Here is a 55,592-nt window from a genome sequence, read left to right as displayed (position 1 = left end):
TGTGCGTGCGCACCAGGCGCTGCGGCAGACGATACCTCAACCAGCCCCGGGTGCAGGCGAGAATTTTCACGTCCTGCTCTTCAAGGCCCACTTCTTCGTTCAGTTCGCGATACAACGCTTCTTCCGGCGACTCACGGTCATTGATACCGCCTTGCGGGAACTGCCAGGCATCCTGGTTAATTCGACGCGCCCAAAGCACCTGGCCGACATCATTGGTGAGAATGATGCCGACGTTGGGGCGAAAACCATCAGGATCGATCACGGCACACAACCTCGTAAACGCATGTCACCGCATTGTTCCACAAAGCTCGCGACAGCGGCAACGCGCTCGGGCGGCGCAGTGCAATGGCCCGTCGCGCGGTTTTCCCCGGGCCGGCAAAGCCGCTATTCTGGCCGCCTCCATGGCCCTGTATGAAGAGGTGATTCTGTGCGTTTGGCTTTATTCGATCTCGACAACACCCTGCTTGGCGGCGACAGTGACCATGCCTGGGGCGACTGGCTGTGCGAACGCGGGATTCTCGACGGTGCTACCTACAAGGCGCGCAACGATGCCTTCTACCAAGACTACCTGGCCGGGTGCCTGAACATCACCGACTACCTGAACTTCACCCTGGCTATCTTCGGCCGTACCGAGATGGCCCAGCTCGACGCCTGGCACCGCGAGTTCATGACCGAATGCATCGAGCCGATCATCCTGCCCAAGGCCCTGGCGCTGCTCGACAAGCACCGCGCGGCCGGCGACAAGCTGGTGATCATCACCGCCACCAACCGCTTCGTCACCGCGCCCATCGCCGAGCGCCTCGGCGTCGACACCCTGCTGGCCACCGAATGCGAGATGGTCGACGGCCGCTACACCGGGCGCACCACCGACGTGCCGTGCTTCAAGGAAGGCAAGGTCACCCGCCTCAATCGCTGGATGCAGGAAAACGGCTTCACCCTGGACGGCGCGACGTTCTACAGCGACTCGATGAACGACCTGCCGCTGCTCGAGCAGGTCAGCTATCCGGTTGCCGTTGACCCGGACCCGAACCTGTTGGCCGAGGCGCAGAAGCGCGGCTGGCCGGTGATGTCGCTGCGCTGAAGCGGTTACAGGGCGCCACCGTAGCGGCAGCGCCCTATCTAGATCTGGCTAGACCGGTTTGGCGCCCATCACGGCCATGATCACCACCAGCAGCACGACGATCAGCGCGGCGTACATCATCACCAGGCGCAGCGACTTGGCCGGCACCACGCCATCTACCTGCGCCTGCCAGGCACCTAGGCGGCCGAGCAGCAACAGGCCGACGATCATCAGCACGCCGAACAGGATGCTACCCAGCAGCAACCACAGCTGGCTCAGCGGCCAGCCGGCCAGATTGACCATCCACCAGCCGCTTACCGGCAGGCTCAGCGCCAGTACGGCGAACACCGGCAGGCTGATGGTGCGGGTGCGCTGCAGTTTGCGTTGCAGCACCTCCCGATCACCACCGCGCCAGGCTTTCCAGAGCATGAAGGCATGGGCCAGCACGCCCAGCAGCAGGAGAATGCCGGGCAGCGCATGGAGGATTCTGATCAGCAGATAATGCTCCATCACGGTTTCCTTCAACGTTTATAGAGAGATTGGCCCTGGGTATCGCTGCGCTCAACGCCAGGCTACCGGCACAACCTGCGTAGCCTGGGTGAAGCAGCGCACTCAGCCCAGAAACAGCGTGTAGGCCGGGTTGTCGGTTTCATCCCAGTACGGGTAGCCGATGGCATCCAGTGCAGGCGTGAGCAGATGGCGCTCGTCTTCCGGCACTTGTAGCGCCGCCATTACGCGGCCATCGGCAGCGCCGTGGTTGCGGTAGTGGAACAGGGTGATGTTCCAGCGCCCGCCCAGCTTGTCGAGGAAGTTGAACAGCGCGCCGGGCCGCTCAGGGAATTCGAAGCGGAACACGCACTCGTTCGGCACTGCCGCGGCATGGCCGCCGACGGTGTGGCGGATATGCAGCTTGGCCAGCTCGTTGTCGGTCAAATCCAGCACCGGGAAGCCCTGGCTGCGAAGGTTTTCCACAAGCGCCGCACGGGGGTCGTTCTCCGGGTGGGTCTGCACGCCGACAAAGATGTGCGCCTCGCCGTCCTGGTGATAGCGGTAGTTGAACTCGGTGATCTGCCGCTTGCCGATGGCCTCGCAGAATGCCTTGAAGCTGCCAGGCTGTTCGGGGATGGTCACGGCGATGATCGCCTCGCGCTTCTCGCCCAGCTCGGCGCGTTCGGCCACGTGACGCAGGCGGTCGAAGTTGACGTTGGCACCCGAGTCGATGCCCACCAGCGTCTTGCCGGTAATGCCTTCACGCTCGACGTACTTCTTGATGCCGGCCACTGCCAGAGCGCCGGCGGGCTCGGTGATCGAACGGGTGTCGTCGTAGATGTCCTTGATCGCCGCACAGATCTCATCGGTGCTGACGGTGATCACCTCGTCGACATGATCCTTGCAGATATCGAAGGTGTGCTGACCGATCTGCGCCACCGCCACGCCGTCGGCGAACAGCCCGACCTGCGGCAGCACCACGCGCTCACCAGCTGCCAGCGCCTGCTGCAGGCAGTTGGAGTCGTCCGGCTCGACGCCGATGACCTTGGTTTTCGGGTACAGGTATTTGACGTAGGCGGCGATACCGGCGATCAGGCCGCCACCACCGACCGGCACGAAGATCGCGTGTAGCGGGCCCTGGTGCTGACGAAGAATCTCCATCGCCACGGTGCCCTGCCCGGCGATCACGTGGGGATCATCATAGGGGTGCACGTAGACCAGGCCCTTCTCCTCCACCAGCTTCAGCGAGTAGGCCAGGGCTTCGGGGAAGGCATCGCCGTGCAGTACCGCGTTGCCGCCACGCGAGCGCACGCCCTGCACCTTGAGCTCAGGCGTGGTGCGCGGCATGACGATGGTGGCCTTGACGCCCATATGCTTGGCGGCCAGGGCCAGCCCTTGGGCATGGTTGCCCGCCGAAGCGGTGACCACGCCGCGAGCCAGCTCTTCGGGGGAGAGCTGGGCGAGCTTGTTGTAGGCGCCACGAATCTTGAACGAGTAAACCGGCTGCAGATCCTCGCGCTTGAGCAGAATCTGATTGCCCAGGCGTTCGGAGAGTTGGCGAGCGGGTTGCAGCGGGGTTTCCACGGCAACGTCATAGACACGGGAAGTCAGGGTCTTCTTGACGTACTGTTCGAGCATGGCGGGCATCGCAGGCGGCTTCATGGAGGGCCTCGGAGTCTAACCTAGCCATCCGCCGAGCGACCATACGAATTCCGGGGTTTTGCCGGCTATAATCGCGGCCTCGTTTCCTTCCTTCTCGTGGAACCCGCATGACCCAGGATCAGCTCAAACAAGCCGTGGCCCAGGCCGCCGTCGACTTCATCCTTCCCAAGCTCGACGCCAAGAGCATCATCGGGGTCGGCACTGGCTCCACGGCCAACTGCTTCATCGACGCCCTGGCCAAGCACAAGCTGGAATTCGACGGCGCGGTGGCCAGCTCCGAAGCCACCGCCGCGCGCCTCAAAGGCCACAGCATTCCGGTGTACGAGCTCAATACCGTCAGCGACCTGGAGTTCTACGTCGACGGCGCCGACGAAAGCGACGAGCGCCTGAACCTGATCAAGGGCGGCGGCGCGGCCCTGACCCGCGAGAAGATCGTCGCCGCGGTGGCGCGTACCTTCATCTGCATCGCCGACGGTAGCAAGCTGGTGCCGGTGCTCGGCGCCTTCCCGCTGCCGGTGGAAGTGATCCCCATGGCACGCAGCCATGTGGCCCGCGAGCTGGTCAAGCTGGGCGGCGATCCGGTGTACCGCGAAGGCGTGGTGACCGACAACGGCAACGTGATCCTAGACGTGCACAACATGAGCATCACCGACCCGGCGAAGCTGGAAGCGGACATCAACGCCATCGTCGGCGTGGTCACCAACGGCCTGTTCGCCGCGCGCCCGGCCGACCTGCTGCTGCTCGGTACTCCCGAAGGCGTCAAATCGCTGCAGCGCTAAGCGCTCAGGCGGGAAAGGACAAGGCCGGGTGAGCGATCACTCGGCCTTCTTTTTGAACACATAGAACAGGTTCGGCTCGCTGGTCAGGTAGAGCACGCCCTGATCATCCATGGTGATGCCTTCGGCCTGGGGCACCGATTTCTTCAGGCCGTGCTGGCCAGATAGCAGCGACAGGCTGCTGATCGGCTTGCCATCTTGGTCCAGCTCGACGACCAGCCGCGATTCATCCGACAGGGCCAGCAGATGGCCGGTACGGCTGTCGTAATGCAGGCTGGAGAGGTCACGCACGAAGATGGCGGCGTCACGCTTGAGGTTTTCGCTGATCTGCACCGAACTGGGCGACGAAGGATCGAGGTTCGGAAAGCCCTTTACTTCGTATATCCGCAAAGGGTCACGTTCCTTGGCGACGAAAAGACGCTTGCCCATCAGATCGTAGGCCAGGCCTTCGAAGCCCTTGTTGGCGCGGCCCATATCCAGGGTCACCGACAGCTGCTGGCCATCGCCGGCGTTAACCGAGGTGGTGGCGTCATCAATGCGCACATCGACCAAACGCTGGGGCCTTTCATCGGCGATCACCAGATGCCCGGGGGCGACATACTCCACCGCCTCGGCGTCGCCAAAGCCCACCAGCTCGATCTGCCTGAGCACCTCGCCCTCGAGCGAGAGCTCGATCAGGCGGGAGTTCTGATTGGTAACGGTAAACAAGCTCTTGCGATCCGGGTCGTAGGTGAGCGCCGACACATCTTCCTTGACGTCCTCAAGGCGTTTGCCTTCGATCACCACCTCGTAGTCATTCAGCCACAGTGAGTGATCCGGCGCCCGCGTGGGCTGGTTGACGTTGAACCACAGCCGCTCGAAAAGTCGAAATTCGTAACCCACGACAGCGATAGCTGCCAGAGACAGAACGACCAGCAGCAGAACGACTCGCTTGATTGAAAACACAGGGCCCATGGCGACTCACATATGCAACGACAGAAATGACAACGCCGCCCCTCGGTGTAGCGAGAGGCGGCCATTCAGTGCAGTGACGGGAAGCTAACAGCGTGGCGGTTATTTCACCAGTTCGACGATGTCGACGTCGATTTCGCGGCTGGTCAGGTCCTTGTCGACCTCACCGGTGAGCTTGACGGTGGCTTTCTCGGAGATGGCTTGTGGCGGCCAGTCTTCATTGTCGATCTCGACATGGATGGTGCCGGTGGCATCCTTGAACTCGTAGAGCTCGTCCTGCAGACGCTTGGTGATCTGGCCCTGCAGCACCACTGGGGTGTCGTCGCCGGCCTTCAGCGCCTGTTCAACGGTAGTGACCTGAGCGACCTGACCCGGGCCGGTGTAGCCGGCAGCCAGAGCGGCGGTGGAGAACAGCGGAGCGAGCAGCAGTGCGATAACGGGAGCTTTCATGGGGATGACCCTCTATCTGTAAATGACGGGGTCAGGTTAAGACGCCTAGCTGAAACGAGGCTTAAAGGCGGCTTAAGCGAAGCTTAATTGGAATATGAAGAGCTGGGACGCCAAGTGAGCAAATGTGGGAGCGGGCCGCGCCCGCGAACCGCTCATCGCCAGCAGAGTTCTGCAACAGCGAGCCACACGAATAGGTGTTTATACGCGCGAATCGCGAGCATGGCCCGCTCCCACAAAAATCAGCTAGCGCCTTACAGCACCTGGCTGGCGAAGCTCGAATGGCCGGGCAGCTCCAGCACCAACTCGTCGCCCTGGTTCAGCGGGCCGACACCCACCGGTGTGCCGGTGAGGATCACATCGCCGGGCTGCAGGTTGAAGTGGCCGGCCATCGCCTGGATCACCGCCACGATGGGGAAGATCATGTCCGCGCTGCTGCCATCCTGGCGCACTTCGCCGTTGATGGTCAGGCGGATGCCGATAGCGGCCAGGTCGCTAATCGCGTCACCCGGTACGAAGGGCGCCAGCACACAGGCGCCATCGAACGATTTGGCGATTTCCCACGGATGCCCCTTGTCCTTGAGCTTGCTCTGCACATCGCGCAGGGTCAGGTCCAGAGACGGCGCGAAACCGGAGATGGCGTCGAGCACTTCCTCTTCATTAGGTGTGCGCGACAGCGGCTTGCCAATCAGCACGGCGATTTCCGCTTCGTAATGCACCGACCCGCGGTCGAGCGGAATGCTGAAGCCGCCTTCGAGGCCGACCACGCAACTGCCTGGTTTGATGAACAGCAGCGGCTCGGTCGGCACCGGGTTGTTGAGTTCCTTGGCATGCTCGGCGTAGTTGCGGCCGATGCACACCACCTTGCCCAGCGGGAAATGGATACGGGTACCGTCGATGTACTGGTGCTGGTAGCTCATGGTCGCTCCTGTTGTTGTATTGGCTTCAGGCGAAAATCTTGCCCGGATTCATGATGCCGTTGGGGTCGAAGACCGCCTTGATCGCCTTCATGTAGGCGATTTCCGCCGGCGAACGGCTGTACTGCAGGTAATCGCGCTTGACCAGGCCCACGCCGTGCTCGGCGGAGATCGAACCGTTGTAGCGCTCGACGGTCTCGAACACCCACTTGTTGACCCGCGCGCACGAGGCGAAGAACGCTTCCTTGTCCATATGCTCGGGCTTGAGGATGTTCAGGTGCAGGTTACCGTCGCCGATATGGCCGTACCAGACCACTTCATAGTCGGGATAGTGCTCGGTGACGATGGCGTCGATATCGCGCAGAAATGCCGGCACCTTCGAAACGGTAACGGAGATATCGTTCTTGTAGGGCGTGTGGTGCGAGATGGTTTCCGACAGGTACTCGCGCAGCTTCCACAGGTTTTTCAGCTGGGTCTGGCTCTGGCTCATCACCCCGTCCAGCACCCAACCCTGTTCGATGCAATGCTCGAAGGTGCTCAGCGCCTCGCTGGCCACTTCCTCGCTGCTGGCTTCGAACTCCAGCAGGGCGTAGAACGGGCAAGGCGTATCGAAGGGCGACGGCACGTCACCGCGGGCCATGATCCGCGCCAGACCTTTGTCGGAGAAGAACTCGAAGGCGGTGAGGTCGAGCTTGCTCTGGAAGGCGTGCAGCACCGGCATGATCGAGTCGAAATCCGGTGTGCCGAGCACCATGGCGGTGAGGTTGCGCGGCGCGCGGTCCAGGCGCATGGTCGCCTCGACCACGAAGCCAAGGGTGCCTTCGGCGCCGATGAACAGCTGGCGCAGGTCGTAGCCGGTGGCGTTCTTGATCAGATCCTTGTTCAGTTCGAGCAACTCGCCGGTGCCGGTGACCACCTTCAGCCCCGCCACCCAGTTGCGGGTCAGGCCGTAGCGGATCACCTTGATGCCGCCGGCATTGGTGCCGATATTGCCGCCGATCTGGCTGGAGCCGCTGGAGGCGAAATCCACCGGGTAATACAGGCCCTTGTCCTCGGCGAACTGCTGCAGCACGCCGGTGACCACGCCCGGCTGACAGACCACGGTGCGGTTGGATTCGTCGAAGTCGAGAATCTGGTTCATATAGTCGAACGACACCACCACTTCGCCATTGCTGGCGACAGCCGCCGCCGACAGCCCGGTACGGCCACCCGACGGCACCAGGGCGATCTTATGGGCATTGGCCCAGCGCACGATGGCCTGCACCTGCTCGACCGTCTTGGGAAACACGATGGCGCTGGGCGCTGGCGCGTATTGCCGGGTCCAGTCCTTGCCGTAGGTTTCCAGGGAGGCGGCGTCGGTCAGTAACTTGCCGGGGTCGACCAGCGTTTTGAGTTCGTCAATCGGCTTGAGATCGGTCATAGCAACTCTCGAATCGTTCATGGTCGCCCTGAGAACCGTTCAGGTCGCAACCGAGCAAGGAAAAGGCAAGCCATGCTAGCATATGCCCCCCGCAAATCGCCCTGTACAGCGACTTGCCGGCCCGATTGGCGAGCGCGCCGATCCTTCTCCTGACACTTAAATTAGTGGGGCAACAGGTACTCCGATGAGCACGACCTCTCTCGACAAGAGCAAGATCAAGTTCCTTCTTCTCGAAGGCGTCCACCAAAATGCCGTGGATACCCTGAAGGCGTCCGGCTACACCAACATCGAGTACCTCAAGACCGCGCTGTCCGGCGAGGAGCTGAAGGCCAAGATCGCCGACGCACACTTCATCGGCATCCGCTCGCGCACCCAACTGACCGAAGAGATCTTCGACTGCGCCAAGAAGCTGGTCGCCGTCGGCTGCTTCTGCATCGGTACCAACCAGGTCGACCTGGACGCTGCCCGCGAGCGCGGTATCGCCGTGTTCAACGCGCCCTACTCCAACACCCGCTCGGTGGCCGAGCTGGTACTGGCCCAGGCCATCCTGCTGCTGCGCGGCATCCCCGAGAAGAACGCCTCCTGCCACCGTGGCGGCTGGATCAAGTCGGCGGCCAACTCTTTCGAAATCCGTGGCAAGAAGCTGGGTATCATCGGTTACGGCTCGATCGGCACCCAGCTGTCGGTCCTCGCTGAAGCCCTCGGCATGCAAGTGTTCTTCTACGACACCGTGACCAAGCTGCCGCTGGGCAACGCCCAGCAGATCGGCAAGCTGCACGACCTGCTCGGCCTGTGTGACATCGTTTCCCTGCACGTACCGGAGCTGCCGTCGACCCAATGGATGATCGGCGAGGCGGAAATCCGCGCCATGAAGAAGGGCGGCATTCTGATCAACGCCGCCCGCGGCACCGTGGTCGAGCTCGACCACCTGGCTCAGGCGATCAAGGACGAACACCTGATCGGCGCGGCCATCGACGTATTCCCGGTCGAGCCGAAGTCCAACGACGACGTCTTCGAGAGCCCGCTGCGTGGCCTGGATCGCGTGATCCTGACCCCGCACATCGGCGGCTCCACCGCCGAAGCCCAGGCCAACATCGGCCTGGAAGTGGCCGAGAAGCTGGTCAAGTACAGCGACAACGGCACCTCGGTCTCCTCGGTCAACTTCCCGGAAGTGGCCCTGCCGGCGCACCCGGGCAAGCACCGTCTGCTGCACATCCACGCCAACGTGCCGGGCGTGATGAGCGAGATCAACAAGGTGTTCGCCGACAACGGCATCAACATCTCCGGCCAGTACCTGCAGACCAACGACAAGGTCGGCTACGTGGTCATCGACGTCGATGCCGACTACTCGGACCTGGCGCTGGAGAAACTGCAGCAGGTCAGCGGCACCATCCGTAGCCGCGTGCTGTTCTAAGCCGTTCGCGGTAACGAAAAAGGGAGGCTTCAGCCTCCCTTTTTTCATGTCTGCACTATCAGATTCAGAACACGCCGTCGCCACGACGGCGGAACCAGCCGGTCAGGGACAGGCGATCGCGAGTGGCTGGCAGCACCTCATGGGGCACATCGGCAGACAGAAACACCACCAGCGTGCCGGCCTCGGGCAGCACGTCACGCACCTGGCCGTCAGCCAGATACAGGCGCAGCTGGCCGCCCTCCTCCACCTGCCAGCCGTCGTTGAGGTACAGCACGGCCGACACCGCGCGACGATCATCGTCGCGGAAGCGATCCAGGTGCTTGAGGTAGAAGCCGCCCGGCGGATAGAAGGCGAAGTGGCTCTCGTAGTCCACCAAACCCAGGTACAGACTCTGGTTGATGGCCACGCGCAGCTCGTCGAGCAACTGCAGGTAACCGTCACAGGCCGGCGACTGGCCTGCTTCAAGCCACTGGATGTGGTCACTGCGGGTGCCTTCACGCACCGCCACTGCGTGGCCACGGCCGGTGCCGGCCGGCGCCAGAGTGCCCTGGGCGATGCGCTGGCGGCACTCCTCGGCCAGCTCGCGGGTCAGCGAAGCGGGGGCGAACTGGGTTTGCAACGACCATCCGAACTCGGCAAGGTCATCGATGATGCGGCTTAGCAGCGAATCGGAGAGGTCTGTGGTCATGGCGCGATTCTACCCTGTGTCGCGTACACCTCGACAAGCTCCGCCTGGCTGCCGAAAATAGGCGCCCCAGACAGGAGTTCGTATGCGCGCCTTGTGTTGTTTCTTGCTGTTGCTCCTGAGCCTGCCCGCCATGGCCGACACCTATACCGAGCTGTATGAGAAAGCCGGCTGGCCGCAGCAGCGCGCGCATTTCAGCGACGCTCTGAGCGCCGCCCAGGCGCGTTACAGCAAGAGCCTGCCGCCGGCGGTGTACCAGGCGCTGGTCGACAACAGCAACCGCCGCTTCGCCGCCCGCGCCATGGACGAGCGCGCCGAAAGCAGCCTGCGCGCCAACCTGCCCGACCCAGCGCCTGCTCTGCGCTTCTTCGAATCGCCCTTGGGCCGCAAGATCGTCAGCGCCGAACTGCTCGCCACCCGCCCCGACCAACTGGCCAAGTACGCCGATGGCCTGCCGCTGAGCCAGGCCGATGCCACCCGCCGCCTGTTGATCCGCCACCTGGCCCAGGCCATTCCGGCCAGCCAGGCCGGTGCGGAAATCAGTCTGGCCCTGGCCGGTGTGGCGGCCGACAGCCTCAGCCAGATGATCCCGGGTCTGCTCGGCGGCGGTACCGCCCAAGGCCTGCTCGATGGCCAGCGCCAGCGTCTGATGGCACAGATCGACAAGGACCTGGATAACACGATGCTGCACGTCTATCGCGGCCTGTCGGATCCCGAGCTGGAAGAGTTCGTCACCTTCGCCCAGTCCAGCGAAGGCGCGGCCTATTACAAGGCCGCCCTGGCCGCAGTCCGTGCAGGGCTGGCAGTCGGTCAGTAAGCGCGATCCAGCTGCTCGCCGAGATAGGCGAAATAGCGCTGGCGCAGCGGCGCCACTTCGTTGGCCAGGTGATGCCGCGCTTCGGGCAGGCGCAGGATACGCGGCGCGCTGAACTTGTTCTCCAGCACCGCCAGGTTGTGTCGCCAATCCACCGTCATGTCCGCCTCGCCCTGCACGACCAGCGGGCTGCGCGTGCTGCGCGGCGCTTTTTCGATGCGCGGCACCCACTGGCTCAGGGCGCCGACCCAGAGGGTCGGCACGATCCGTGGCTGCAGCGGGTCGCGGTTACGCAGAAAGTCGAGGAACTCCGGGTCGCTGGAGTTCTCACTGAAGCGCCGCGGAATCTCCTGCACGAAGCGGTGCAACAGGCGGTAGCTGAGTTGCGACCAATTCCAGCGCCGCGGCCGCACCAGCGGCGCCAACAGAATGGTTTCGCCCACCTCGGCCAGCGGCTGGTCATTGAGCAGGTAGTCGATCAGTATCGCACCGCCAGTACTCTGCCCACACAGATGCCAGGGCGCCGGCAGGCCCAGGGCATCGGCCTGCTGCAGCGCGGCGCGCAGTACCGCCTGGTACTCGGCAAAATCCTTGATGCTGGCCCGCGCTCCACTGGACAGCCCGTGGCCTGGCAGATCCACGGCAAGCACCGCGAAACCGGCCTCCAGCGCCCACTCGATTACATGACGGTACAGACCGCTGTGGTCGTAGTAGCCGTGCAGCAACAGCAAGGTGGCACGCGGTGCAACAGGCTGCCAGAGTTGGGCGGCGATACGGTAGTCGTCCACCTCGAACCAGCCGAGCCGACTGTCGACCGCCTCGCGTGGTACGAAGCCGTAGAACTGCCGGTAGGCCAGCTCCGCCGCCGACAGCGGCGCAGCGCTGGCCAGCGGGCGCAGGCTTGCGACCAGCGGTTCGGGTTGGAAGAGATCGGACATCGGCACCATCGGACTCATTGATTTATGGCAGCGTCGCCCCTCAGGACTCTCGCTAGAGTGACGATCTTCTGCTGCCAGGCTCGCCATGGCAAGCCACCGAATCGCCTATGAAAGCTGCCCGCATGGCTCGATCCCACCGCACCACCCGCCTCGCCTGCCTGGCCGCGGCACTTTGGCTGGCCGCCCTGTTTGCTGCCTTCTGGTGGTTCGAAGCCCGTTACCTGCGCCCCTTCGATGAGCGCACTGCGCTGTTTTCCGGCAGCGACCTGCGTCTGCCGGTGGAGCTGGCCGGCCCAGGCCAGATTCGCCTGGTGCACTTCTGGGACCCCGCCTGCCCCTGCAACGTCGGCAATCAACAGCACCTCGGCGAGCTGCTGGAGCGCTACCGCGAGCGTGACGTGCAGTTCTATGCCGTGCAGAAGCCGGGCAGCCAGAGGCAGTTGCCAGAAGCGCTGCGCGCACTGCAGCCGCTGGCCGGGCTAACGGGCACCCAGCAACTGCCGGCCGGCCCCGCCGTGGCGATCTGGGATCAACGCGGCGAGCTGGCCTACTTCGGCCCCTACAGCAGCGGCTTTAATTGCACCTCGGGCAACAGCTTCATCGAACCGCTGCTCGATGCGTTGCTGGAGGGGCGAAAGGTGCTGGCGGACAATAACCTGGCCAGCGGTTGTTTCTGCGATTGGACGAAATGAAAACGGTCGTGCCTGACGTTATCAATAGCACCGCCCCCCTTCACTGCGCATCACTCCGAGCTGCGTCACGTCCTGAGCAGGCCGCCTTGCAGTCCGTGCTGATTGCCCGCAGCATGGCGGCCCGCGTGAGACAAGGACGGCAGCATGAAACGCACCCTGATCACCCTGGCGGTCGTCCTGCTGACGGTCGCGGGCGGTGGCGCCTGGTACCTGCACGACAAGCAGCCGCTGCGTAGCGGCGAGCTGACGCTGCAGCACCTCGGCGCGCCGGTACAGGTGCGCTACGACGAGCGTGGCGTGCCACACATCGAGGCGCAGAACGAGGCTGACCTGTACCGCGCCCTGGGCTTCGTGCAGGCCCAGGATCGTCTGTTCCAGATGGAGATGCTGCGCCGCCTGGCCCGCGGTGAACTGGCCGAAGTGCTCGGCGCCAAACTGCTGCCCACCGACCGTCTGTTCCGCACCCTGCAGATCCGCGAGCGTGCCGACCAGCAGGCCCGCGAGCTGGTCCCCGACAGCCCCCACGGCAAGGCGCTGGCCGCCTACCTCGACGGCATCAACCAGTATCAGGACAGCCGCCCGGCGCCGCTGGAGTTCGACCTGCTGGGTATCGAGAAGCGCCCGTTCACCGCCGCCGATACCCTGTCCATCGCCGGCTACCTGGCCTACAGCTTCGCCGCAGCGCTGCGCAGCGAACCGCTGCTGACACGCATTCGCGATGAACTGGGCAGCGACTACCTGAAGATCTTTGATCTCGACTGGCACCCCGACGGCGTGCTCGACACAGCACTCGGCAAAGCCGACTGGCGGATGCTCGACCGGATCGCCGCCCTGAGCGACCAGGCCCTGGCCGACAGCGGCCTGCCGCAGTTCGAGGGCAGCAACGCCTGGGCAGTGGCCGGCGCCCGTACCGCCAGCGGCAAGCCGCTGCTGGCTGGCGATCCGCACATCCGCTTCTCGGCACCGTCGGTGTGGTACGAGGCGCACCTCAAATACCCGGGCTTCGAACTCTACGGCCATCACCAGCCCGCAACCCCGGTGGCCTTTCTCGGCCACAACCGGGATTTCGCCTGGACCCTGACCATGTTCCAGAACGACGACATGGACTTGGTTGCCGAACGCCTCAACCCGGAGAACCCCGAGCAGGTCTGGTACCGGGGCCGCTGGGTCGATCTGCAGCAGCGCGAGGAAGTCATCCGGGTCAAGGACGACGAGCCGGTGACCCTGCAACTGCGCCGCTCGCCCCACGGGCCCATCATCAACGATGCTCTGGGTGACAGCGCCGGCAGTACGCCGATCGCCATGTGGTGGACCTTTCTGGAAACCGAAAACCCGCTGCTCGACGCCTTCTACCGCCTGAACCGTGCCGACACCCTGACAAAGGGCCGCGCCGCCGCCGAGCGCATCCATGCGCCGGGCCTCAACCTGGTGTGGGCCAACGCCAGCGGCGACATCGCCTGGTGGGCCGCGGCCAAGCTGCCGATGCGGCCTACCGGGGTGAACCCGGCATTCATCCTCGATGGCAGCACGAGCGCCGCCGACAAACCGGGCTTCCATCCCTTCAGCGCCAACCCGCAGGAAGAGAACCCACCGCGCGGCTACATCGTCTCGGCCAACTTCCAGCCGCTGCCGGCCAGCGGCATCGAGATTCCGGGCTACTACAACCCGCCGGAACGCGGTCAACGCCTGAATCAGCGCCTGGCCGACCCGCAGGTGCGCTGGGATCTGCACAACAGCCAGGCTCTGCAACTGGATACCGGCACAGCCTACGGGCCGCGGTTGCTGGCACCGATCCTCGGTGAGCTGCGCGCCGCCGCTGCGGATCAGCAGGAACGTGAGCTGGTCGAAGCCCTTGCCGCCTGGCAAGGTGATCACCCGCTGCAATCGCTGCCGGCGACGCTGTTCAACCAGCTCACCTATGAACTGGGCCGCACGGCACTGGCGCCGCGCCTGGGCGCGCAGGCCTTCGAGCAACTGCTGTCGACCCGAATGATCGACAGCGCACTGCCGCGCCTGACCGCCGATGCAGATTCGCCCTGGTGGACACGTGCCAATGGCAAGCCACGCAGCCGCGCCGAAGCGGTGACCGAGGCCTGGCGAGCCAGCCTCCAGCATTTACGAACCACCCTGGGCGACGACCCGGCTCAATGGCACTGGGGCCAGGCCCATACCCTCACCCACCAGCACCCCCTGGGCGTGCAGTGGCCGCTGGATGCGCTGCTCAACGTTGGCCCACTGCCAGCGCCCGGCGGTCACGAGATGCCCAACAACCTGTCGCACCGCATTGGCGCGGCGCCCTGGGCCGTGGGTTATGGGCCCTCGACGCGTCGACTGATCGACCTGGCCGACGCCGATCACAGCCTGGGCATCAACCCATTGGGCCAGAGCGGCGTGCCGTTCGACCGCCACTACAGCGACCAGGCCCAGCGCTTCATAGACGGTGAATACGTGCCGCAGCACCTGAGTACCGACGACGTAACCGCCCACACGCGCAGCACGCTGACGCTACGACCGGCGCTCTGAACGACCGGCGACGCGCCAAAATCGCAGGCATGAAAAAGCCCGCCATGGGGCGGGCTTTTCGAGTCAGCCGATCAATTACTTGATCTTGGCTTCCTTGTACGCAACGTGCTTGCGGACGACCGGATCGTATTTCTTGATCTCGATCTTGTCCGGAGTGGTGCGCTTGTTCTTGTCGGTGGTGTAGAAGTGGCCGGTACCGGCGCTGGACACCAAACGGATCAGTTCACGCATGACAGTCTCCTTAAACCTTTTCGCCGCGAGCACGAAGCTCGGCCAGCACTACGTCAATACCACGCTTGTCGATGATGCGCATGCCTTTGGTGGACAGGCGCAGACGTACGAAGCGGTTTTCAGACTCGACCCAGAAGCGGTGATGCTGCAGGTTCGGCAGGAAACGACGACGGGTTTTGTTGTTTGCGTGGGAAATGTTATTCCCGGTTACCGGACCCTTACCGGTAACTTGACAGACTCTCGACATACCTCAGCCCTCTAAAACCACATGCCCAACCCGGCATGGGTTGGCCGCTTAATCTCTGTTTTTCGGCGCTGGGCGCCGCGTTTCTTCAGGGTCTTACCGGTGATAGATCGCGATCAAGCAACCGGGCCCCTAGAAAAGAGCGCTGCTTTATACCAGAAAGGCCCCACAGCAACAAGCGCAAACGCACTTTAAAATGCACGCCATTCGGACGCTGAGCCCCAGGCGGCGGGCATGGACACGAACGACCGCTCGTCGCCGTATTGCATTGTTAGCCTGCATCTTATCGTTTAGGGTCTGTCCACGCGTTAACGCGACCCTCTCCCCTCAGTGTTTCATGACCGGCCCGCCGGATGCGCGCCGTTTCGTTCAGGAGATCACCATGCGCCTTGCCCTGTTGCCGCTGCTCGTCGCCCCGCTATTCGCCCAGGCCGCGACCCTGAGCGTCTGTACCGAAGCCAGCCCCGATGGCTTCGATGTGGTGCAGTACAACTCCCTGACCACCACCAACGCCTCGGCGGACGTGCTGATGAATCGCCTGGTGGAGTTCGACGCTGCCAAGGGCAAGCTGGTACCCAGCCTGGCCAGCAGCTGGAAGATTTCCGACGACGGTTTGAGCTACACCTTCACCCTGCGCAAGGACGTGCTGTTCCACCGCACCGACTACTTCAAGCCCACCCGCCGGACGCTGGAAGCCGATGACGTGCTGTTCAGCTTCCAGCGCATGCTCGACCCCAACCATCCCTGGTACAAGACCGCCGCCAGCGGCTACCCCCACGCCCAGTCGATGCAGTGGCCCGCGCTGATCAAGGCGGTGGAAAAGGTCGACGCCCATACCGTGCGCATCACCCTCAACAAGCCGGACGCGACCTTCCTGGCCACCCTGAGCATGGGCTTCGCCTCAATCTATTCCGCCGAGTACGCCGACCAGCTGTTCAGAGCCGGCACGCCGGAGAAGCTCAACAGCCAGCCAATCGGCACCGGGCCCTTCGTGTTCCGCCGCTTTCAGAAGGACGCCGCGGTGCGCTACACGGCCAACGCCGACTACTTCGCCGGCAAGCCCGAGGTCGACAACCTGGTCTTCGCCATCACCCCGGATGCCAACGTGCGCCTGCAGCGCCTGCGCAGCGGTGAATGCCAGATCGCCCTGTCGCCCAAGCCGGTCGATGTCGAAGCGGCGAGCAAGGATGCCGACCTCGCTACCGTGAAGACCGCCGCCTTCATGACCGCCTTCGTCGCTATCAACAGCCAGCACCCGCCGCTGGACAAGCCCGCCGTGCGCCAGGCCATCAACCTGGCCTTCGACAAGAGCAGCTATATCAAGGCGGTATTCGAGAACAGCGCAGAACCGGCCAATGGCCCCTACCCGCCAAACACCTGGAGCTACGCCAGCAGCCTGCCGGGCTACGCCCATGACCCACAGAAGGCCCGCGAGCTGCTCAAGCAAGCCGGGCTGGCCGACGGCTTCAGCACCACCATCTGGACGCGCCCATCGGGCAGCCTGCTCAACCCCAACCCGAGCCTCGGCGCACAGCTGCTGCAGGCCGATCTGGCCGAAGTCGGCATCAAGGCGCAGATCCGCGTGATCGAGTGGGGCGAGCTGATCCGCCGTGCCAAGGCCGGCGAGCATGACCTGTTGTTCATGGGTTGGGCCGGCGACAACGGCGACCCGGACAACTTCCTAACCCCGCAGTTTTCCTGCGCCTCGGTGGAGTCGGGCCTCAACTTCGCGCGCTTCTGCGACGCCAAGCTCGATAAGCTGATCGCCGACGGCAAAGCCATCAGCGACCAGGCCAAACGCAGCGCTCTCTATAATGATGCCCAGACGATCATCCAGCAGCAGGCGCTGTGGCTGCCCCTGGCTCACCCGACCGCCTACGCGCTGACCCGCAAGGGCGTCGAGGGTTACAGCGTAAGCCCGTTCGGCCGGCAGGACTTTTCTAGGGTCAGCCTTAAGGACTGAGGCTATCGCGCGGCCAGGCTACATCCAGCCGTGCTCGGCCATCGACAGCGGCTCGCCGTCACCGACGATGAAATGGTCGAGCACGCGCACCTCGACCAGCGCCAAGGCGTCCTTGAGGCGCTGGGTAAGTACCTTGTCGGCCTGGCTGGGTTCGGCGACGCCTGAAGGGTGGTTATGGGTGAGGATCAGCGCCGCGGCGTTATGGGCCAGGGCGCGTTTCACGACTTGCCTGGGATAAACGCTGGCACTGTCGATGGAGCCGTGGAACAGCGCCTCGAAAGCCAGCACCCGGTGCTTGGCATCGAGAAACAGGCAGCCGAACACTTCGTGAGGTTCGTGGCGTAGCAGCGCCTTGAGGTAATCGCGCACTGCCTGGGGGCTTTCCAGCGCCGAGTCGCGGCGCAACTGCTCAGCCAGATGGCGACGGCCCATTTCCAGCACCGCCTGCAACTGGGCGAACTTGGCGGGGCCGAGGCCCAGGCGCTGACAGAAGGACGGCAGATCGGCCTGCAACAGTGCGCGCAGGCTGCCAAAATCGGCGAGCAGGTGGCGGGCCAGATCTACTGCACTTTGCCCCGCCACACCGGTGCGTAGAAAGATCGCCAGCAGTTCGGCGTCGGTCAAACTGGCCGCTCCCTGGGCCAGCAGTTTTTCCCGCGGGCGCTCTGCCGCGGGCCACTCACGAATGCTCATCAGACGCTCCCTGTCCATCGCTATGACGCCGGCCATCACTCGCCCGGCACGCCGCTGCTCCCCTGCTGCCGCTGTGCTATCGTAGCCCGGTTTTTCGCAGGGCGCCGGGCCTGGGGAGGTCTCGGGCATCTGCGTCTGTAACTACACACGACAAAGGCAGAGTTATGCAGCGGCTGTATCGCAAACGCATCATCCTCGGCGTGGGTGGCGGCATCGCGGCGTACAAGAGCGCCGAGCTGGTCCGTCGCCTCAAGGATCAGGGCGCCGAAGTGCGCGTGGTCATGACCCAGGGCGGTCGCGAATTCATCACCCCGCTGACCCTGCAGGCGCTGTCCGGCCACCCGGTGCATCTGGATCTGCTCGACCCGGCGGCCGAAGCCGCCATGGGCCATATCGAACTGGCGCGCTGGGCCGACCTGGTGCTGATCGCGCCGGCCACCGCCGACCTGATGGCGCGCCTGGCCCAAGGTGTCGCCGATGACCTGCTGACCACGCTGGTGCTGGCCACCGATGCCCCGGTGGCCCTGGCGCCGGCCATGAACCAGGCGATGTGGCGCGATCCGGCGACGCTTGCCAACGTCGAGCTGCTGCGCAGCCGTGGCCTGAAGCTGTTCGGCCCGGCTTCCGGCAGCCAGGCCTGTGGCGACATTGGCCTGGGCCGCATGCTCGAGGCCGACGACCTGGCGCACCTGGCCGCCGACTGCTTCGAGCACCTGGCGCTGACCGGCAAGCACGTGCTGATTACTGCCGGTCCGACCCAGGAAAACATCGACCCGGTGCGTTACATCACCAACCACAGCTCCGGCAAGATGGGGTTCGCCCTCGCCGAAGCGGCGGTGGAAGCCGGTGCCAAGGTCACCCTGATCAGCGGCCCGGTGCACCTGCCAACGCCAGACCGGGTCAACCGCATCGACGTGGTCAGCGCCCGCGACATGCTCGCCGCCTGCGAAGCGGCGATGCCCTGCGACATTCTCATCGCCGCAGCAGCGGTCGCTGACTACCGCCCGGAAGTTGTCGCCCAGCACAAATTGAAGAAAGACCCCAACAGCGGCGATGGTCTGCTGTTGCAGATGGTGCGCAACCCCGACATCCTCGCCACCCTGGCGCATCGTGATGACCGCCCGTTCAGCGTCGGCTTCGCCGCCGAGACCGAGAACCTGCTGGAGTACGCCTCGCGCAAGCTCAAGGACAAGAACCTCGACCTGATCGTCGCCAACGACGTGGCCAACCCGAGCATCGGCTTCAACAGCGAGGACAACGCGATCACCATCATCGATCGCGCGCTGCAGCAGACCAGCTTCGCGCAGACCAGCAAGGGCAAGATCGCCCGTCAGTTGGTGAGCTTCATAGCCGCGCAGCAACCCAAATCCTGACATTCATTTTCACGGAAATCCTGATCGCACCATGCACGCCTTACAAGCCAAGATCCTCGACCCCCGCCTCGGCAGTGAATTTCCCATGCCCGCCTACGCCACGCCCGGTTCCGCCGGCCTGGATCTGCGTGCCATGCTCAAGGAAGACCTGACCCTGGAGCCGGGCCAGACCGTGCTGATTCCCACCGGCCTGGCCATTCACGTCGCTGATCCGGGCCTGGCCGCGCTGATCCTGCCGCGCTCGGGCCTGGGCCACAAACATGGCATCGTGCTGGGCAACCTGGTCGGCCTGATCGACTCGGACTACCAGGGTGAGCTGATGGTGTCGTGCTGGAACCGCGGCAACACCAGCTTCAAGATGAGCATCGGCGAGCGTATCGCTCAGTTGGTGCTGGTGCCGGTGATCCAGGCACGTTTCGAGGTGGTCGAGGAATTCGACGACAGCGAACGCGGTGCCGGTGGATTCGGCCACTCGGGTACCAAGTGATCCCCTTCTAGTTCGCCAGGAGACGTCGGATGAAAGGCTTCAAACGCGCGCCCAAGGAAGAACGCCCCGGCGACTCGCAACACGCTCCTCGTGGCCAGGCCAAAGCCTCGGCCGATCTGCTGCCCGGCGTGATCGCCGCCGCCCTTGGCGTGGCCCTGGCCGGCGCCATCCTATGGTTCGCCGCAGTGAGCCCGGCGCAGCAGGTGCAGCAGCAACAGCTCAGCCAGGCCTGGGGCAGCACCCAGGCGGCCAGCCTGCAGCAGGCTCTGAAGCAGCTCAGCGCCGACACCCTGGCCGCCGCGCGCAACCCGGAACTGGCGCAGGCGCTGCAGAGTGGTGATGAAGCCCAGCTGCGCAATGCCGAGAACGGCCTGCGCTACTGGAACGGCGTTGTCGATGCCCAGCTCAACTTGCCCGGCCAGGCAGTCCCGGACAGCTCGCGCGCCGCGCCGATGAACTTCGCTGCGCTGGACCTGCTGCGCCGCTTGGAAGCCGGTCAGGCGCCGGCCATGGAAGCCTATAAGGTCGGCGAACGCTGGCTGTCCTACAGCGTGGCGCCGGTGCGCCAGAACGATAAGCAGCCCATGGTCGGCACCCTGCTGCTGGCCGTCGACCTCAACCGCCTGCTCGGCAATCTGCCGCCACTGCCGGCGGACGTCGGGCAGATCCAGCTGGTGCAACGCTTCGACGCCGGCGCTGCCCAGGTGCTGGCCCAGCGCGGCCAGGCCGAGGGCACGGCCCAGGCGTTCGCCACCGGCAACCCGCACTGGACGCTGAACTTCACGCCGGCCTCCAGCCTCGGCGCCTCGGGCCTGTCGCCCGCGCTCCTGGGGCTCGCGCTGCTGGTCGCCCTGGCCGGTGCGCTGGCAGGCCTCTACCTGGTCAACCGCGGCCTGCAGCAGCGCCTGGCGCGCGACGTCGCGCAACTGAGCGAACTGGTAAAAGAACTCTCCGCGGGCAAAGCCGTCAAAGCCTTCAGCTTGAGCCTGCCCGCCCTGAACAACCTGGCGCAGAACCTGAGCCGACTGCCCCGTCGTGCCCAGGAACCCGTGGCGACCCGCCCGGAGCCCGCTGCCAGTGAAGCACCCAGTAGCCGCGTCGCAGCCAAGCCAGCGGATTTCGTGAATCCGCTGTTTCAAGACACCGATATTCTCGATATCGACATCCTCGACGACGACCAGGATCTCCTGGGACTGGAGCAGACACCGATCATGACCGCGCCGCAAGCCCCGAAACTCCCAGCAGACATCTTCCGAGCCTATGACATCCGCGGTGTGGTGGGCGCAGGCCTGACCCCGGAAACCGCCTACTGGATCGGCCGCGCCATCGGCTCGCAAAGCCTGGCCGAGGGCGAGCCGAACGTCGCCGTTGGCCGTGACGGCCGCCTGTCCGGCCCGAGCCTGGTGGAGCAGCTGATTCAGGGTGTGGCCGACAGCGGCTGCCACGTCAGCGACGTCGGCATGGTGCCGACCCCGGTGGTCTACTTCGCCGCCCATGTGCTGGCCGGCAAGACCGCGGTGATGCTCACCGGCAGCCACAACCCGCCGGACTACAACGGTTTCAAGATCGTCATCGCTGGCGACACCCTGGCCAACGAACAGATCCAGGCACTGAAGACCCGCATCGACACCAACGACCTGAGCAGCGGTGAAGGCAGCGTCGAGCGCGTCGACCTGCTGCCACGCTACCTGGAGCAGATCCGCAGCGACATCGCCATGGCCAAGCCGCTGCGCGTGGTGGTCGATTGCGGCAACGGCGCTGCCGGGGTGATCGCCCCGCAGCTGATCGAGGCGCTGGGCTGCAAGGTGATTCCGCTGTACTGCGAGGTCGACGGCAATTTCCCCAACCACCACCCGGATCCGGGCAAGCCCGAGAACCTGGTCGACCTGATCGCCAAGGTCAAGGAAGAGAACGCCGACGTCGGCCTGGCCTTCGACGGCGATGGCGACCGCGTGGGCGTGGTCACCAACACCGGTACCATCGTCTACCCGGACCGCCTGCTGATGCTGTTCGCCAAGGACGTGGTGTCGCGCAACCCGGGCGCCGACATCATCTTCGACGTCAAATGCACCCGCCGCCTGACCCCGCTGATCAGCGGCTACGGCGGCCGTCCGGTGATGTGGAAAACCGGTCACTCGCTGATCAAGAAGAAGATGAAGGAAACCGGCGCCCTGCTGGCCGGCGAGATGAGCGGCCACGTGTTCTTCAAGGAACGCTGGTTCGGTTTCGACGACGGCATCTACGCCGCCGCGCGCCTGCTGGAAATTCTCAGCCAGGACAAGCGCACCGCCGAGCAGGTGTTCGCCGCGTTCCCCAACGACGTGTCGACCCCGGAAATCAACGTGCAGGTCACCGAGCAAACCAAGTTCCCGATCATCGAACGCCTGCAGCGTGAAGGTCAGTGGGGCGAAGGCAGTGTGACCAACCTCGACGGTGTGCGCGTCGATTACCCCAAAGGTTGGGGCCTGGTGCGTGCATCCAATACCACGCCGGTACTGGTGCTGCGCTTCGAAGCGGAAAGCCAGGCCGAGCTGGAGCGGATCCAGGAGCTGTTCCGTTCGCAGATGCACCGCGTCGCCCCTGACGTCCAACTACCGTTCTGACCCGTCCAGCACTGGAGCCCCGCATGACCCTAGAGCGTGAAGCCGCCACCAACGTCGCCAAGGTGCTGTCCGAAGCACTGCCGTACATCCGTCGCTTCGTTGGCAAGACCCTGGTGATCAAGTACGGCGGCAACGCCATGGAAAGTGATGACCTGAAGGAAGGCTTCGCGCGCGATATCGTGCTGATGAAGGCGGTGGGCATCAACCCGGTGGTGGTTCACGGCGGCGGCCCGCAGATCGGCGACCTGCTCAAGCGACTCTCCATCGAAAGCCACTTCATCGACGGCATGCGCGTCACCGACGCGGCGACCATGGACGTGGTGGAAATGGTGCTCGGCGGCCAGGTCAACAAGGACATCGTCAACCTGATCAACCGCCATGGCGGCAGCGCCATCGGCCTGACCGGTAAGGATGCCGAGCTGATCCGTGCGCGCAAGCTCACCGTCAGCCGACAGACGCCGGAAATGACCCAGCCGGAAATCATCGACATCGGCCACGTTGGCGAGGTCACCGGGGTGAACACCGACCTGTTGAACATGCTGGTCAAGGGCGACTTCATTCCGGTGATCGCGCCGATTGGCGTGGGCCCGAAAGGTGAGTCCTACAACATCAACGCCGACCTGGTGGCCGGCAAGGTGGCCGAAGCGCTGAAAGCCGAGAAGCTGATGCTGCTGACCAACATCGCCGGCCTGATGGACAAGCAGGGCGAAGTACTGACCGGGCTGAGCACCGAGCAGGTCAACGAACTGATCGCCGACGGCACCATCTACGGCGGCATGCTGCCGAAGATCAAGTGTGCTCTGGAAGCGGTACAGGGCGGCGTGACCAGCTCGCACATCATCGACGGCCGCGTGCCAAACGCCGTGCTGCTGGAGATCTTCACCGATGTGGGTAATGGCACCATGATCAGCAACCGCAAGCGTGCTTAAAAAAGCGACCAGCTGCGCGTCGGCCCTGCTGCGTTAAAAACAGGCTCGAAATGCTCATGTACAAAAGTACACTCCGCTTTCTCGCCTGTTTTTGCCTTGCATGGCTCTAGCTCGCTTGGTCTGGATCTGCTGAAAACAACAACGCCGGCTATCGCCGGCGTTGTTGTTTTTGCAGCATCAGCTTCGCAGCGGTTTTATTGGCTCTGACTGCTAGGTGGCGCAAGCGGCCGGTGAACACGTGGTTTTTGTAGGAGAGGCTTTAGCCCCGAGCTCTTTGCAACCTCATAAAGCTCGCGGCTAAAGCCGCTCCTACGCACTCGCCGAATGTCTGCTTCTGCCTTCAATCAGCCCGTCACCGAATCGCGTAGATATCCTTCTCGTTCGCTTCGGCGTATTCGTACAGGCGCGCCAGGTAGGTCTTCTGCTGCTCCCAGACCTTTTGCGCGGCAGGATCCGCGGCGGCAGTGGCGTCGACCACTTCGGCGGAGACTTCCTTGAGTTTGGCGAGCACCTCGTCCGGCAGGCGGCGCACGTCGACGCCGTCCTTTTTTAACTGCTCCATGGACTCCATGTTCTTGGCGTTGTAGTCGTCGAGCATGTCGCCGTTGACGTCACGAGCGGCGGCGCGAACGATGGCCTGCAGGTCCGCCGGCAGGGTTTCCCAGGCCTTGAGGTTGATGTCCAGCTCGAAGGTGACGTTCGGCTCCTGCCAGCCCGGCGTGTAGTAGTACTTGGCCGCCTTGTGCAGGCCCAGCGCCTGGTCGTTGTACGGGCCGATCCACTCGGTGGCGTCGATGGTGCCGGTCTGCAGCGCGGTGAAGATTTCACCGGCGGGCATGTTCACCACGGTGCCGCCCACCTTGGTCAGCACTTCGCCGCCCAGGCCCGGGGTGCGCATCTTCAGACCTTTGAGGTCATCGACCGAGTTGATTTCCTTGTTGAACCAGCCGGCGGTCTGCACGCCGGTGGCACCGCAGGCCATCGGCAGCACACCGTAGGGTTTGTAGACCTCCTCCCAGAGCTGGATGCCGCCGCCGTAGTGCAGCCAGGCGTTCATTTCCTGGGCGTTGGGGCCGAACGGCAGGGCGCAGAAGAACTGTGCGGCGGGCACCTTGCCCTTCCAGTAGTAGGGCGCGCCGTGGCCCATTTCCGCGGTGCCGCGCGAGACCGCATCGAATACTTCGAGAGCCGGCACCAGCTCACCGGCAGCGTAGACCTTGATCTTCAGGCGACCGTTGCTCATCTGCTCGACGAGCTTGGCAAAGCGCTCGGCGCCCACACCCACACCAGGGAAGTTCTTCGGCCAGGAGGTGACCATTTTCCAGTTGAAGGTCTTGGCCTCGGCGGCCGGTTTGGACGCATCGGCGGTGCCGGCTTCCTCCTTGCAACCGACCAGCGCTCCGGCGGCAATGCCGACACCTGCTGCAGCCAGAATTTGGCGACGTTTCATAGGTAGCTCCTTGTTGTTGTAATCACCTTGGGCCGTTCAGGCCTCTATGTAACCGCGGCGGTCCGCCAACCGCCCGCGCGCTATCCTATTCCCGCCCATTGGTCGGGCAGACCGGGCAAGTGTTTCAACCCGTGTCTAGCCAAGTGCCATCAATGACACCCGAGGGCTCAAGAACGCCATTCTCAAAGCGCCTTTCAACTCTCGTAGGCCCGCCCGCGCCGCATTGCCCGATACGCGAGGCGCTGCCTAAAATCCCCCGCTTTTTGCTCTTTTCCGATAACTATAAGGACGCATCATGTCCAACACGCCTTCACTTCCCCTGGGGATCGCACGGGTCATCGACGCCGTGAACTTCCGCTTCGGCCAGGCCTGCTCCTGGTTGACCCTGTTTCTGGTACTCGGCACGGCCCTGGTGGTGACCCTGCGCTACGGCATGAACCTAGGCGCCACAGCGCTGCAGGAAGCCGTGCTCTACGCCCACGCGCTGGTGTTCATGGGCGCCTCGGCCTGGGCGTTGCAGCGTAACGCCCATGTGCGTGTGGATATCTTCTACCAGCAGTTCAGCGGCCGCCGGCAGGCGCTGGTGGAGGTGCTCGGCACCCTGTTCCTGCTGCTGCCGGTGTGCCTGTTCCTCGGCTGGGCAAGCTGGGACTACGTGGCCAATTCCTGGTCGACCCGCGAGGGCTCGAGCGAGTCGGGCGGCCTGAAATTCGTCTATCTGCAGAAGAGCATCATTCTGGTGCTGGTGGTCAGCCTCACGCTGCAGGGCATTTCCAACCTGATCAAGGCGATCTACCTGCTGTGTGGCGTGCTGCCGGAGCAGGAGGTGAAACATGGCTGAAGTCATGTCGATCCTGCTGTTCGTCAGCATCTGCCTGGTGCTGATGGGCGGCTACCCGGTGGCCTTCACCCTGGCCGGCGTGTCGTTGCTGTTCGCCGGTATCGGCGTGGTCACCGGCACCTTCGACGCCGGGTACCTGAGCGCCCTGCCCAACCGCCTGTTCGGCATCATGAACAACCAGACCATGCTGGCCGTGCCGCTGTTCGTGTTCATGGGCGTGATGCTGGAAAAGTCCAAGGTCGCCGAAGACCTGCTCGACTCGATGTCGCGCCTGTTCGGCGGCATCCGCGGCGGTCTGGCGATTTCGGTGTGCCTGGTGGGCGCGCTGCTCGCCGCCAGCACCGGCATCGTCGGCGCCACGGTGGTGACCATGGGCCTGCTGGCCCTGCCGACCCTGCTCAAGCGCGGCTTCGACCCCGCGGTGGCGACCGGCACTCTGGCCGCCACCGGCACCCTGGGGCAGATCATTCCGCCATCCATCGTACTGGTGCTGCTGGGTGACGTGATGTCCAGCGCCTACCAGCAGGCCCAGCTGCGCATGGGCATCTTCTCGCCCAAGACGGTATCGGTCGGCGACCTGTTCATGGGCGCGTTGATACCGGGTCTGCTGCTGGTGGTGCTGTACGTCGTTTACCTGATCCTGGTGGCGATCTTCCAGCCGAAGAAGATGCCCGTGGTACCCAAGGAAGAGCTGGGCGAGGTGCAATGGGGCAAGCTGCTCGGCTCTCTGGTGCCGCCGCTGGCGTTGATCATCGCGGTGCTCGGCTCGATTCTCGCCGGTTACGCCACGCCCACCGAGGCTGCTGCCATCGGCGCCGTCGGCGCGACTCTGCTGGCGCTGTTCAAGGGCCAGTTGAGCCTGCCGCAGCTACGCAGCGTGGCCCAGGGCACCACGGAAATTTCCAGTATGGTGTTCCTGATCCTGATCGGCGCCTCACTGTTCTCCCTGGTGTTTCGAGGCTTCGGCGGTGAAGCGCTGATCGAGGACGTGTTCCAGCAGCTGCCCGGCGGTGTGCTCGGCGCGTTCTTCCTGGTCATGCTGGTGATCTTCCTGCTCGGTTTCATTCTCGACTTCATCGAGATCATCTTCGTGGTGGTGCCGATCGTCGGCCCGGTGCTGCTGGCCATGGGCCTGGACCCGGTCTGGCTGGGGGTGATGATCGCGCTCAACCTGCAGACTTCGTTCCTCACCCCACCGCTGGGTTTCTCGCTGTTCTACCTGCGCGGCGTCACACCCCGTACGGTGAGTACCGCGACCATGTACCGCGGGGTGATTCCGTTCATCATCATCCAGCTGATGATGCTGGTCATCGCCTACCAGTTCCCGGCGCTGATCACCTGGCTTCCGACCCAGGTCTACGGCTCGTAAACTGTGCGGCAACGCAAAACGCCCGTCTCGACGGGCGTTTTTCATGGTGCTGGCGAACCTCCCCGCCGCGCCGTGGCCCAACAGCCAACCTATTCAGGAGCAGCCCCCATGAGCACTTCCAACGAACGCATTCAACTGGGCGATCTGGCCTGCTGGCGCATCCAGCATGCCGGCGCCGAACTCGTGGTCAGCGAACAGGGCGCGCAGATCCTGAGCTATCAGCCGGCCAAGGGCGAACCGCTGATCTGGCTCAGCGACGAAGCGGCCTACAGCGCCGGCAAGAGCGTGCGCGGCGGCGTGCCGGTGTGCTGGCCCTGGTTCGGCGACCTGCAACGCAACCCCGAGGCGATCCGCAACGCCCATTCGCGTCCGGCCGATGCGCCGGCCCACGGCCTGGTGCGTGACCGCGACTGGCAGTTGATCGGCCTGAACACCGAAGAAGACGGCGTGACCCTGTCGTTCGCCTTCGACACCGCCGCCCAGCCCATCGCCGAATGGCCGCATGCCGCCGAGCTGCAGCTGGACATTCACCTCGGCGAGCGCCTGAAACTTAGCCTGACCACCCGCAACCTGGGCGACCGCGAACTGCCGATCAGCCAGGCGCTGCACACCTACTTCGCGGTCAGCGACATTCGCCAGGTGCACATCGAAGGGCTGGAGGGCTGCGGCTACGTCGACACGCTGCAGGACTGGAAAAACGTACGACAGGACGGCGCGGTGACCTTCAGCGGTGAAACCGACCGCATCTACCTCGATACGCCACCGCAGTTGAGCATCGTCGACCCCATCTGGAAGCGACGCATCTTCATGCGCAACCAGGGCTCGGGCTCGGCGGTGGTGTGGAACCCGTGGATCGACAAGGCCAAACGCCTGTCGCAATTCGCCGATGACGCCTGGCAGGGCATGCTCTGCATCGAGCACGCCAACGTGCTGGACGACTCGCTGATCCTCGCCCCGGGCGCCGAATACCGCCTCGACGTGACCCTGTGGGCACAGCCGCTTTGAAATGACGTGCCCTCACGGCAGTCAGGCTGCGCGGGTCAGCAGGCCCCCAGCCTGATAGACTGCCGCGATGCACGCCCCTCCACCGGAAACTCCGATGCACGCAAAGAACCCCGCAATCGGCTTGTGTCAGCAAGCCACCTTTCTGATCAGCGCCGCCAAGGTCGACCAGTGCCCGGACGACCAGGGCTATGAAGTCGCCTTCGCCGGCCGCTCCAACGCCGGCAAGTCCAGCGCGCTGAACACCCTGACCCACGCCAGCCTGGCACGCACCTCGAAAACCCCGGGGCGCACCCAGTTGCTGAACTTCTTCCGCCTGGACGACGAACGCCGCCTGGTCGACCTGCCCGGCTATGGCTACGCCAAGGTGCCGATTCCGCTCAAGCAGCACTGGCAGAAGCATCTCGAGGCCTACCTGGGCAGCCGCGAGAGCCTGCGTGGGCTGATCCTGATGATGGACATCCGCCACCCGCTGACCGAGTTCGACCGCATGATGCTCGACTGGTCCGGCGCCAGCGGCATGCCCATGCACATCCTGCTGACCAAGGCCGACAAACTGGCCTTCGGCGCGGCGAAGACCACCTTGCTCAAGGTGCAGCAGGAGATCCGCAAGGGCTGGGGCGAGCACGTCAGCATCCAGCTGTTCTCGGCGCCCAAGCGCATTGGCGTGGAAGAGGCGCAGGCTGTGCTCGGCCACTGGCTGGGCCTGCTGGGCGACGAGGAAGACGAGCAACCCCAGGAATAAACTCACTCCCGTAGCCCCTGGTTGACCGGGAGCAGGATTGAGTGTGTCGTGCTTACCAGCGTCTCCTGGGTATCGCTGCGTTCGACGCCAGGCTACCTCTTGAAACGCCCCGCCAATGCGGGGCGTTTTGCGTTGCGCTCTGGCGAGAAGCGGCTAGGCTCCAGGAAAGAAAACGGGGAACGAAGGCTGCCAGCACTTTCCTGCGGGCAAAAAAAACCCCGAACTTCGTATGGGGAGGGAGAAGATCGGGGTTTAAGGGTCTGAACCGCTAGGGCGGGGCTCAGATGTCTGCCAACACTTAACACAACAAAGGAGCATCGAAGGGCTTTATGGGCCATTCCCAAACTCTGACCGGGCGGGCAGAAGTAAAGTTCAGCGGTGCTTAGATCCCTTTGTTTGGTCTTTATTCCAATTAAGACCGGCCAGTACTAATTAAAAACGGGACGCAACGGCGTCCCGTTTTCTTTGCCGTTCAGTGCGCTTCGTCCCAGTTGTTGCCCACCCCCACTTCAACCAGCAGCGGCACATCGAGCTTTACGGTTTCGCCCATCAGCGGGCGAATCTGCGCGCTGACCTGCTCGACCAGATCCTCGCGAACCTCGAGTACCAGTTCATCGTGTACCTGCAGGATCACTCGCGCATCCAGGCCGGACTCGGTCAGCCACTCATCGACGGCGACCATGGCCTTCTTGATGATGTCGGCAGCGGTGCCCTGCATCGGCGCGTTGATCGCCGTACGCTCGGCCCCGGCGCGTTCCTGCGGGCGGCTCGACTTGATCGCCGGCAAGTACAGGCGCCGCCCGAACAGGGTTTCCACGTAGCCCTGCTCCGCCGCCTGGTGACGGGTACGGTCCATGTACTCGCGCACGCCCGGATAGCGGGTGAAGTAGGTTTCGATGTAGGCCTTGGCGGTCTTGCCGTCGACGCCGATGTCCTTGGCCAGCTTTTGCGCGCCCATGCCGTAGATCAGCCCGAAGTTGATGGCCTTGGCGCTGCGTCGCTGCTCAGTGGTCACCTGATCGAGCTCGACCTTGAACACTTCGGCGGCGGTCGCGGTGTGCACGTCAAGGTTGTCGCGGAAGGCGTTCATCAGCCCTTCGTCGCGGGACAGATGGGCCATGATGCGCAGCTCGATCTGCGAATAGTCCGCCGCCACCAGCTTGTAGCCCTTCGGCGCTACGAACGCCTGGCGAATGCGCCGGCCCTCGGCGCTGCGGATCGGGATGTTCTGCAGGTTGGGGTCGCTGGACGACAGCCGTCCGGTGGACGCCACGGCCTGCTGATAACTGGTGTGGATGCGCCCGGTGCGCGGGTTGATCTGCTCCGGCAGGCGATCGGTGTAGGTGCTCTTGAGCTTGCTCAGGCTGCGGTACTGCATCAGCACCTTGGGCAGTTCGTAATCCTGCTCGGCCAGCTCGGCGAGTACCGCTTCGGCGGTCGACGCCTGGCCCTTGGCGGTCTTGCTGATGATCGGCAGGCCGAGCTTTTCATAGAGGATGGCGCCCAGCTGCTTGGGCGAGCCGAGGTTGAACTCTTCGCCGGCGACTTCAAAAGCCTGGCGCTCCAGCGCCACCAGCTTCTCGCCCAGCTCCTGGCTGTGCTCGCCGAGCAGCTTGGCATCGACCAGCGCACCGTTGCGCTCGATGCGCGCCAGCACCGGCACCAGGGGGATCTCGATATCGCGCAGCACGCTGGCCAGGCTCGGAATCTCTTCCAGGCGCGCCCACAGGTTCTGGTGCAGGCGCAGGGTCACGTCGGCATCTTCGGCGGCGTACGGGCCAGCCTGCTCCAGGGCGATCTGGTCGAAGGTCAGCTGCTTGGCGCCCTTGCCGGCGATGTCCTCGAAACGGATGGTGCTGTGGCCCAGGTACTTGAGCGACAGGCTGTCCATATCGTGGCGGGTGGCGGTGGAATCCAGCACGTAGGACTCGAGCATGGTGTCGAAGGCCACGCCCTGCACGTTGATCGGCGTAGTAGCATTGGCCAGTACGTTGATGTCGTACTTGGCGTGCTGGCCGACCTTGGCCTTGGTCGGGTCTTCGAGAATCGGCTTGAGCGCGCGTAGCACGGCGTCGCGATCCAGCTGCTGCGGCACGCCCATGTAGCTATGCGCCACCGGCACGTAAACCGCCTCGCCGGCCTTGACCGCGAAGGACAGGCCGACCAGCTGAGCCTGCTGGGCGTCGACGCTGGTGGTTTCGGTATCGAAGGCGATCAGCTCAGCCTGCTTAAGGTCCTCCAGCAGGGTGTCGAACTCGCCTTGGTCGAGGATGGTGCGGTACTCGCCGGCAACCACCGTTGGCTGCCCCTCAGCAGTGGCCGGCGTGTCAGCCGCCTGCACCGCCGGCACCTCGCCCGCGTCCGTGCTGGCAGCCGCACTGAACAGATCGCCAGCCGGTGGCGACATATCAGATCGCGCAGCCGCCTTGGCCTTGGGCGCGGCAGCCTTGTTCTGGCGCAGCAGCTCGTCGAGCCAGCCCTTGAATTCCAGCTGCTCGTAGAGCGCGGTCAGGGTCTCGATATCCGGCTCGCCGGGCATCAGTTGCGAGCAGTTCAGGTCCAGCGGCACGTCCAGCTTGATGGTTGCGAGCTGGTAGGACAGGTAGGCCATCTCGCGGTGCTCTTCGAGCTTGGCCGGCAGGGTCTTGGCACCACGAATCGGCAGGCCGGGCACCTTGTCGAGGTTGGCGTAGATCACGTCGAGGCCGCCGCCGACGCCGACCAGCAGGCCCAAGGCGGTCTTTTCGCCGACGCCCGGCACGCCGGGAATGTTGTCGATCTTGTCGCCCATCAGCGCCAGGTAATCGATGATCAGCTCGGGACCGACGCCGAACTTCTCTTTCACGCCCTCGATGTCGTAGACGCTGCCGGTCATGGTGTTGACCAGGGTGACGTGCTTGCACACCAGCTGCGCCATGTCCTTGTCGCCGGTGGAGATCACCACGTCACGGCCTTCGGCGGCGCTCTGCCGGGCCAGGGTGCCGATCACGTCGTCAGCTTCCACGCCTTCCACGCACAGCAGCGGCAGGCCCAGGCCGCGCACGCTGGCGTGCAACGGTTCGACCTGCAGGCGCAGCTCGTCGGGCATCGGCGGGCGGTTGGCCTTGTAGTCGGCGAACAGCTCGTCGCGAAAGGTGCCGCCCTTGGCGTCGAAGACCACCGCGAAGGGGCTGTCGGGGTATTGGCGGCGCAGGCTGCGCAGCATGTTCAGCACGCCCTTCACCGCACCGGTGGGCAGGCCTTTGGAGTTGGTCAGGGGCGGCAGGGCATGAAAGGCGCGGTACAGATAAGAAGAACCGTCGACCAGGACGAGGGGAGCTTGGCTCATGAGGGCAATCAACCTTTTCGGCGGGCGTGGCGCTAGAATACAAAGCACCGTTGATATCAAAGGGACAAGGTTACCATGGGACCATTCAATCGCTTGATCCTGCTTGCCGTGCTGGCAGCCGTGCCGTTCGCCGCGCAGGCCAGTGATGCGCCCTCGGCCGAGCCCGACGTAACCATCCGCCAGGACGGCGATCGCACCGTGGAGGAATACCGGGTCAACGGGTTTCTCTACGCCATCAAGGTCACCCCGAAAGGTGGCAAACCCTATTTCCTGGTACGGGCCGACGGCAGCGACGGCAACTTCGTGCGTTCCGATTCGCCGGATATGTTGATTCCGGCCTGGGAAATCTTCAGCTGGTAAGGCAGTCAATTCATGTCGGTGTTCACCCCGCTGCAACGTCCGCAACTGGAAACCTTTCTCGCGCCCTACGGGCTCGGTCGCCTGCTCGACTTCCAGGGCATCGAGGCCGGTAGCGAGAACAGCAATTTCTTCGTCAGCCTGGAACAGGGCGAGTTCGTGCTGACCCTGGTCGAGCGCGGCCCCAGCGAGGACCTGCCGTTCTTCATCGAGCTGCTCGACATCTTGCATGACGCAGGGCTACCGGTTCCGTATGCCCTGCGAACCGACAGCAACGAGGCGCTACGCACCCTGGCCGGCAAGCCGGCGCTGTTGCAACCGCGGCTGAGCGGCAGGCACATTCGCGACGTCAACGCCCAGCATTGCCATGAAGTCGGCGAGTTGCTGGCACGCATTCACCTGGCGACCCGCGACCACCCGCTGCAGCGCAAGAGCGACCGTGGCCTGGAATGGATGCTGCGCGAGGGCAAGGTGCTGGCCAGCCACCAGACGCCAGAGGCCACCGCACTGCTGGAAAGCGCCCTGGCGGAAATCGCCGCCGTGCAGGAGCAGGTGCGCAAACTGCCGCGCGCCAACCTGCACGCCGACCTGTTCCGCGACAACTGCATGTTCGAAGGCACCCATCTGAGCGGCGTGATCGACTTCTACAACGCCTGCTCGGGGCCGATGCTCTACGACCTGGCGATCACCGTGAACGACTGGTGCTCGGACGAACAAGGCCGTCTGGATGAAGGCCGCGCCCGCGCGGTGATGGGCGCCTACGCCGCGCTGCGCCCGTTCACCGCCGCCGAAGCCGAGATCTGGCCGGCCATGCTGCGCATCGCCTGCGTGCGTTTCTGGCTGTCGCGGCTGATCGCCGCCGAGGCCTTCGCCGGCCAGGACGTGCTGATCCATGATCCGGGCGAGTTCGAACGTCGCCTGGCCGCACGCCAGCAGGTCAGCCTGGCATTGCCGTTCGCGCTGTAGACGCAGAATGTGACGAAATGGTGGCGCCTTGGCCGGGCGCCATCCTTGTTCCTGCCGAACCCTTGCTCCTATGCTGCAGCTCTCTTCGTCTGCTGCGGCAGGCCTTCATCATGGGCTCGTCCTAGGTCGGGTCAGGCGCACGACCTTGCAGGGCCACCATGCGATCAGCCTCGCCCAAGCACCATCGCCGCTCCACCGTTATTTCCTGGGTACGACGTGCGCTGGGCGCGATCGCCCTGCTGGTGCTTGGCGCGGTGCTCTGGCATGCCTGGGACCATCAGGCGTTCATCGCCTGGCGTGAAGACGCCGGCGTGGTGCCCTTCTTTCTGGCCATGGCACTGCTGCCGGCGCTGGGCGTGCCGATCACGCCCTTCTTCATCGTCGCCGGCGCGACCTTCGGCACCCTTGTCGGCCTGGCCGGCAGCGCTGTAGCACTGTGCGGCAACCTGCTGTTCTGCTACTGGATCGCCCGCAGCGGCCTACGCCCGTGGCTGGCTCGCTTGCTCGAACGCACCCGCTACGACATACCGGATTTCGAGGAAGGCACAGGCGCCCTGCGTTTCGCACTGCTGGTCAAGCTGGCACCAGGCGTGCCGCTCTTTATCAAGCACTATCTGCTGGGCATGGCGAGCGTACCTTTCTGGATCTACTTCGCCGTGTCCGGGACGATCACCGGCCTCTATGCAGTGGCCTTCGTGGTGCTGGGCGAGTCGTTGCTCGAGCATGACTTGGGCAATGGCACCCTGGCGCTCGCCGGACTGGCAGCGGTGGCGCTGGCGATCTACCTGTGGCGCCGGCGTATGACGACCCGCCAGGATAGCGAATGAGCCTTTCTGGAAAGGTGCTCCTGGCAGTTTCACGCCACTGACCGGGCGCGCTTGCAGCCCGGTCAGCGCCTTTAGCCTAGAGCTTGCCCAGGCAGGCGCTGTAACCATCGGCCAGCGCCTGCAGCATGCTTTCGTAGCCTGTCGCATCAAGCGGCGCCTGGCTGCCCATGGCATCCAGCTCGGCCAGGGTGGCCGGCAGGCCGGCAGTCAGGGTTTCGGCCAGCCGCGGACGCAACGGCGGCTCGCTGAACACGCAAGTCGGCCCGACTTCCTGCAGGCGCTCGCGCATGGCCGCCACATGGCGGGCGCCTGGCTGCACTTCGTTGGCGACGCTGAATACGCCGGTGTGCTTGAGGCCGTTGGCGGCCTCGAAATAGTCGAACGCCTCGTGGAACACGAAGAACGGCTTTTCGGCCAGCGGCTTGAGTTGCGCGTGCAGGCGCGGCTCCAGGGCATCCAGGCGCTTGCCGAAGGATTCGAGATTGGCCTGGTAGCGTGCGGCGTTGGCCGGGTCGGCCTTGGCAAGATCAGCCGCCATGCGCGCGGCAATCACTCGGGCGTTGGCCGACGACAACCACAGGTGAGCGTCCAGGCTGCCAGGGCGATGGTCATGGTCGTGCTCGTCGGCGGTGGCCTGCCCAGCCTCGTGATCGTGATCGTGATCGTGATCACCGCCATGCTCTTCGCCAAAGTGGCGCAAGGTCATGCCCGGCAGGCTCTGCACGGCCACGCTGGGCTTCTCGCGGGTCGCCAGCACGCGGGGCATGAAGCTCTCCATGTCCGGGCCGACCCAGTACACCAGATCGACTTCCTGCACTCGACGCATATCCGAGGGGCGCAGCGCGTAATGATGCGGCGAGGCGCCCGGTGGCAGCAGCACGTCAGGCTCACCGACGCCGCTCTGCACTGCGGCAGCGATCAGCTGCAGGGGCTTGATGCTGGTCAGCACGCGCACCTCGGCCTGGGCGGCGCCGGCGGCAACCAGCAGGGCGAGGGAGAGGATCAGAGAAAGCGGGGAAGGCAGGCGCGGCAACATAGGCGGAGGAATCGGTCACAGGCGAAAGGGAGTAATACAATAACATCTCTTTTCACCACACGTCGAAGCGAGGCGACGGGCAAACCGGCCGATGCGTGGCATCGCGGCGCCGATGCGTAATAGAATAACGTCCTACGTTTCGAGGCCACGCCATGTACAAACCCGTCAGCGTCGTGCCACCACTGGCATCGCGCCCCCATGATCACTCCCACTGCGTCAGCCATGCGCTGGCTGAAGCCGAGGCCATCTGCGCCCGCGAGGGCCTGCGCCTGACCGCCCTGCGCAAGCGTGTGCTGGAGCTGGTGTGGGCCAGCCACAAGCCGCTGGGCGCCTACGACATTCTCGCCGTGCTCAGCGAGGAAGACGGCCGCCGCGCCGCGCCGCCCACTGTCTATCGCGCCCTGGATTTTTTACTGGAAAACGGCTTGGTGCATCGCATCGCCTCGCTCAACGCCTTCGTCGGCTGCAGCCACCCGGCCCACGCGCACCAGAGCCAGTTCCTGATCTGCCGCAGTTGCAGTGCCGCCGTGGAGCTGGAGCAGACCGCCATCAGCGAGGCCATCGTGCGCGGCGCCAAGGGCGTCGGTTTCGCGGTGGAAAACCAGACCGTGGAAGTCGTCGGTCTGTGCGCAGGCTGCCAGGGCAACAAATGAGCGACGCGCTGATACGCCTCGAGGGCGTGACCGTCGCCTTCACCGGGCAGACCGTGCTGGACAAGGTCGAGCTGACCATCCAGCCCGGCGAAATCGTCACCCTGATTGGCCCCAACGGCGCCGGCAAGACCACCCTGGTGCGCGCCGTGCTCGGCCTGCTCACTCCGGACAGCGGCATGGTGTGGCGCAAGCCCAAGCTGCGCATCGGCTATATGCCGCAGAAGCTGCACGTCGACCCGACCCTGCCGCTCAGCGTGCTGCGTTTCCTGCGCCTGGTACCGGGCGTGGATCGTGCCCGCGCCCAGGCCGCGCTGGCTGAAGTGGGCGCCAGCCAAGTGCTCGACAGCCCGCTGCAGGGCATTTCCGGTGGTGAGATGCAGCGTGTGCTGCTGGCCCGTGCGCTGCTGCGCGAACCGCAGTTGCTGGTGCTCGACGAGCCGGTGCAGGGCGTCGACGTCGCCGGCCAGGCCGAGCTGTACCGGCTGATCACCCGCCTGCGCGACCGCCATGGCTGCGGCGTGCTGATGGTTTCCCACGACCTGCACCTGGTGATGAGCACCACCGACCAGGTGGTGTGCCTGAACCGCCACGTGTGCTGCTCGGGTCATCCGGAGCAGGTCAGCTTCGACCCGGCCTTCGTCGAGCTGTTCGGCCGCGACGCCCAGAGCCTGGCCGTCTATCACCACCACCATGACCACGAACACGACCTGCACGGCGCCGTGGTCAGCGACAAACCGGGCCTGACCATCCACGGCCCGGTCCGCCCTCACATCCATGGAGACGGCTGCAAGCATGGCTGATTTTCTGCTCAACGCCCTGCTCGCCGGCCTCGCCCTGGCTCTGGTCGCCGGCCCGCTCGGTTCCTTCGTGGTGTGGCGGCGCATGGCCTATTTCGGCGACACCCTGTCCCACGCCGCCCTGCTCGGCGTGGCGCTGGGCCTGATGCTGGACGTCAACCCGACCTTCGCGGTGACCGTCGGTTGCGTGCTGCTGGCGATCCTGCTGGTGACCCTGCAGACTCGCCAGCCGCTGGCCAGCGATACCCTGCTCGGCATCCTCGCCCACAGCACCCTGTCCCTGGGCCTGGTGGTGCTGAGCTTCATGCGTGACGTGCGCATCGACTTGATGGGCTACCTGTTCGGCGACCTGCTGGCGGTGAGCCCTACGGATCTGGCCTGGATCCTCGCCGGCAGCGCCCTGGTGCTGGTGCTGCTGGTGCTGATGTGGCGCCCGCTGCTGGCGATCACCGTGCACGAGGAACTGGCGCGCGTGGAAGGCCTGCCAGTCGCCGCCATCCGCCTGGGGCTGATGCTGCTGATCGCCATCGTCATCGCCGTGGCCATGAAGATCGTCGGCGTGCTGCTGATCACCTCGCTGCTGATCATTCCCGCCGCCGCCGCCCAGCGGCACGCCCGCACGCCCGAGCAGATGGCCTTCGGTGCCAGCCTGCTGGGCATCATTGCGGTGTGTTGTGGTCTGAGCCTGTCGTGGTTCAAGGACACGCCAGCCGGGCCGTCGATCGTGGTGTCGGCCGCCAGCCTGTTCCTGCTGAGCTTTCTACTGCCGCGCCGCAAGGCCTGACCGAGCGACCGTGATGGCACATTTGGTGGCCCGCCGGCCGCCGTGTAGAATTGCGTATTTTTTGCACAAACCGAGACCCGCAGTCATGACATCGTTTCCTTTACGCTGTGTTGCCCTGGCCGCGTTGGCCCTGCTGACCGTTGGCTGCCAGAGTCACAGTCAGCAGGCCGCCGCGCCCGCACCAGCGCCAGCCACTGTGGCGGCGACGCCCAGTGCCCAGGAGCAGTTCGATGCGCACCTGGCCGCCGGCCAGCTGGCCGAGGCCGAAACCCAACTGCAGGTGCTGCAGGCGGACGGTGAGCCCGCTGCCGTGTTGCAGGCCCAGCGCCAGCTCTCCGAGGCTTACCTGAAGGAAGGCCAGAAGGCCCTGGAAGCCGGCGACCTGGACAAGGCCGCCAAATCCCTGGCCCACGCGCGCACCCTGATGCCCAAGGCGCCAGCCCTGACCACCGGTCTGGACGGCGCCATCGGCAAGGCTCGCCAGGCCGAACTGAGCGCCGTCGAGCAGGCCCGCCAGGCCGGTGAACAGGCCCAGGCCGCCCGCCAGGAGCAGCTGCGCTTGCTGCGCCAGGCCGCGGAAACCCAGGCGGCCGCCAGCCGCGCCGCCGATAACGCGCCCGCAGCGTTGCCGGCGCAGCTGATCGACCCGACGGCCAAGCGCAGCGATGTCAGCCTGGCGATGCTCGACAGCCGCGACGAGGCGGCGCTGGCAGAACGTCTGGATGCCGTGGCCGCCGACGTGGTGGCGTTCGACCGCAGCGTGCATATCCAGGTGCGCAGCCCCGAGGATCTGCGCCGCGTGACGGCGCTGCTCGAAGCACGGGTGATGAAGCTCGATCCGACCTTCAAACTTGTGCTCAGCCATGCCGTCAAACCGGTTCAGGTGCCGCGCCTGGTGCTACGTGCACAGGGCCAGTAAGGCCCCGACTGCGGCTGCCAAACCAGCCATTTAGCTATAACCATAGGCCTACAAAGATTTTTGAGGCCTAAGCAGCGCCGGGTAAACTGGCAATCATTTTTATGCTCATGCCTACCCGGCAGAACGAAGAACCCAAAAGGTTTAACGCGTGATCGACTTTCATCAGGTTCACAAGGCGTACCGCGTCAGTGGCCGCGATATTCCCGCCCTGCAACCCTGCGACCTGCACATCGAACGTGGCGAAGTGTTCGGCATCATCGGCCATTCCGGTGCCGGCAAGAGCACCCTGCTGCGCCTGATCAACCGCCTCGAGGAGCCCTCCGGCGGGCGCATCGACATCGACGGTGTGGACGTCACCGCCCTCGGCGCCGACGGCCTGCGCAAATTCCGTCAGCAAGTGGGCATGATCTTCCAGCACTTCAACCTGCTGTCTTCCAAGACCGTTGCCGCCAACGTCGGCATGCCGCTGAAACTGGCGGGCGTGCCGGCCAGGGAAATCGACCAGCGTGTTGCCGCCCTGCTCGAGCGCGTCGGCCTAAAGGATCACGCCAGCAAATACCCGGCGCAGCTCTCCGGCGGCCAGAAGCAGCGCGTCGGCATCGCCCGCGCCCTGGCCACCAGGCCGAAGATTCTGCTCTGCGACGAGGCCACCAGCGCCCTCGACCCGCAGACCACCGCCTCGGTGCTGCAACTGCTGGCCGAGATCAACCGCGAACTGGGCCTGACCATCGTGCTGATCACCCACGAGATGGACGTGATCCGCCGCGTCTGCGACCGCGTGGCGGTGATGGATGCCGGCGTGATCGTCGAACAGGGCCCGGTGGCCGAGGTGTTCCTGCACCCGCAGCACGCCACCACCAAACGCTTCGTGCAGGAAGCCGAGCACGTCGACGAGGACGACCAACGCGACGATTTCGCCCATGTGCAGGGCCGCATCCTGCGCCTGACCTTCATCGGTGAGTCCACCTATTCGCCGGTTCTCGGCCAGGTCGCCCGGGAAACCGGCATCGACTACAGCATCCTTGCCGGGCGCATCGACCGCATCAAGGACACGCCCTACGGCCAGCTGACCCTGGCGCTGACCGGCGGCGACATCGACGCCGCCCTCGCCCGCTTCGAAGCGGCTGACGTGCACCTGGAGGTCCTGCGCTGATGGAAACCTTACTGCCCAACGTCGACTGGCTGGAAATCTGGCAGGCCAGTATCGATACCCTGAACATGCTCGGCGGCTCCATGCTGTTCACCGTGCTGTTCGGTCTGCCCCTTGGAGTGCTGCTGTTCCTGACCGGCCCGCGGCAGATGTTCGAACAGAAAGGCCTGTACGCGGTGATCTCCCTGGTGGTCAACGTGCTGCGTTCGGTGCCGTTCGTGATCCTGTTGATCCTGCTGATCCCGGTCACGGTGGTGATCACCGGCACCTCCCTGGGCGTCGCCGGGGCCATTCCACCGCTGGTGGTCGGCGCCACGCCGTTCTTCGCACGCCTGGTGGAAACCGCCCTGCGCGAGGTCGACCGCGGCATCATCGAAGCGACCCAGGCGATGGGCGCCAGCACCCGGCAGATCATCTTCAACGCCCTGCTGCCCGAAGCCCTGCCGGGCATTCTGGCGGCCATCACCGTCACTGCCATCACTCTGGTGTCCTACACCGCGATGAGCGGCCTGATCGGCGGCGGCGGCCTGGGCGACCTGGCGGTGCGTTACGGCTACCAGCGTTACCAGCCGGACGTGATGTTCGTGACCGTGGCGCTACTGGTGGTGCTCGTACAGATTCTGCAAACCATCGGCGACCGCCTGGTGGTGCACTTCTCTCGTAAATAAAACAGCTGGAAGGGCCAGCGGCAGCCTGCCGCCACGCCATCTCACTTCAAGGAGTCAACGATGAAAAAACTGCTTACTGCCCTGGCTGTCGTCGCAGCCTTCTCCAGCGCCGCCCAGGCTGAAGCCCTGCGCGTCGCAGCCTCGGCCGTCCCACACGCCGAAATCCTCAATTTCGTCAAACCGGCCCTGGCCAAGGAAGGCGTGGAGCTGGACGTGAAAGTCTTCACCGACTACGTGCAGCCCAACGTGCAGGTCGCCGAGAAACGCCTGGACGCCAACTTCTTCCAGCATCAGCCGTACCTGGACGAGTTCAACAAGAGCCGTGGTACCAGCCTGGTCAGCGTCGGTGGCGTGCACGTCGAGCCGTTCGGCGCCTACTCCAGCAAGATCAAGGATCTCAAAGACCTGCCGCAAGGCGCCAACGTGGTGATCCCCAACGACGCCACCAACGGCGGCCGCGCCCTGCTGCTGCTGCAGAAGGCCGGCGTGATCACCCTGAAGGATCCGACCAACATCCTGTCCACCCCGAAGGACATCGCCGAGAACCCGAAAGGCATCAAGGTGCGTGAACTGGAAGCCGCGACCCTGCCGCGCGTACTGACCCAGGTCGACCTGGCGCTGATCAACACCAACTACGCCCTGGAAGCCAAGCTGAACCCGACCCAGGACGCCCTGGCCATCGAAGGCAGCGACTCGCCGTACGTCAACATCCTGGTGACCCGCGAAGACAACAAGGACAGCCCGGCCGTGCAGAAGCTGGTCAAGGCCCTGCACAGCGATGAAGTGAAAGCCTTCATCCTGGAAAAATACAAAGGTGCGGTGGTTCCGGCGTTCTGATCGCCGCTACGCAACCCTTGCATCCAATGCCGCGTCGCCTCCGGGCCACGCGGCATTTTCATGTCTGCAGTGCTGGTTTCTCAGAGCCTGTTAACGATCTCCCGAGCTAGAGCCATACAAGGCCTAGGCGGCCCCACAAAAACAGGCGAGGAGCGGTCGGAGTCGCGCCCGACTTTACGAGCTGTAAATGAGCATTACTCGCTTCGCTCGCCCCTTCGGGGCCGCACTAAAGTGCGTTAGCTGCAAGCGGCTTTCCGACTGGGCTGGCAATCCAGCCTGTTTTTAACGCAGTAGGGCCGACGCGTAGCAGATCGTGGACAGGTTCTCAGTCGGCGGGAATGAAGCGCAGCACCCCGGCCTGTCGCGGGCCTGCTCCGCTGGGGTCGTCCTTGGGATGGGCGATGCCATCGCTGACCGGCACTTCGTCGAAATCAAACGGGCTGATTCCTTCGAGACAAGCGACGTTGACGCCGTATTGGTGGGGATTGGAGCGACGCTGGTGGTGGGTGTAGATACCGCAGCGCGAGCAGAAGAAGTGCTCGGCACTATTGGTATTGAAGCGATAGACCGTCAGCAGCTCGGCACCCTGAAGAATCCGAAAACCGGCCAGCTCGGCGGACACTGCCACCGCGCCACGCATCCGGCAGTAGGAGCAGGTGCAACGCCGTGCGGTATGCAGACCGTCGCTCAGGGTCACGTGAAAACGCACGCCGCCGCAATGACAGGCGCCGTTGATCTCGCTGATATCCTTGTTCATCCGTCACACCTCCGCTAGGCAGAAACGCCGATCATAAATCCGATTCACCCGGCAGTGGTCTGGCCAGGCACTGCAGCAGCCAGTCCAGTGCCGGCTGTCGCTGGGCACGACGCAGGATCGCCACCAGCTCGCGGTGAAAGGTCAGCTCGCCCAACTCCAGCACGCGCAGCGTCTGCGGCCGCTGGCACCACAGGCCAGCGCGGGGAATCAGCGACACGCCCAGGCCGCATTCGACCATGCGCACGATGGCTTCCAGTTCATCCAGCTCCAGCGCTTCGCGGGGCGCCAGGCGTTGTTCGCGCAGGAAACGCTCGACCTGGCGGCCGCCGAAGGAACGCCGGTCATAGCGCACGAAGGGCTGTTCACGCAGCAGTTGCAGCGGGTCATCACCTACCATGCCGGGCGGTGCGATCAGTACGAAGGGCTCACGTGCCAGGTCGACCTGCATCAGCTCCTTGGGCAGTTCGAAGGGTGGACGGATCAGCAGCGCCAGGTCCAGCTCGCCGGCATCCACCTGGCCGAGCAGATCCAGGGATACGCCGGGCACCAGCTTCAGCTCGACCTGCGAAGCCCGGGCGCGAAAGCGCACCAGGGCCTCGGGCAGCAATCCCGTCTGTACGCTGGCAATGGCGCCGATCTTCAGCTCGCCCCGCCATTCCTCGAGCGCGGTGGGCAGCGCCATCTGCGCATACAGGCAGAGCATCTGCTCGGCCAGCGGCAAGGCGTGGCGCCCGCCAGCACTGAGCACCGCACTGCGCCCGCTGCGATCGAACAGACGCACGCCCAGGCTCTGCTCCAGCACGCGCATCTGCGCGCTGACGGCAGATTGAGTGAGGCCCACCCGCAGCCCGGCGGCCGTGAAGGTGCCGTAGCGGGCCACGGCTACGAAGGTCTTCAATTCTCGGATCATTAATCGATTTCTTTTGAGCTCGACGGTAAGGATATTCGCTTTTAATCAAAATCCTTGCATCTAGAATCGATGACACCGACCTGAGGAGCTCACACATGGCACTGTCCCCGTTTCACCTGGCCATCCCCGTCTACGACCTGGCCGCCGCCCGGCATTTCTACGGCGAGGTGTTTGGCTGCACCGAAGGCCGCAGCAGCGATCACTGGGTGGATTTCGACTTCTTCGGCCACCAGTTGGTGATCCACGAAGCCCCAAAAATGCCGCACCAGGAATCGGCCATCAGCAACCCGGTGGACGGCCACGACGTGCCGGTGCCGCACTTCGGCGTGATCCTCGACTGGCCAACCTGGGAAGCCCTGGCGCAGCGCCTGCAGGCACGCGAAACGGCCTTCGTGATCGAGCCCTATATCCGCTTCAAGGGCCAGGTCGGCGAACAGGCCACCATGTTCCTCCTCGACCCCTGCGGCAACGCCCTGGAGTTCAAGGCGTTCAAGGACATGAGCCAGCTGTTCGCCAAATAGGTTTTAGGAACTTGATGGGTTGCACCCATCCTACGGGTCGACCGCGAAACGTAGGATGGGTGAAACCCATCAGTGCTCCCTCGGTAACCCATTCTGCATCTACTCCCCCGCCGCCATCTCCACCTCCGCTGCCCATCCCCAATCCGGCGGATACACACCACGCTGCACATATGCGTGAAACGACGAATGCAGCCAATCGCTCACCCGCGCCACCAATCCATGCTTGACCGGGTTGTGATGGATGTAATCCATATGCCGCCGCCAATCATCTTCATCCCGAATGGCGTGTTCCCAAAAGCGACGCTGCCAGACGCCACGTTCGCCCTTGGCTCTCTGACTTTGGCGCAGGTCCGCAGGAAGCGGAATCTGCCGGGAGAAATCACCTTTGATGCGGCGCAACCGGTTGGAGAAATCCCTGTCGCCCTCGGGTAGGCGCATCAGCAGGTGGCAGTGTTCGGGAAGCACCACCCAGGCCTGTAGAGCGAAGGGCGCACGTTGCTGTTCCTGATGGATGCTCTGGCGCAGGGCGGCGATATGGGAGACCAGCCAGTCCTGGCGGCGATCGGCGAGAACCAAGGTGAAGAAATAGGTGCCACCTGCCTGGTAGTGGCGACGGTAGTTGGTCATCAACGTTCCCGTCCTTGGGTCGGTTTGTGTTTGCTGATGGGTTTCACCCATCCTACAAAATAGCGGCGCTATCAATATATCGCGCCCAGACTCGTCGAGATCCGTAGGATGGGTGAAACTCATCAACCACCGCCGATCATTTTCCGCCGACCAACCCAGGCAACTGCGCCGCCAGCTTGTCGATATTGATCGGCGCACGGATGAAGCCGCGCTGGGTGCCGTCCGGGCCGATGATGGCGAGGTTGCCGCTGTGGTCGACGGTGTAGTTTTCCTTGCTGGTATCGGCAGGAATGAAGGGGATGCTTACCGCGCTGGACAGCTTCTGGATGGTGTCCGGCTCGCCGTTCAGGCCCATGAAGCCGGCATTGAAGTAGCCCAGGTACTTCTTCAATTGTTCCGGCGTATCACGGGCCGGGTCGACGCTCACCAGCACGATGCGCAGGTTGTTCCAGGTCTCTTCCGGGATCTGCGTGCGCAGTTGGCGCAGTTGCGCCAGGGTCGCCGGGCATATGTCCGGGCAGAAGGTGTAGCCGAAGAACAACAGGCTCCACTGATCCTTGAGCTGGCCGGTGGAGAAGCTCTTGCCGTCCTGGTCGAGGAAATCCAGGGCAGGCACCTGGCGCGGCTGGGGCAGCATGACGATACCGGCGTCGAGCAGTGCAGCGGCGTCGTTGGACTTGCCGCGCAGCGCCTGGCTGGCGACCAGGCCGAGCACCAGGGCCACGGCAGCGATGAGGACGAATACGATGATGTGCTTGCGAGTCATGATGGCCACGATGGTCAGGGTGAAGGGTATCGCCCTGCATGATCCGATTCCCCGGCTCGGTAGCGGGGTGTACCTGGGCGGCACAGAATCGGCCATCTGGCGATGCGCAACGGGAAAAGGTACCAGATACGCAGCGCCAGGTGGCCATCGATGCCTGCGGCCAGCTGTCACGCTGACCGGGCACCTGAACTCAGGCCACCGCGCGGCGCATGCTCAGCGCACGGCCCTCAAGGCGACGGGTCAGGCCATGGCGTTCGATCAGCAGCGCACCACCCTGCTGCTCGGCGGCGCGGCCCCAGTCGTCGAGCAGCTCCATGCAGGCGTGGTCGACGTAGCTGAGCTTGTCGAGCGGCACGCGCAGGCGGGTGGTCGGCGCGATGCCTTCCAGCACGCTGGCCAGGTGCGGCACCTTGAGGAAGGTCGCCGAGCCGGTCAGGCGCAGCTCCGCCTCATCGGGGCCGATCTCGCTGAGGCTGACCTTCAGGCGCGAGGCCTTGCCGGCCAGCTTGACCAGGGTCAGGGCGAAGCCGATCAGCACGCCGGTCAGCAGGTCGACGGTGACGATGCCCAGGGCGGTGGCCGCATAGATGAATACCGGTGCGCGGCCATAGCGGCCCAGGCCGCGAATCGCCTTGATGTCGACCAGCTTGAAGCCGGTGTACACCAGCACACCGCCCAGGCAGGCGACCGGAATGCTCTGCAGCACCGCCGGCAGCAGCATGACGAAGGCCAGCAGCCAGGCACCGTGGAAGATGGTCGACATGCGGGTGCGCGCACCGGCCTGAACGTTGGCCGAGCTGCGCACGATCACGCCGGTCATCGGCAGCGCGCCGAGCACGCCGCAGAGCATGTTGCCGACGCCCTGGGCGGACAGTTCACGGTCCAGGTTGGAGCGCGGCCCGTTGTGCATGCGGTCCACCGCCGCCGCGGACAACAGGGTTTCCGCGCTGGCGATAAAGGCCAGCACCACCGCCGCCAGGATGATCTGCGGGTTGGCCAGGTTGAACAGGTCGGCCGGCTGAATCCAGTCGATGGCATCGCTCAGGTTGGCCGGCACCTCGACCCGCGCCACACCCAGGCCCAGCCACAGGCTGATGGCGGTCATCAGCGTCACGCCGATCAGCGCACCTGGCAGAAAACGCAGGCTTTGCGGGCGCAGCTTGTCCCACAGGAACATGCAGGTGATGGTGCCGAAGCCCAGCAGGGCCGCCGCCAGTGCACTGCCGCCGCCAAGGCCGGGAATGGCCTGGCTCAGGGTGGCGGGAAAGGCCATGAGGTTGTCCAGGCCGGAGGCCTGGGGCTTCACGTCGAACATGACGTGGAACTGCGAAAGCACGATGAGGATGCCGATACCGGCGAGCATGCCGTACACCACCGCCGGCGCGGTAACGCGGAACCAGCAGCCCAGGCGCAGGCGCCCGGCGACCAGTTGCAGCAGGCCGGCAAGCAGCAGGATCGGCCCGAGCATGGCGATGCCGTGGGTGCGCACCAGCTCGAACACCAGCACGGCGAGGCCTGCCGCCGGGCCGCTGACCTGCAGCGGCGAGCCGGCTATCCAGCCGACTACCAGACCGCCGATGATACCGGTGATCAGGCCCTTGGCCGGCGGCATGCCAGAGGCGATGGCGATGCCCATGCACAGCGGCAGGGCGACGAGAAACACCACGATGGATGCCAGGGCATCGCGTGGCAGAGCGGATTTGAATGAGGCGAGGGTCATGGTGCGGTCTCCTGCAGATCCGGCGCACGAAAGGTCATGACGATGAGCCACGGCTCACCATCAGCAGGTGTAAGGCAGTCAGAACCCAAGGGGCTTGTTGCCTGAGGGCAGGCAACAAGCCAGAACGGCTGTCGATTGTGGGCGGTTAATCCGCGGGTCGATTCATGGCCACCGGGTGACGTCCTGTCGTTAGCGTTACGAGGCCAGGTAACGGGCTCGCGGGCTGGCATTGGGGGTGGTTTCACCATCGAGGGGCAGGAACTCGCCACGCTCGGCGTCATACGCCTTGATGGTGCAGTTCTCGATGTCGTAGACCCAGCCATGGATGAACAGCTGGCCGGCGGCCAGACGTGCGGCGACGGAGGGGTGGGTGCGCAGGTGATCGAGCTGGGCGACCACGTTTTCTTCGGTCAGCACGCCAAGCTCCTGGTGTTCGGCGCAGCTGCAGCTCTGCTGGGTGACGGTCTTGGCGACCTCGGCATGGCGCAGCCAGGCCTTGACGGTCGGCATGCGTTCGATGCTCTGCGGGTTGAGTACCGCCTTCATGGCGCCGCAATCGGAGTGGCCGCAGATGATGATGTGCTGCACGCCCAGGCCCATCACCGCGTATTCGATGGCAGTGGAAACGCCGCCGTTCATCTGGCCGTAGGGCGGCACCACGTTGCCGACGTTACGGGTCACGAACAACGAGCCGGGGTCGCTCTGGGTGATCAGTTCGGGGACGATGCGCGAATCGGCGCAGGTGATGAACATGGCCCGGGGGCTCTGCTGGCGGGCCAGCTTGCTGAACAGCTCGCGCTGCTCGGGGAAGACATCGCTACGAAAACGCTGGAAGCCATCAAGCAGGGTTTGCAGGGCCTCATCTGCGCTCTGCTTGCCGGCTGCGGTGGGTGTGGCGGATCGGATGGAACGAATGCGCTCGCTCATGGTGCCTCCTGGTTTCAGTCGTGATATTGACTTGCCATCTGATGGCAGTTTGCTTAGTGACTATTCAGTCACATCGCAGACGAACTTACCCATGAAGGCTTAAACCAACCTTAATCGCAAGAAATCCGCCTAATATCGGCGGTGCTTTTGTAACCGCATGCCACCATGCGTGGATAAACGCGATGGTTTACCCAGCCGCTCTAACATGGGCCTGATAGCGACCATTCAAAAACGCGCAGATGTCTTTTCCGTGACAGCCCGGCGCCTTTGATCGAGAAACAAGGGTGTGGGTAGGAGAGCAAGACGAACCCTATCCCGCACAAACCTGCTGTGCGGGATAGGGCTGCATGGCAGGATCAGCCGCGGTGGCGACCGCGGAAGAAGTCGATCAGGCCTTGAGTGGAACCGTCCTCGGCCTTCGGCTCGTCGCTGCCGACCATGCGCGAATAGACGCCCTTGCCCAGCTCCTTGCCCAGCTCCACACCCCATTGGTCGAAGGCGTTATTGCCCCAGATGACGCTCTGCACGAACACCTTGTGCTCGTACATGGCGATCAGCGCGCCGAGGCGACGCGGGCTGACGCGCTCCATCACCAGGGTGTTGCTCGGCCGGTTACCGGGGATCACCTTGTGCGGCGCCAGGCGCTGCACGTCTTCCTCGCTCATGCCCTTGGCGCGCAACTCGGCCTCGGCCTCTTCACGAGACTTGCCAAGCATAAGCGCCTGGCTCTGCGACAGGCAGTTGGCGTACAGCCACTGGTGGTGATCGGCGACCGGGTTGTAGCTGCTCACCGGCACGATGAAATCCGCCGGAATCAGTTGGGTGCCCTGGTGCAGCAACTGGTGGTAGGCGTGCTGGCCGTTACAGCCCACACCGCCCCAGATCACAGGGCCAGTGGCGACGCTGACCGGCTGACCATCACCGCGCACGCTCTTGCCGTTGGACTCCATGTCCAGCTGCTGCAGGTGCTTGGTGATGTTACGCAGGTAGTGGTCGTACGGCAGGATGGCATGGCTCTGGGCATTCCAGAAATTGCCGTACCAGACGCCGAGGAGCGCCAGCAACACCGGCATGTTTTCCTCGAATGGCGCGGTCTTGAAGTGCTCGTCCATGCGATAGGCGCCGGACAGCAGCTCCTTGAAGTTGGACATACCAATGGACAGCGCGATGGGCAACCCAATGGCCGACCACAGCGAGTAACGGCCGCCGACCCAGTCCCACATCGGGAAGATGTTCTCTTCGCGAATGCCGAAACCCACCGCCGCTTCACGGTTGCTCGACACGGCGATGAAGTGCCGATACAGCTCGGCTTCGGAACCGCCCTGGGCCAAGTACCAGCCGCGGGCCGCCTGGGCATTCTTCAGGGTTTCCAAGGTGCCGAAGGACTTCGACGAAACGATGAACAGGGTGGTCTCGGCGCGCAGCTTGGCGGCCAGCTCATGGAATTCGCTGCCATCGATATTGGCCAGGTAATGGCAGCGCACGCCGCGCTGGGCGAACGGCAACAGCGCTTCGGAAACCAACTGCGGGCCGAGGAAGGAACCACCAATACCGATGTTCACCACGTCGGTGATCGGCTTCTCGGTGTAGCCGCGCCACAGGCCGTCGTGGATGCGACCGACCAGCTCGGTCATCTGCTGCAGCACGCGCTGCACCTCGGGGATGATATCGACGCCGTCAACTTCCACCTTGTCGCCCAGCGGGCGGCGCAGCGCGGTGTGCAGGGCCGGGCGCTTTTCGGTGTTGTTCAGCAGCTCTCCTTCGAACAGCGCGCGAATGGCCTTTTCCAGCCCGACTTCACGTGCCAGGTTGACCAGCAGCTCGCGGGTTTCGGTGTTGATCAGGTTCTTCGAGTAATCCAGGAACAGCCCGCAGCCGCTCAGGCTGAAGGTGTCGAAACGCTTCGGGTCGGCGGCGAAGGCCTGGCGCATGCTGAAGTCGGCAAGACGCGCACGGTGGGCGACCAGGGCCTGCCAGCTCGGCAGTTGGGTGACATCCATCGATGAAGAAAGGTACGGCATGAAGACTCCTTGGTTCGGGCCAGCCTCCCGGCCCTGCGAATTCGATTACATGCCGAGGGACGCGTGCGTTGGCAAGTACGGCGTTGAAAATTGCCTACTACGCCTCGCGCCCCTGAACGGCCTTTACTGCGCCAGCTCATGCCGATACGGCAGTTGCGGGCCAACCCGTGAGCAGGTCAGCGCCGCCGCCTGCACGGCGAAATCGAGCATCGCCGAGAGCGCTTCGCGCGACAAGCCGGCCACGCCAGCCGGGCTGTCCAGCCCATGCTGCACCAGGTAGGCGATGATCGCCGCCTGAAAGGTGTCGCCGGCGCCCACGGTGTCACGGGTGACCACCTGGCGTGCCGGTAACGACCAGTGCCCATGCTGCCGGCTGAACACGCTCGCACCCTCGCTGCCGCGGGTCAGGAACACCACCTGGCAACGCTGGGCCAACCAGCGCTCGATGCTCGTCGACTTTGAGACACCGGGATACAGCAGCTCCAGGTCCTCCTCGCTGACCTTGATCAGATGCGCGTGGGCGGCAAAAGATTCAATTCGCTGCCGCCAGCGCTCGATATCGGGTGCCGGATTGAGACGCACGTTGGGGTCCAGGCTGATCAGCCGCCGCCCGCTCTCGCGCTCCACCAGCGCCAGCAGGGTGTCGCCAACCGGCGGCACCACCAGGGAATAGGAGCCGACGTGCAGGCCGCTGACGGCTTCGTTGAGCACCGGCAGATGCGCGGCCAGCACCTGACGATCAGCGCAGCCCTCGCCGCGGAACATGTACTGCGGCGAGCCCTGGGCATCCAGCGCGACCATGGCCATGGTGGTCGGCGCGTCGCTGGCGATCAGGTAACGATCACTGACGCCCTCCTCGCTCAGCACCTGGCGCAGGCGCTGGCCGAGGTAGTCGCTGGAGATGCCGCCCAGCAGCGCCGAGTCGACGCCAAGGCGGCGCAGGCCGACCGCCACGTTGAACGGCGAGCCGCCGGCCAGGGCCTTGAAATTCAGCTCGCTGCTGCGCTCGCCGGGGTTGCAGAAGAAATCGAACAGGGCTTCGCCGCATACCAGGTACATGGGATCTCCGCGTCACGGAAAGGCGCCTTCGCGCAGGGAAAAAGCCGGCGAATGTATCGCCGGCGTGGATTATTGCAGCGCGCGCACCTGCTCGCGATAGCGCTGGTAGACGCCCTCGTAGGCACGGCTGCGCAGCTCGTCGGGCTCGGCGCTGCGAGCGTCATCGAGGCTCACGCAGCGCTCGCAAAGGCTTTGCAGGCCCAACGCCTCGCCGTGTTGATGGCTCACGCACCAGGCCGCCTGGATCGCCGCACCGAGCGCCGCGGCCTCGGTGTGCTGCGGGCAGGCCACCGGCGCGCCCATGATGTCGGCGACGATCTGCCGCCAGGTCGCACTTTTCGCGCCGCCACCGATCAGGCGGATGCTGTCGCTGCGAATGCCGCTGTCCTTGAGCAGATCGAGGCCGTAGCGCAGGCCGAAGGTGGTGCCTTCCACCACCGCGCGGCAGAGGTTGGCGCGGGTCAGGTTGTCGCTCGTGAGGCCGTGCAGGCTGGCGGTGGCCAGCGGCAGCGCCGGCACCCGCTCGCCATTGAGGAACGGCAGCATCAGCACGCCTCCGGCGCCGATGGGCGCCTCGCCGACCAGGGCGCCGAAGGTTTCCACATCCAGCCCCAGCAGGTCGCGGATCACGCCGCTGGCGTTGGTCAGGTTCATGGTGCAGATCAGCGGCAGCCAGCCGCCGGAGGACGAGCAGAAGGTCGCCACCTGCGGGTGTGGGCTGACGCGCGGCTGATCGGCGTAGGCGTACACCGTGCCCGAGGTGCCGAGGCTCATGGTGATGGCGCCCGGGGCGATATTGCCGGTGCCGATGGCGCCCATCATGTTGTCGCCACCGCCGCTGGCGACCAGCGCCCAGGGGTTGAGGCCCAGGCACTCGGCGATTTCCGGGCGAATCGAACCGACGCACCGGTCGGACTCGATCAGCTCAGGCAGCGCCCGCACCAGGGCGCCCTCCGGGTCGATCAGCTCCAGCAGCTCGGTGTCCCAGGTGCGCGTACGCACGTTGAAATAACCGCTGCCGGAGGCATCGCCGTACTCGGCGCAGGCGCGCCCGGTCAGCCAGTAGTTGAGGTAGTCGTGGGGCAACAGGATGTGGGCGATACGGCCAAACACCTCAGGGTGATGGTCACGGGTCCATAGCAGTTTCGACACCGTGTAGCCCGGTGCGATGGCCACGCCCAGGCGTTCCAGCGAGCCGCTGTCACCGCCGAGAAAATCCAGCAGGTGGGCGTTTTCGACAGTCGATTCGGTGTCGCACCAGAGCTTGGCCGGGCGCAGCACCTCACCCTTGGCATCGAGCAGCACCAGGCCGTGCTGCTGGCCGGACACGCCGATACCGAGAATCTCGCTGCCCGCCACCCCGGCCTGCTGCAGGGCCTGGGCGGTGGCCTGCTCGAAGGCCAGCAGCCAGTCGGCAGGGTCCTGCTCGCGGCGGCCATTGGCGCCGCTGATCAGCCGGTGCGCCGCACTGCCCTCGCCGAGCACCTTGCCGCTGTGGATATCCAGAATCAGCGCTTTGGTGCCCTGGGTGCCGCAATCGATGCCGAGGTACATGGCTCAGTCACCCAGCAAGGTCTGCAGGGTGCGCGTCACGCCCAGCTTGCGCAGGCTGTCGTAGCACAGTTCGAAGGCGGTGACGAAGGCCGCGGACTGCGGAATGGCGGTGCCGAAGATCACCTCGACGCCCAGCACCCGCTCGCGCACCCGGTCATCGTCGGCCACCAGCGCCTGGCAGAACTCAGCGCGCGGGTCGGGGATGCGGTAGGTGGTGCCGGTTTCGTCGACGCCCTTGAGATACAGCGCCCAGGCCGCGACCACCAGGGCCGCGCGCTCCAGCGGCCGGCCATCTTCGATCAGCCGGTTGATGGTCGGCACGATGAACTTGGGAAACTTCGACGAGCCGTCCGAGCAGACGCGCTCGAGCTGATCGGCGATGGCCTGGTTGGAGAAGCGCTCGATCAGGGTGTCCTTGTAGTCGTCCAGGTCGATGCCCGGTACTGGCGCCAGCTGCGGGGTCACGTCCAGGTCCATGAAGGTGCGCACGTAACGGCGGAACAAGGGGTCGTTCATGGTTTCGTGAACGTAGCGGTAGCCCTTGAGAAAGCCCAGGTAGGTCAGCGCCAGGTGGCTGCCGTTGAGCAGCTTGATCTTCATTTCCTCGTAGGGCGTGACGTCGTCGGTGAACTGCACGCCGACCTTTTCCCAGGCCGGCCGGCCATTGACGAACTTGTCTTCCAGCACCCACTGCAGGAACGGCTCGCAGACCACCGGCCAGGCGTCGGCGACACAATGGCGCTCGGCCAGCTGGGCGCGGTGAGCATCGCTGGTCATTGGCGTGATGCGGTCGACCATGGCATTGGGAAAGCTCACGTGGCTGTCGATCCAGCCGGCCAGCTCATGATCGGCCAGATGGGCGAAGGCCAGCAGCGCCTTGCGGGTCACCGCGCCGTTGTGCGGCAGGTTATCGCAGGACATCAGGGTGAACGCCGGGGTGCCGGCGGCGCGGCGTTTGGCCAGGGCCGCGCAGAGGAAGCCGAACACGCTGCGCGGCGCCTCCGGGTGCGCCAGGTCGTGCTGGATGTCCGGCAGGTGGGCCATGAACTCACCGGTGCTGTCGTCTATGCAGTAGCCGCCTTCGGTGATGGTCAACGAGACGATGCGAATCGCCGGGTCGGCCAGTTTGTCGATCAGCGCGGCGGGCGAGTCCTCGGCCAGCAGCATGCCGTTGATGGCACCGACCACGCGTACTTCGAGGCCCGGCTCGTCGCCCAGCACGAACATCGTGTAGAGGTGATCCTGCTCGGCCAGGGCCTGCTGCATGGCGCGGTCTTCGCGACGCAGGCCGACGCCGCAGATGCCCCACTCGCGGGCTTCGCCGCGGTTGAGCAGGGCTTCGGTGTAGATCGCCTGGTGGGCGCGGTGGAAGCCGCCGACGCCGATATGGGCGATGCCCTGGCGCACGTCGGCCGGGTCGTAGGCTGGCACGTCGATTTCGGGGGCCAGTGCGGAGAGGTTCTTGCGATTGAGTTTCATGGGGCGATTCCTGCGCGTCAGGCGGCCTGGCCGGCCTGGATGCGTTTGTCGATGGCCAGGCCATCGGCGTTGAAGACGTGGCAGTGGGCCGGGTCGAAATCCAGCGCCAGGGCTTCGCCGTAAGCCGGCGAGAAGTCGCCGCGCACCCGCACGGTGAGGTCTTCCTCGCCGACGCGCACGTGGCAGAAGGTGTCGCTGCCCAGGCGTTCGCTGACGTCGGCGGTGGCCTGCAGGCGGCCCTGCCCGGCCGGCACCACGTTGAGGTGCTCGGGGCGGATGCCGAGGGTGATCTGGTCACCGTTGCGCAGGCCGGTGGCAGCCAGCGGCAGGTCCAGCGCGGCGCCGCAGCTCAGGCGCAACTGGCAGCGGCCGCCGTCGACGCCTTCCACCTGGCCACGCAGGAAACCCATCTTCGGCGTGCCGAGAAAGCCGGCGACGAACAGGTTCACCGGGTGGTTGTAGAGCTCCAGCGGCGAGCCGACCTGCTCGACGCGGCCGCCGTTGAGCACCACCACCTTGTCGGCCAGGGTCATGGCCTCGACCTGGTCGTGGGTCACGTAGATCATCGTCGCCTTGAGCTCCTTGTGCAGGCGCGCCAGCTCCAGGCGGGTCTGCACGCGCAGGGCGGCATCGAGGTTGGACAGCGGCTCGTCGAACAGAAAGATCTTCGGGTTGCGCACGATGGCGCGGCCGATGGCCACACGCTGGCGCTGGCCGCCGGAGAGCTGCTTGGGTTTGCGATCGAGCAGCGCGCCCAACTCGAGGATGCGCGCGGCGTTGGCGACCTTCTCCTCGACCTCCTGCTTGCCGACCCGGGCCAGGTCGAGGGCGAAGGACAGGTTCTTGCGCACCGTCATGTGCGGGTACAGGGCGTAGGTCTGGAACACCATCGCCAGGTCGCGCTTGGCCGGCGCGGTGTCGGTGATGTCGGCGCCATCGAGGGTGATGGTGCCGCTGGAGACTTCCTCCAGCCCGGCGATCAGGCGCAGCAGCGTGGACTTGCCGCAGCCGGACGGGCCGACGAACACCACGAACTCACGGTTCTCGATATCCAGGTCGATGCCCTTGATGATCGCCGTGCCGTCGAAGCCTTTTTTCAGGTTGCGGATTTTCAAATCAGCCATGACGTAAACCTCTTATTTGACGGCGCCGAACGACAGACCACGCACTAGCTGCTTCTGGCTGATCCAGCCGAAGATCAGGATGGGCGCGCAGGCGAGAGTCGAAACGGCGGAAAGCTTGGCCCAGAACAGGCCTTCGGGGCTGGAATAGGAGGCCACCAGCGCGGTCAGCGGCGCGGCGGCGGAGCTGGTCAGGTTGAGCGACCAGAACGCCTCGTTCCAGCACAGGATCAGCGACAGCAGCATGGTCGAGGCCAGGCCGCCGCGGGCGATGGGTAGCAGCACGCGAGCGATCTCCTGCCAGGTGGTGGCACCATCGAGCCGCGCCGCTTCGAGGATCTCGCCGGGAATGTCCTTGAAGTAGGTGTACACCATCCACACCACGATCGGCAGGTTGATCAGGGTGTAGATGACGATGAGCGCGATGCGCGAATCGAGCAGGCCGAACTGCTTGGCCAGCAGGTAGATCGGCACCAGCACGCCCACCGGCGGCAGCATCTTGGTCGACAGCATCCACAGCAGCGTGCCCTTGGTGCGTTTGGTCTCGAAGAACGCCATCGAGTAGGCCGCCGGCACCGCGATGAGCATGCACAGCAGGGTCGCGGCGAAGGAGATCAGCACCGAATTCCAGGCGTAGGCGAAGTAGTCGCTGCGCTCGTTGATGTGCAGGTAGTTCTCCAGGGTCGGGGTGAAGATGAACTGCGGTGGCGTGGCGAAGGCATCCAGCTCGGTCTTCAGGCTGGTCAGCACCATCCAGAAGATCGGGAAGAAGATCAGCGCGGCCACGGCCCAGGCCAGCGTACCGACCAGCACGCTCTGCAGGCGACGGGATTGTTTTAGCGTCAGCATGCTCTGCTCCTACTGCCGGTCGGTCAGGTTCTTGCCGATCATGCGGATCAGCACGATGGCGGCAATGTTGGCGATGACCACAGCGATCAGCCCGCCGGCGGAGGCCATGCCCACGTCGAACTGCAGCAGCGCCTGGGTGTAGATCAGGTAGGCCAGGTTGGTCGATTCATAACCGGGGCCGCCGCTGGTGGTGGTGTAGATCTCGGCGAATACCGAAAGCAGGAAGATGGTCTCGATCATC

At 64.6% G+C, this 55,592-nt stretch carries 54 protein-coding genes (2 of these 54 only partly in view); 26 read left to right on the top strand and 28 right to left on the bottom strand.

The annotated features are described in order from the left end of the window. Positions 1-262, bottom strand: partial view of an RNA pyrophosphohydrolase gene (locus FB481_RS10725; protein WP_013793353.1) — the 5' portion only. The gene continues 218 nt to the left of window position 1, outside the view; the window shows 262 of its 480 coding nt (coding positions 1-262); its start codon is at positions 260-262; the stop codon falls past the left edge of the window. Positions 263-427: 165 nt separating this feature from the next. On the opposite strand from FB481_RS10725, the gene FB481_RS10720 reads away from it, so the two are divergent. Continuing rightward, the gene (locus tag FB481_RS10720; RefSeq protein WP_147176315.1) at positions 428-1,081 is read left to right on the top strand and encodes an HAD family phosphatase; all 654 of its coding nucleotides are present in this window, start codon (positions 428-430) and stop codon (positions 1,079-1,081) included. Between the two features lie 48 nt (positions 1,082-1,129). Here the strand turns inward: FB481_RS10720 and FB481_RS10715 are convergent, their stop codons facing one another. Both FB481_RS10715 and ilvA read right to left on the bottom strand, forming a co-directional pair. Next, positions 1,130-1,570 carry a DUF2269 family protein gene (locus tag FB481_RS10715; RefSeq protein WP_147176314.1) on the bottom strand — a complete coding sequence of 147 codons (441 nt, stop codon included), beginning with the start codon at positions 1,568-1,570 and terminating at the stop codon, positions 1,130-1,132. 102 nt (positions 1,571-1,672) lie between these two features. After that, the gene (gene ilvA / locus FB481_RS10710; protein WP_147176334.1) at positions 1,673-3,187 is read right to left on the bottom strand and encodes a threonine ammonia-lyase, biosynthetic; all 1,515 of its coding nucleotides are present in this window, start codon (positions 3,185-3,187) and stop codon (positions 1,673-1,675) included. Positions 3,188-3,318: 131 nt separating this feature from the next. On the opposite strand from ilvA, the gene rpiA reads away from it, so the two are divergent. Beyond that, positions 3,319-3,990, top strand: a complete 672-nt coding sequence (gene rpiA / locus FB481_RS10705) for a ribose-5-phosphate isomerase RpiA (protein WP_147176313.1) — start codon at positions 3,319-3,321, stop codon at positions 3,988-3,990. 36 nt (positions 3,991-4,026) lie between these two features. On the opposite strand, the gene FB481_RS10700 is transcribed toward rpiA, so the two are convergent. From FB481_RS10700 to FB481_RS10685, 4 genes are all read right to left on the bottom strand, one after another. Continuing rightward, positions 4,027-4,941 carry an SdiA-regulated domain-containing protein gene (locus tag FB481_RS10700; RefSeq protein ID WP_147176312.1) on the bottom strand — a complete coding sequence of 305 codons (915 nt, stop codon included), beginning with the start codon at positions 4,939-4,941 and terminating at the stop codon, positions 4,027-4,029. Between the two features lie 99 nt (positions 4,942-5,040). Continuing rightward, positions 5,041-5,388 (bottom strand): NirD/YgiW/YdeI family stress tolerance protein, encoded by a 348-nt coding sequence (locus tag FB481_RS10695; protein WP_093500706.1) that lies wholly within the window; start codon positions 5,386-5,388, stop codon positions 5,041-5,043. 251 nt (positions 5,389-5,639) lie between these two features. After that, complete coding sequence (locus FB481_RS10690; protein ID WP_093500708.1) at positions 5,640-6,305, bottom strand: fumarylacetoacetate hydrolase family protein; 666 nt, start codon at positions 6,303-6,305, stop codon at positions 5,640-5,642. Positions 6,306-6,330: 25 nt separating this feature from the next. Then, positions 6,331-7,722 carry an FAD-binding oxidoreductase gene (locus FB481_RS10685; protein WP_147176311.1) on the bottom strand — a complete coding sequence of 464 codons (1,392 nt, stop codon included), beginning with the start codon at positions 7,720-7,722 and terminating at the stop codon, positions 6,331-6,333. Between the two features lie 184 nt (positions 7,723-7,906). Here FB481_RS10685 and serA point away from each other — a divergent pair, with 184 nt between their 5' ends. After that, positions 7,907-9,136, top strand: a complete 1,230-nt coding sequence (serA, locus tag FB481_RS10680) for a phosphoglycerate dehydrogenase (RefSeq protein WP_147176310.1) — start codon at positions 7,907-7,909, stop codon at positions 9,134-9,136. A 64-nt stretch (positions 9,137-9,200) separates the two neighbouring features. Here serA and FB481_RS10675 read toward each other — a convergent pair whose 3' ends face one another. Then, a complete protein-coding gene (locus tag FB481_RS10675; RefSeq protein ID WP_147176309.1) occupies positions 9,201-9,824 on the bottom strand; it encodes a 2OG-Fe(II) oxygenase in 624 nt (207 codons plus the stop codon). Between the two features lie 82 nt (positions 9,825-9,906). Here FB481_RS10675 and FB481_RS10670 point away from each other — a divergent pair, with 82 nt between their 5' ends. Further along, the gene (locus FB481_RS10670; RefSeq protein WP_147176308.1) at positions 9,907-10,638 is read left to right on the top strand and encodes a hypothetical protein; all 732 of its coding nucleotides are present in this window, start codon (positions 9,907-9,909) and stop codon (positions 10,636-10,638) included. Here the strand turns inward: FB481_RS10670 and FB481_RS10665 are convergent. Continuing rightward, a complete protein-coding gene (locus FB481_RS10665) occupies positions 10,632-11,573 on the bottom strand; it encodes an alpha/beta hydrolase (RefSeq protein ID WP_093501218.1) in 942 nt (313 codons plus the stop codon). The genes FB481_RS10670 and FB481_RS10665 overlap by 7 nt on opposite strands. 122 nt (positions 11,574-11,695) lie before the next feature. On the opposite strand from FB481_RS10665, the gene FB481_RS10660 reads away from it, so the two are divergent. Both FB481_RS10660 and FB481_RS10655 read left to right on the top strand, forming a co-directional pair. Continuing rightward, a complete protein-coding gene (locus tag FB481_RS10660; protein ID WP_147176307.1) occupies positions 11,696-12,265 on the top strand; it encodes a DUF6436 domain-containing protein in 570 nt (189 codons plus the stop codon). Between the two features lie 144 nt (positions 12,266-12,409). Further along, positions 12,410-14,788, top strand: coding sequence for a penicillin acylase family protein (locus tag FB481_RS10655; RefSeq protein WP_147176306.1), 2,379 nt, complete (start codon positions 12,410-12,412; stop codon positions 14,786-14,788). Between the two features lie 75 nt (positions 14,789-14,863). Here FB481_RS10655 and rpmG read toward each other — a convergent pair whose 3' ends face one another. Then, complete coding sequence (gene rpmG / locus FB481_RS10650) at positions 14,864-15,019, bottom strand: 50S ribosomal protein L33 (RefSeq protein WP_013793373.1); 156 nt, start codon at positions 15,017-15,019, stop codon at positions 14,864-14,866. Positions 15,020-15,029: 10 nt separating this feature from the next. Next, on the bottom strand, positions 15,030-15,266 hold the full coding sequence (gene rpmB / locus FB481_RS10645; protein ID WP_013793374.1) for a 50S ribosomal protein L28: 237 nt from the start codon (positions 15,264-15,266) through the stop codon (positions 15,030-15,032). A gap of 379 nt (positions 15,267-15,645) precedes the next feature. Here rpmB and FB481_RS10640 point away from each other — a divergent pair, with 379 nt between their 5' ends. Further along, positions 15,646-17,226, top strand: a complete 1,581-nt coding sequence (locus tag FB481_RS10640) for an ABC transporter substrate-binding protein (protein WP_093501223.1) — start codon at positions 15,646-15,648, stop codon at positions 17,224-17,226. Between the two features lie 18 nt (positions 17,227-17,244). Here the strand turns inward: FB481_RS10640 and radC are convergent, their stop codons facing one another. Continuing rightward, positions 17,245-17,919 (bottom strand): DNA repair protein RadC, encoded by a 675-nt coding sequence (radC, locus tag FB481_RS10635; protein WP_093500721.1) that lies wholly within the window; start codon positions 17,917-17,919, stop codon positions 17,245-17,247. A 164-nt stretch (positions 17,920-18,083) separates the two neighbouring features. On the opposite strand from radC, the gene coaBC reads away from it, so the two are divergent. The 4 genes from coaBC to argB all read left to right on the top strand — a co-directional run bounded on the left by coaBC (position 18,084) and on the right by argB (position 23,311). After that, positions 18,084-19,292 (top strand): bifunctional phosphopantothenoylcysteine decarboxylase/phosphopantothenate--cysteine ligase CoaBC, encoded by a 1,209-nt coding sequence (coaBC, locus tag FB481_RS10630; protein ID WP_147176305.1) that lies wholly within the window; start codon positions 18,084-18,086, stop codon positions 19,290-19,292. Between the two features lie 31 nt (positions 19,293-19,323). Further along, complete coding sequence (gene dut / locus FB481_RS10625) at positions 19,324-19,779, top strand: dUTP diphosphatase (RefSeq protein ID WP_147176304.1); 456 nt, start codon at positions 19,324-19,326, stop codon at positions 19,777-19,779. 1,211 nt (positions 19,780-20,990) lie between these two features. After that, complete coding sequence (gene algC / locus FB481_RS23260; RefSeq protein WP_218571901.1) at positions 20,991-22,382, top strand: phosphomannomutase/phosphoglucomutase; 1,392 nt, start codon at positions 20,991-20,993, stop codon at positions 22,380-22,382. 23 nt (positions 22,383-22,405) lie between these two features. After that, complete coding sequence (argB, locus tag FB481_RS10615; protein ID WP_013793381.1) at positions 22,406-23,311, top strand: acetylglutamate kinase; 906 nt, start codon at positions 22,406-22,408, stop codon at positions 23,309-23,311. A gap of 352 nt (positions 23,312-23,663) precedes the next feature. Here the strand turns inward: argB and FB481_RS10610 are convergent, their stop codons facing one another. Continuing rightward, entirely contained in the window at positions 23,664-24,761 is a 1,098-nt protein-coding gene (locus FB481_RS10610) for a TRAP transporter substrate-binding protein (protein ID WP_147176302.1), read from the bottom strand. Between the two features lie 295 nt (positions 24,762-25,056). On the opposite strand from FB481_RS10610, the gene FB481_RS10605 reads away from it, so the two are divergent. From FB481_RS10605 to yihA, 4 genes are all read left to right on the top strand, one after another. Beyond that, entirely contained in the window at positions 25,057-25,602 is a 546-nt protein-coding gene (locus FB481_RS10605) for a TRAP transporter small permease subunit (RefSeq protein WP_093500729.1), read from the top strand. After that, positions 25,595-26,971 carry a TRAP transporter large permease subunit gene (locus tag FB481_RS10600; RefSeq protein WP_093500731.1) on the top strand — a complete coding sequence of 459 codons (1,377 nt, stop codon included), beginning with the start codon at positions 25,595-25,597 and terminating at the stop codon, positions 26,969-26,971. Before FB481_RS10605 ends, FB481_RS10600 begins: the two co-directional genes overlap by 8 nt. Positions 26,972-27,079: 108 nt before the next feature. Next, positions 27,080-27,976, top strand: a complete 897-nt coding sequence (locus tag FB481_RS10595; RefSeq protein WP_147176301.1) for a D-hexose-6-phosphate mutarotase — start codon at positions 27,080-27,082, stop codon at positions 27,974-27,976. Between the two features lie 94 nt (positions 27,977-28,070). Then, a complete protein-coding gene (yihA, locus tag FB481_RS10590) occupies positions 28,071-28,718 on the top strand; it encodes a ribosome biogenesis GTP-binding protein YihA/YsxC (protein ID WP_147176300.1) in 648 nt (215 codons plus the stop codon). Positions 28,719-29,190: 472 nt separating this feature from the next. Here yihA and polA read toward each other — a convergent pair whose 3' ends face one another. Further along, on the bottom strand, positions 29,191-32,046 hold the full coding sequence (gene polA, locus FB481_RS10585) for a DNA polymerase I (RefSeq protein ID WP_147176299.1): 2,856 nt from the start codon (positions 32,044-32,046) through the stop codon (positions 29,191-29,193). Between the two features lie 75 nt (positions 32,047-32,121). On the opposite strand from polA, the gene FB481_RS10580 reads away from it, so the two are divergent. The 3 genes from FB481_RS10580 (at position 32,122) to FB481_RS10570 (ending at position 34,196) form a co-directional block, all read left to right on the top strand. Next, a complete protein-coding gene (locus FB481_RS10580) occupies positions 32,122-32,406 on the top strand; it encodes a DUF2782 domain-containing protein (RefSeq protein WP_013793388.1) in 285 nt (94 codons plus the stop codon). Positions 32,407-32,418: 12 nt separating this feature from the next. Continuing rightward, positions 32,419-33,369, top strand: a complete 951-nt coding sequence (locus FB481_RS10575) for a homoserine kinase (RefSeq protein ID WP_147176298.1) — start codon at positions 32,419-32,421, stop codon at positions 33,367-33,369. A 158-nt stretch (positions 33,370-33,527) separates the two neighbouring features. Then, a complete protein-coding gene (locus FB481_RS10570; protein WP_093500739.1) occupies positions 33,528-34,196 on the top strand; it encodes a TVP38/TMEM64 family protein in 669 nt (222 codons plus the stop codon). Between the two features lie 76 nt (positions 34,197-34,272). On the opposite strand, the gene znuA is transcribed toward FB481_RS10570, so the two are convergent. Beyond that, the gene (znuA, locus tag FB481_RS10565; protein WP_256662730.1) at positions 34,273-35,232 is read right to left on the bottom strand and encodes a zinc ABC transporter substrate-binding protein ZnuA; all 960 of its coding nucleotides are present in this window, start codon (positions 35,230-35,232) and stop codon (positions 34,273-34,275) included. 152 nt (positions 35,233-35,384) lie between these two features. On the opposite strand from znuA, the gene FB481_RS10560 reads away from it, so the two are divergent. From FB481_RS10560 to FB481_RS10530, 7 genes are all read left to right on the top strand, one after another. Next, positions 35,385-35,885 carry a Fur family transcriptional regulator gene (locus FB481_RS10560; RefSeq protein WP_027908539.1) on the top strand — a complete coding sequence of 167 codons (501 nt, stop codon included), beginning with the start codon at positions 35,385-35,387 and terminating at the stop codon, positions 35,883-35,885. Continuing rightward, a complete protein-coding gene (gene znuC / locus FB481_RS10555; protein WP_093500741.1) occupies positions 35,882-36,685 on the top strand; it encodes a zinc ABC transporter ATP-binding protein ZnuC in 804 nt (267 codons plus the stop codon). The genes FB481_RS10560 and znuC overlap by 4 nt, the downstream gene beginning before the upstream one ends. Continuing rightward, positions 36,678-37,466, top strand: coding sequence for a zinc ABC transporter permease subunit ZnuB (gene znuB, locus FB481_RS10550; RefSeq protein ID WP_074886094.1), 789 nt, complete (start codon positions 36,678-36,680; stop codon positions 37,464-37,466). The genes znuC and znuB overlap by 8 nt, the downstream gene beginning before the upstream one ends. An 85-nt stretch (positions 37,467-37,551) precedes the next feature. Continuing rightward, on the top strand, positions 37,552-38,385 hold the full coding sequence (locus FB481_RS10545) for a hypothetical protein (protein ID WP_147176297.1): 834 nt from the start codon (positions 37,552-37,554) through the stop codon (positions 38,383-38,385). Between the two features lie 148 nt (positions 38,386-38,533). Next, positions 38,534-39,538 carry a methionine ABC transporter ATP-binding protein gene (locus tag FB481_RS10540; protein ID WP_147176296.1) on the top strand — a complete coding sequence of 335 codons (1,005 nt, stop codon included), beginning with the start codon at positions 38,534-38,536 and terminating at the stop codon, positions 39,536-39,538. Beyond that, the gene (locus FB481_RS10535) at positions 39,538-40,203 is read left to right on the top strand and encodes a methionine ABC transporter permease (protein WP_027908535.1); all 666 of its coding nucleotides are present in this window, start codon (positions 39,538-39,540) and stop codon (positions 40,201-40,203) included. Before FB481_RS10540 ends, FB481_RS10535 begins: the two co-directional genes overlap by 1 nt. Positions 40,204-40,263: 60 nt before the next feature. Beyond that, positions 40,264-41,040, top strand: coding sequence for a MetQ/NlpA family ABC transporter substrate-binding protein (locus FB481_RS10530; protein ID WP_147176295.1), 777 nt, complete (start codon positions 40,264-40,266; stop codon positions 41,038-41,040). A 325-nt stretch (positions 41,041-41,365) separates the two neighbouring features. On the opposite strand, the gene FB481_RS10525 is transcribed toward FB481_RS10530, so the two are convergent. Beyond that, on the bottom strand, positions 41,366-41,797 hold the full coding sequence (locus FB481_RS10525; RefSeq protein WP_147176294.1) for a GFA family protein: 432 nt from the start codon (positions 41,795-41,797) through the stop codon (positions 41,366-41,368). A gap of 31 nt (positions 41,798-41,828) precedes the next feature. Next, positions 41,829-42,707 carry a LysR family transcriptional regulator gene (locus tag FB481_RS10520; protein WP_147176293.1) on the bottom strand — a complete coding sequence of 293 codons (879 nt, stop codon included), beginning with the start codon at positions 42,705-42,707 and terminating at the stop codon, positions 41,829-41,831. 95 nt (positions 42,708-42,802) lie between these two features. On the opposite strand from FB481_RS10520, the gene FB481_RS10515 reads away from it, so the two are divergent. After that, positions 42,803-43,228 carry a VOC family protein gene (locus tag FB481_RS10515; RefSeq protein WP_147176292.1) on the top strand — a complete coding sequence of 142 codons (426 nt, stop codon included), beginning with the start codon at positions 42,803-42,805 and terminating at the stop codon, positions 43,226-43,228. Positions 43,229-43,327: 99 nt separating this feature from the next. Here the strand turns inward: FB481_RS10515 and FB481_RS10510 are convergent, their stop codons facing one another. The 11 genes from FB481_RS10510 to FB481_RS10460 form a co-directional block, all read right to left on the bottom strand. Continuing rightward, a complete protein-coding gene (locus FB481_RS10510) occupies positions 43,328-43,855 on the bottom strand; it encodes a transposase (protein ID WP_147176291.1) in 528 nt (175 codons plus the stop codon). A 136-nt stretch (positions 43,856-43,991) separates the two neighbouring features. Further along, a complete protein-coding gene (locus FB481_RS10505) occupies positions 43,992-44,621 on the bottom strand; it encodes an SCO family protein (protein WP_147176290.1) in 630 nt (209 codons plus the stop codon). Between the two features lie 190 nt (positions 44,622-44,811). Beyond that, positions 44,812-46,341, bottom strand: a complete 1,530-nt coding sequence (locus FB481_RS10500) for a SulP family inorganic anion transporter (protein ID WP_147176289.1) — start codon at positions 46,339-46,341, stop codon at positions 44,812-44,814. Between the two features lie 195 nt (positions 46,342-46,536). Beyond that, the gene (locus FB481_RS10495) at positions 46,537-47,268 is read right to left on the bottom strand and encodes a carbonic anhydrase (protein WP_147176288.1); all 732 of its coding nucleotides are present in this window, start codon (positions 47,266-47,268) and stop codon (positions 46,537-46,539) included. Positions 47,269-47,624: 356 nt separating this feature from the next. After that, on the bottom strand, positions 47,625-49,289 hold the full coding sequence (gene pgi / locus FB481_RS10490) for a glucose-6-phosphate isomerase (protein ID WP_093500767.1): 1,665 nt from the start codon (positions 49,287-49,289) through the stop codon (positions 47,625-47,627). Positions 49,290-49,412: 123 nt separating this feature from the next. Beyond that, positions 49,413-50,348: a carbohydrate kinase gene (locus FB481_RS10485; RefSeq protein WP_147176287.1), complete on the bottom strand. Its 936-nt coding sequence runs from the start codon at positions 50,346-50,348 to the stop codon at positions 49,413-49,415. Positions 50,349-50,417: 69 nt separating this feature from the next. Then, on the bottom strand, positions 50,418-51,902 hold the full coding sequence (gene xylB / locus FB481_RS10480; RefSeq protein WP_147176286.1) for a xylulokinase: 1,485 nt from the start codon (positions 51,900-51,902) through the stop codon (positions 50,418-50,420). A 3-nt stretch (positions 51,903-51,905) separates the two neighbouring features. Continuing rightward, complete coding sequence (locus FB481_RS10475) at positions 51,906-53,381, bottom strand: mannitol dehydrogenase family protein (RefSeq protein ID WP_093500773.1); 1,476 nt, start codon at positions 53,379-53,381, stop codon at positions 51,906-51,908. 17 nt (positions 53,382-53,398) lie between these two features. Beyond that, positions 53,399-54,505 (bottom strand): ABC transporter ATP-binding protein, encoded by a 1,107-nt coding sequence (locus tag FB481_RS10470; protein ID WP_147176285.1) that lies wholly within the window; start codon positions 54,503-54,505, stop codon positions 53,399-53,401. Positions 54,506-54,517: 12 nt separating this feature from the next. Then, entirely contained in the window at positions 54,518-55,351 is an 834-nt protein-coding gene (locus FB481_RS10465; RefSeq protein WP_027904257.1) for a carbohydrate ABC transporter permease, read from the bottom strand. A gap of 9 nt (positions 55,352-55,360) precedes the next feature. Then, positions 55,361-55,592: the 3' portion of a carbohydrate ABC transporter permease gene (locus FB481_RS10460; RefSeq protein ID WP_013793411.1), read on the bottom strand. The gene runs 701 nt beyond the window's last position; the window shows 232 of its 933 coding nt (coding positions 702-933); the start codon falls outside the window, past its right edge — the gene reads right to left on this strand; the stop codon is at positions 55,361-55,363.

It is taken from the genome of Pseudomonas sp. AG1028 (genome assembly GCF_007993955.1).
In the GTDB taxonomy this organism is placed as follows: Bacteria; Pseudomonadota; Gammaproteobacteria; order Pseudomonadales; family Pseudomonadaceae; genus Aquipseudomonas; species Aquipseudomonas straminea.
This window is presented reverse-complemented; position numbering and strand designations above follow the sequence as displayed.

Excerpts from the sequence above, each read along its gene's own strand:
- FB481_RS10715 (WP_147176314.1), bottom strand. The coding sequence starts at position 1,570 with ATGGAGCATTATCTGCTGATCAGAATCCTCCATGCGCTGCCCGGCATT.
- ilvA (WP_147176334.1), bottom strand. The coding sequence starts at position 3,187 with ATGCTCGAACAGTACGTCAAGAAGACCCTGACTTCCCGTGTCTATGAC.
- rpiA (WP_147176313.1), top strand. The coding sequence starts at position 3,319 with ATGACCCAGGATCAGCTCAAACAAGCCGTGGCCCAGGCCGCCGTCGAC.
- FB481_RS10700 (WP_147176312.1), bottom strand. The coding sequence starts at position 4,941 with ATGGGCCCTGTGTTTTCAATCAAGCGAGTCGTTCTGCTGCTGGTCGTT.
- FB481_RS10695 (WP_093500706.1), bottom strand. The coding sequence starts at position 5,388 with ATGAAAGCTCCCGTTATCGCACTGCTGCTCGCTCCGCTGTTCTCCACC.
- FB481_RS10690 (WP_093500708.1), bottom strand. The coding sequence starts at position 6,305 with ATGAGCTACCAGCACCAGTACATCGACGGTACCCGTATCCATTTCCCG.
- FB481_RS10685 (WP_147176311.1), bottom strand. The coding sequence starts at position 7,722 with ATGACCGATCTCAAGCCGATTGACGAACTCAAAACGCTGGTCGACCCC.
- serA (WP_147176310.1), top strand. The coding sequence starts at position 7,907 with ATGAGCACGACCTCTCTCGACAAGAGCAAGATCAAGTTCCTTCTTCTC.
- FB481_RS10675 (WP_147176309.1), bottom strand. The coding sequence starts at position 9,824 with ATGACCACAGACCTCTCCGATTCGCTGCTAAGCCGCATCATCGATGAC.
- FB481_RS10670 (WP_147176308.1), top strand. The coding sequence starts at position 9,907 with ATGCGCGCCTTGTGTTGTTTCTTGCTGTTGCTCCTGAGCCTGCCCGCC.
- FB481_RS10665 (WP_093501218.1), bottom strand. The coding sequence starts at position 11,573 with ATGTCCGATCTCTTCCAACCCGAACCGCTGGTCGCAAGCCTGCGCCCG.
- FB481_RS10660 (WP_147176307.1), top strand. The coding sequence starts at position 11,696 with ATGGCTCGATCCCACCGCACCACCCGCCTCGCCTGCCTGGCCGCGGCA.
- FB481_RS10655 (WP_147176306.1), top strand. The coding sequence starts at position 12,410 with ATGAAACGCACCCTGATCACCCTGGCGGTCGTCCTGCTGACGGTCGCG.
- rpmG (WP_013793373.1), bottom strand. The coding sequence starts at position 15,019 with ATGCGTGAACTGATCCGTTTGGTGTCCAGCGCCGGTACCGGCCACTTC.
- rpmB (WP_013793374.1), bottom strand. The coding sequence starts at position 15,266 with ATGTCGAGAGTCTGTCAAGTTACCGGTAAGGGTCCGGTAACCGGGAAT.
- FB481_RS10640 (WP_093501223.1), top strand. The coding sequence starts at position 15,646 with ATGCGCCTTGCCCTGTTGCCGCTGCTCGTCGCCCCGCTATTCGCCCAG.
- radC (WP_093500721.1), bottom strand. The coding sequence starts at position 17,919 with ATGAGCATTCGTGAGTGGCCCGCGGCAGAGCGCCCGCGGGAAAAACTG.
- coaBC (WP_147176305.1), top strand. The coding sequence starts at position 18,084 with ATGCAGCGGCTGTATCGCAAACGCATCATCCTCGGCGTGGGTGGCGGC.
- dut (WP_147176304.1), top strand. The coding sequence starts at position 19,324 with ATGCACGCCTTACAAGCCAAGATCCTCGACCCCCGCCTCGGCAGTGAA.
- algC (WP_218571901.1), top strand. The coding sequence starts at position 20,991 with ATGACCGCGCCGCAAGCCCCGAAACTCCCAGCAGACATCTTCCGAGCC.
- argB (WP_013793381.1), top strand. The coding sequence starts at position 22,406 with ATGACCCTAGAGCGTGAAGCCGCCACCAACGTCGCCAAGGTGCTGTCC.
- FB481_RS10610 (WP_147176302.1), bottom strand. The coding sequence starts at position 24,761 with ATGAAACGTCGCCAAATTCTGGCTGCAGCAGGTGTCGGCATTGCCGCC.
- FB481_RS10605 (WP_093500729.1), top strand. The coding sequence starts at position 25,057 with ATGTCCAACACGCCTTCACTTCCCCTGGGGATCGCACGGGTCATCGAC.
- FB481_RS10600 (WP_093500731.1), top strand. The coding sequence starts at position 25,595 with ATGGCTGAAGTCATGTCGATCCTGCTGTTCGTCAGCATCTGCCTGGTG.
- FB481_RS10595 (WP_147176301.1), top strand. The coding sequence starts at position 27,080 with ATGAGCACTTCCAACGAACGCATTCAACTGGGCGATCTGGCCTGCTGG.
- yihA (WP_147176300.1), top strand. The coding sequence starts at position 28,071 with ATGCACGCAAAGAACCCCGCAATCGGCTTGTGTCAGCAAGCCACCTTT.
- polA (WP_147176299.1), bottom strand. The coding sequence starts at position 32,046 with ATGAGCCAAGCTCCCCTCGTCCTGGTCGACGGTTCTTCTTATCTGTAC.
- FB481_RS10580 (WP_013793388.1), top strand. The coding sequence starts at position 32,122 with ATGGGACCATTCAATCGCTTGATCCTGCTTGCCGTGCTGGCAGCCGTG.
- FB481_RS10575 (WP_147176298.1), top strand. The coding sequence starts at position 32,419 with ATGTCGGTGTTCACCCCGCTGCAACGTCCGCAACTGGAAACCTTTCTC.
- FB481_RS10570 (WP_093500739.1), top strand. The coding sequence starts at position 33,528 with ATGCGATCAGCCTCGCCCAAGCACCATCGCCGCTCCACCGTTATTTCC.
- znuA (WP_256662730.1), bottom strand. The coding sequence starts at position 35,232 with ATGTTGCCGCGCCTGCCTTCCCCGCTTTCTCTGATCCTCTCCCTCGCC.
- FB481_RS10560 (WP_027908539.1), top strand. The coding sequence starts at position 35,385 with ATGTACAAACCCGTCAGCGTCGTGCCACCACTGGCATCGCGCCCCCAT.
- znuC (WP_093500741.1), top strand. The coding sequence starts at position 35,882 with ATGAGCGACGCGCTGATACGCCTCGAGGGCGTGACCGTCGCCTTCACC.
- znuB (WP_074886094.1), top strand. The coding sequence starts at position 36,678 with ATGGCTGATTTTCTGCTCAACGCCCTGCTCGCCGGCCTCGCCCTGGCT.
- FB481_RS10545 (WP_147176297.1), top strand. The coding sequence starts at position 37,552 with ATGACATCGTTTCCTTTACGCTGTGTTGCCCTGGCCGCGTTGGCCCTG.
- FB481_RS10535 (WP_027908535.1), top strand. The coding sequence starts at position 39,538 with ATGGAAACCTTACTGCCCAACGTCGACTGGCTGGAAATCTGGCAGGCC.
- FB481_RS10530 (WP_147176295.1), top strand. The coding sequence starts at position 40,264 with ATGAAAAAACTGCTTACTGCCCTGGCTGTCGTCGCAGCCTTCTCCAGC.
- FB481_RS10525 (WP_147176294.1), bottom strand. The coding sequence starts at position 41,797 with ATGAACAAGGATATCAGCGAGATCAACGGCGCCTGTCATTGCGGCGGC.
- FB481_RS10520 (WP_147176293.1), bottom strand. The coding sequence starts at position 42,707 with ATGATCCGAGAATTGAAGACCTTCGTAGCCGTGGCCCGCTACGGCACC.
- FB481_RS10515 (WP_147176292.1), top strand. The coding sequence starts at position 42,803 with ATGGCACTGTCCCCGTTTCACCTGGCCATCCCCGTCTACGACCTGGCC.
- FB481_RS10510 (WP_147176291.1), bottom strand. The coding sequence starts at position 43,855 with ATGACCAACTACCGTCGCCACTACCAGGCAGGTGGCACCTATTTCTTC.
- FB481_RS10505 (WP_147176290.1), bottom strand. The coding sequence starts at position 44,621 with ATGACTCGCAAGCACATCATCGTATTCGTCCTCATCGCTGCCGTGGCC.
- FB481_RS10500 (WP_147176289.1), bottom strand. The coding sequence starts at position 46,341 with ATGACCCTCGCCTCATTCAAATCCGCTCTGCCACGCGATGCCCTGGCA.
- FB481_RS10495 (WP_147176288.1), bottom strand. The coding sequence starts at position 47,268 with ATGAGCGAGCGCATTCGTTCCATCCGATCCGCCACACCCACCGCAGCC.
- pgi (WP_093500767.1), bottom strand. The coding sequence starts at position 49,289 with ATGCCGTACCTTTCTTCATCGATGGATGTCACCCAACTGCCGAGCTGG.
- FB481_RS10485 (WP_147176287.1), bottom strand. The coding sequence starts at position 50,348 with ATGTACCTGGTATGCGGCGAAGCCCTGTTCGATTTCTTCTGCAACCCC.
- xylB (WP_147176286.1), bottom strand. The coding sequence starts at position 51,902 with ATGTACCTCGGCATCGATTGCGGCACCCAGGGCACCAAAGCGCTGATT.
- FB481_RS10475 (WP_093500773.1), bottom strand. The coding sequence starts at position 53,381 with ATGAAACTCAATCGCAAGAACCTCTCCGCACTGGCCCCCGAAATCGAC.
- FB481_RS10470 (WP_147176285.1), bottom strand. The coding sequence starts at position 54,505 with ATGGCTGATTTGAAAATCCGCAACCTGAAAAAAGGCTTCGACGGCACG.
- FB481_RS10465 (WP_027904257.1), bottom strand. The coding sequence starts at position 55,351 with ATGCTGACGCTAAAACAATCCCGTCGCCTGCAGAGCGTGCTGGTCGGT.